54 protein-coding genes and 1 pseudogene (2 of these 55 running past the window's edge) are annotated in these 56,966 nt (G+C 59.8%); 21 read left to right on the forward strand and 34 right to left on the reverse strand.

The genetic code is table 11. The annotated features are described in order from the left end of the window. From asnB to mtnA, 15 genes are all read right to left on the reverse strand, one after another. Positions 1-1,622: the 5' portion of an asparagine synthase (glutamine-hydrolyzing) gene (gene asnB, locus LUB09_RS17165; RefSeq protein WP_231423138.1), read on the reverse strand. 265 nt of this gene lie to the left of the window's left edge; the window shows 1,622 of its 1,887 coding nt (coding positions 1-1,622); it begins with the start codon at positions 1,620-1,622; its stop codon lies off the left edge, out of view. Between the two features lie 283 nt (positions 1,623-1,905). Beyond that, positions 1,906-2,931 carry an NAD-dependent epimerase/dehydratase family protein gene (locus LUB09_RS17170; protein WP_231423140.1) on the reverse strand — a complete coding sequence of 342 codons (1,026 nt, stop codon included), beginning with the start codon at positions 2,929-2,931 and terminating at the stop codon, positions 1,906-1,908. A gap of 44 nt (positions 2,932-2,975) precedes the next feature. Further along, entirely contained in the window at positions 2,976-4,253 is a 1,278-nt protein-coding gene (tviB, locus tag LUB09_RS17175) for a Vi polysaccharide biosynthesis UDP-N-acetylglucosamine C-6 dehydrogenase TviB (protein WP_209980379.1), read from the reverse strand. A gap of 468 nt (positions 4,254-4,721) precedes the next feature. Continuing rightward, positions 4,722-6,056, reverse strand: coding sequence for a Wzz/FepE/Etk N-terminal domain-containing protein (locus LUB09_RS17180; protein WP_442964105.1), 1,335 nt, complete (start codon positions 6,054-6,056; stop codon positions 4,722-4,724). Between the two features lie 420 nt (positions 6,057-6,476). Then, a complete protein-coding gene (locus tag LUB09_RS17185; protein WP_231423141.1) occupies positions 6,477-6,719 on the reverse strand; it encodes a lipopolysaccharide assembly protein LapA domain-containing protein in 243 nt (80 codons plus the stop codon). 24 nt (positions 6,720-6,743) lie between these two features. After that, complete coding sequence (ihfB, locus tag LUB09_RS17190) at positions 6,744-7,040, reverse strand: integration host factor subunit beta (protein ID WP_003189779.1); 297 nt, start codon at positions 7,038-7,040, stop codon at positions 6,744-6,746. A gap of 130 nt (positions 7,041-7,170) precedes the next feature. Continuing rightward, positions 7,171-7,455, reverse strand: coding sequence for a hypothetical protein (locus tag LUB09_RS17195; protein WP_231423142.1), 285 nt, complete (start codon positions 7,453-7,455; stop codon positions 7,171-7,173). A gap of 160 nt (positions 7,456-7,615) precedes the next feature. Beyond that, positions 7,616-9,307 carry a 30S ribosomal protein S1 gene (gene rpsA / locus LUB09_RS17200; RefSeq protein ID WP_231423143.1) on the reverse strand — a complete coding sequence of 564 codons (1,692 nt, stop codon included), beginning with the start codon at positions 9,305-9,307 and terminating at the stop codon, positions 7,616-7,618. Positions 9,308-9,426: 119 nt separating this feature from the next. Beyond that, positions 9,427-10,116, reverse strand: a complete 690-nt coding sequence (cmk, locus tag LUB09_RS17205) for a (d)CMP kinase (RefSeq protein ID WP_012722932.1) — start codon at positions 10,114-10,116, stop codon at positions 9,427-9,429. Then, positions 10,113-12,323, reverse strand: coding sequence for a bifunctional prephenate dehydrogenase/3-phosphoshikimate 1-carboxyvinyltransferase (locus tag LUB09_RS17210; RefSeq protein WP_231423191.1), 2,211 nt, complete (start codon positions 12,321-12,323; stop codon positions 10,113-10,115). Before LUB09_RS17210 ends, cmk begins: the two co-directional genes overlap by 4 nt. 28 nt (positions 12,324-12,351) lie before the next feature. Next, the gene (hisC, locus tag LUB09_RS17215) at positions 12,352-13,464 is read right to left on the reverse strand and encodes a histidinol-phosphate transaminase (RefSeq protein ID WP_231423145.1); all 1,113 of its coding nucleotides are present in this window, start codon (positions 13,462-13,464) and stop codon (positions 12,352-12,354) included. A gap of 9 nt (positions 13,465-13,473) precedes the next feature. Then, positions 13,474-14,568, reverse strand: coding sequence for a prephenate dehydratase (gene pheA, locus LUB09_RS17220; protein WP_057009614.1), 1,095 nt, complete (start codon positions 14,566-14,568; stop codon positions 13,474-13,476). Continuing rightward, positions 14,568-15,653: a 3-phosphoserine/phosphohydroxythreonine transaminase gene (serC, locus tag LUB09_RS17225; protein ID WP_209980367.1), complete on the reverse strand. Its 1,086-nt coding sequence runs from the start codon at positions 15,651-15,653 to the stop codon at positions 14,568-14,570. Before serC ends, pheA begins: the two co-directional genes overlap by 1 nt. Positions 15,654-15,898: 245 nt before the next feature. Beyond that, complete coding sequence (gyrA, locus tag LUB09_RS17230; RefSeq protein ID WP_209980365.1) at positions 15,899-18,553, reverse strand: DNA gyrase subunit A; 2,655 nt, start codon at positions 18,551-18,553, stop codon at positions 15,899-15,901. Between the two features lie 425 nt (positions 18,554-18,978). Further along, positions 18,979-20,049 (reverse strand): S-methyl-5-thioribose-1-phosphate isomerase, encoded by a 1,071-nt coding sequence (gene mtnA / locus LUB09_RS17235; RefSeq protein ID WP_231423147.1) that lies wholly within the window; start codon positions 20,047-20,049, stop codon positions 18,979-18,981. A gap of 110 nt (positions 20,050-20,159) precedes the next feature. Between mtnA and LUB09_RS17240 the strand changes: the two genes are divergently transcribed. The 4 genes from LUB09_RS17240 to LUB09_RS17255 all read left to right on the forward strand — a co-directional run bounded on the left by LUB09_RS17240 (position 20,160) and on the right by LUB09_RS17255 (position 23,829). After that, entirely contained in the window at positions 20,160-21,491 is a 1,332-nt protein-coding gene (locus LUB09_RS17240; protein ID WP_231423148.1) for a TRZ/ATZ family hydrolase, read from the forward strand. Positions 21,492-21,553: 62 nt separating this feature from the next. Continuing rightward, positions 21,554-22,252: a bifunctional 2-polyprenyl-6-hydroxyphenol methylase/3-demethylubiquinol 3-O-methyltransferase UbiG gene (ubiG, locus tag LUB09_RS17245; protein ID WP_057009609.1), complete on the forward strand. Its 699-nt coding sequence runs from the start codon at positions 21,554-21,556 to the stop codon at positions 22,250-22,252. A 4-nt stretch (positions 22,253-22,256) separates the two neighbouring features. Next, positions 22,257-22,928: an N-acetylmuramic acid 6-phosphate phosphatase MupP gene (mupP, locus tag LUB09_RS17250; RefSeq protein ID WP_209980359.1), complete on the forward strand. Its 672-nt coding sequence runs from the start codon at positions 22,257-22,259 to the stop codon at positions 22,926-22,928. 160 nt (positions 22,929-23,088) lie between these two features. Next, positions 23,089-23,829 (forward strand): YciK family oxidoreductase, encoded by a 741-nt coding sequence (locus tag LUB09_RS17255; RefSeq protein WP_231423149.1) that lies wholly within the window; start codon positions 23,089-23,091, stop codon positions 23,827-23,829. A gap of 183 nt (positions 23,830-24,012) precedes the next feature. On the opposite strand, the gene LUB09_RS17260 is transcribed toward LUB09_RS17255, so the two are convergent. Genes LUB09_RS17260 through LUB09_RS17285 form a run of 6 tightly spaced genes read right to left on the reverse strand, consistent with a single transcriptional unit; the run spans position 24,013 to position 30,176 of the window. Beyond that, positions 24,013-25,527 carry an ABC transporter substrate-binding protein gene (locus tag LUB09_RS17260; protein ID WP_231423150.1) on the reverse strand — a complete coding sequence of 505 codons (1,515 nt, stop codon included), beginning with the start codon at positions 25,525-25,527 and terminating at the stop codon, positions 24,013-24,015. A 35-nt stretch (positions 25,528-25,562) separates the two neighbouring features. Continuing rightward, a complete protein-coding gene (locus LUB09_RS17265; protein ID WP_231423151.1) occupies positions 25,563-26,534 on the reverse strand; it encodes an ABC transporter ATP-binding protein in 972 nt (323 codons plus the stop codon). Continuing rightward, positions 26,531-27,487, reverse strand: a complete 957-nt coding sequence (locus LUB09_RS17270; RefSeq protein ID WP_209980352.1) for an ABC transporter ATP-binding protein — start codon at positions 27,485-27,487, stop codon at positions 26,531-26,533. Before LUB09_RS17270 ends, LUB09_RS17265 begins: the two co-directional genes overlap by 4 nt. After that, on the reverse strand, positions 27,484-28,341 hold the full coding sequence (locus LUB09_RS17275; RefSeq protein ID WP_209980350.1) for an ABC transporter permease: 858 nt from the start codon (positions 28,339-28,341) through the stop codon (positions 27,484-27,486). The genes LUB09_RS17270 and LUB09_RS17275 overlap by 4 nt, the downstream gene beginning before the upstream one ends. Further along, positions 28,338-29,285 (reverse strand): ABC transporter permease, encoded by a 948-nt coding sequence (locus LUB09_RS17280; protein WP_003235320.1) that lies wholly within the window; start codon positions 29,283-29,285, stop codon positions 28,338-28,340. The genes LUB09_RS17275 and LUB09_RS17280 overlap by 4 nt, the downstream gene beginning before the upstream one ends. A gap of 3 nt (positions 29,286-29,288) precedes the next feature. Then, a complete protein-coding gene (locus LUB09_RS17285; RefSeq protein ID WP_231423152.1) occupies positions 29,289-30,176 on the reverse strand; it encodes a proline iminopeptidase-family hydrolase in 888 nt (295 codons plus the stop codon). Positions 30,177-30,359: 183 nt separating this feature from the next. Between LUB09_RS17285 and LUB09_RS17290 the strand changes: the two genes are divergently transcribed. Together LUB09_RS17290 and LUB09_RS17295 are read left to right on the forward strand one after the other, a co-directional pair. After that, positions 30,360-31,124 carry a LuxR family transcriptional regulator gene (locus LUB09_RS17290; RefSeq protein WP_209980347.1) on the forward strand — a complete coding sequence of 255 codons (765 nt, stop codon included), beginning with the start codon at positions 30,360-30,362 and terminating at the stop codon, positions 31,122-31,124. 92 nt (positions 31,125-31,216) lie between these two features. After that, positions 31,217-32,149 carry a proline iminopeptidase-family hydrolase gene (locus tag LUB09_RS17295; RefSeq protein WP_231423153.1) on the forward strand — a complete coding sequence of 311 codons (933 nt, stop codon included), beginning with the start codon at positions 31,217-31,219 and terminating at the stop codon, positions 32,147-32,149. Positions 32,150-32,194: 45 nt separating this feature from the next. On the opposite strand, the gene LUB09_RS17300 is transcribed toward LUB09_RS17295, so the two are convergent. Next, the gene (locus LUB09_RS17300) at positions 32,195-33,691 is read right to left on the reverse strand and encodes a nucleobase:cation symporter-2 family protein (protein WP_231423155.1); all 1,497 of its coding nucleotides are present in this window, start codon (positions 33,689-33,691) and stop codon (positions 32,195-32,197) included. 77 nt (positions 33,692-33,768) lie between these two features. After that, the gene (gene punC, locus LUB09_RS17305; RefSeq protein WP_231423157.1) at positions 33,769-34,959 is read right to left on the reverse strand and encodes a purine nucleoside transporter PunC; all 1,191 of its coding nucleotides are present in this window, start codon (positions 34,957-34,959) and stop codon (positions 33,769-33,771) included. A 123-nt stretch (positions 34,960-35,082) separates the two neighbouring features. On the opposite strand from punC, the gene punR reads away from it, so the two are divergent. Then, positions 35,083-35,997 (forward strand): DNA-binding transcriptional activator PunR, encoded by a 915-nt coding sequence (gene punR / locus LUB09_RS17310; RefSeq protein WP_231423159.1) that lies wholly within the window; start codon positions 35,083-35,085, stop codon positions 35,995-35,997. Positions 35,998-36,058: 61 nt separating this feature from the next. Here punR and LUB09_RS17315 read toward each other — a convergent pair whose 3' ends face one another. Then, the gene (locus LUB09_RS17315; RefSeq protein WP_231423160.1) at positions 36,059-37,228 is read right to left on the reverse strand and encodes an aspartate aminotransferase family protein; all 1,170 of its coding nucleotides are present in this window, start codon (positions 37,226-37,228) and stop codon (positions 36,059-36,061) included. Positions 37,229-37,332: 104 nt separating this feature from the next. Between LUB09_RS17315 and LUB09_RS17320 the strand changes: the two genes are divergently transcribed. Further along, a complete protein-coding gene (locus LUB09_RS17320; RefSeq protein WP_231423161.1) occupies positions 37,333-38,238 on the forward strand; it encodes a LysR family transcriptional regulator in 906 nt (301 codons plus the stop codon). Here LUB09_RS17320 and LUB09_RS17325 read toward each other — a convergent pair. Next, positions 38,235-38,858, reverse strand: a complete 624-nt coding sequence (locus LUB09_RS17325; RefSeq protein ID WP_231423162.1) for an HAD family hydrolase — start codon at positions 38,856-38,858, stop codon at positions 38,235-38,237. The two genes, LUB09_RS17320 and LUB09_RS17325, sit on opposite strands and share 4 nt — an antisense overlap. 211 nt (positions 38,859-39,069) lie before the next feature. Then, the gene (fabV, locus tag LUB09_RS17330; protein ID WP_231423163.1) at positions 39,070-40,263 is read right to left on the reverse strand and encodes an enoyl-ACP reductase FabV; all 1,194 of its coding nucleotides are present in this window, start codon (positions 40,261-40,263) and stop codon (positions 39,070-39,072) included. Between the two features lie 316 nt (positions 40,264-40,579). Here fabV and LUB09_RS17335 point away from each other — a divergent pair, with 316 nt between their 5' ends. From LUB09_RS17335 to LUB09_RS17355, 5 genes are all read left to right on the forward strand, one after another. Further along, entirely contained in the window at positions 40,580-41,404 is an 825-nt protein-coding gene (locus LUB09_RS17335; RefSeq protein WP_209980329.1) for an aspartyl/asparaginyl beta-hydroxylase domain-containing protein, read from the forward strand. Positions 41,405-41,551: 147 nt separating this feature from the next. Continuing rightward, positions 41,552-42,925, forward strand: a complete 1,374-nt coding sequence (ppnN, locus tag LUB09_RS17340) for a nucleotide 5'-monophosphate nucleosidase PpnN (RefSeq protein WP_209980327.1) — start codon at positions 41,552-41,554, stop codon at positions 42,923-42,925. Positions 42,926-43,038: 113 nt separating this feature from the next. Beyond that, positions 43,039-43,353 (forward strand): AbrB/MazE/SpoVT family DNA-binding domain-containing protein, encoded by a 315-nt coding sequence (locus tag LUB09_RS17345; RefSeq protein WP_231423164.1) that lies wholly within the window; start codon positions 43,039-43,041, stop codon positions 43,351-43,353. Beyond that, the gene (locus tag LUB09_RS17350; RefSeq protein ID WP_231423165.1) at positions 43,350-43,745 is read left to right on the forward strand and encodes a PIN domain-containing protein; all 396 of its coding nucleotides are present in this window, start codon (positions 43,350-43,352) and stop codon (positions 43,743-43,745) included. Before LUB09_RS17345 ends, LUB09_RS17350 begins: the two co-directional genes overlap by 4 nt. Before the next feature lie 72 nt (positions 43,746-43,817). Further along, positions 43,818-44,192: a hypothetical protein gene (locus LUB09_RS17355; RefSeq protein ID WP_209980320.1), complete on the forward strand. Its 375-nt coding sequence runs from the start codon at positions 43,818-43,820 to the stop codon at positions 44,190-44,192. A gap of 6 nt (positions 44,193-44,198) precedes the next feature. Here the strand turns inward: LUB09_RS17355 and LUB09_RS17360 are convergent, their stop codons facing one another. The 3 genes and pseudogenes from LUB09_RS17360 to mqo all read right to left on the reverse strand — a co-directional run bounded on the left by LUB09_RS17360 (position 44,199) and on the right by mqo (position 46,591). Further along, positions 44,199-44,528: a YXWGXW repeat-containing protein gene (locus tag LUB09_RS17360; protein WP_057009591.1), complete on the reverse strand. Its 330-nt coding sequence runs from the start codon at positions 44,526-44,528 to the stop codon at positions 44,199-44,201. A gap of 154 nt (positions 44,529-44,682) precedes the next feature. Continuing rightward, a pseudogene (locus tag LUB09_RS17365) lies at positions 44,683-44,832 on the reverse strand (EamA family transporter); the annotation flags it as partial. Positions 44,833-44,944: 112 nt separating this feature from the next. Then, positions 44,945-46,591, reverse strand: coding sequence for a malate dehydrogenase (quinone) (gene mqo, locus LUB09_RS17370; protein WP_209980318.1), 1,647 nt, complete (start codon positions 46,589-46,591; stop codon positions 44,945-44,947). A gap of 421 nt (positions 46,592-47,012) precedes the next feature. Here mqo and LUB09_RS17375 point away from each other — a divergent pair, with 421 nt between their 5' ends. Beyond that, positions 47,013-48,200, forward strand: coding sequence for an MFS transporter (locus tag LUB09_RS17375; protein ID WP_003235282.1), 1,188 nt, complete (start codon positions 47,013-47,015; stop codon positions 48,198-48,200). A gap of 91 nt (positions 48,201-48,291) precedes the next feature. Here LUB09_RS17375 and LUB09_RS17380 read toward each other — a convergent pair whose 3' ends face one another. Both LUB09_RS17380 and LUB09_RS17385 read right to left on the reverse strand, forming a co-directional pair. After that, a complete protein-coding gene (locus LUB09_RS17380) occupies positions 48,292-48,510 on the reverse strand; it encodes a hypothetical protein (protein WP_231423167.1) in 219 nt (72 codons plus the stop codon). A 129-nt stretch (positions 48,511-48,639) separates the two neighbouring features. Further along, complete coding sequence (locus tag LUB09_RS17385) at positions 48,640-49,308, reverse strand: class I SAM-dependent methyltransferase (RefSeq protein WP_231423169.1); 669 nt, start codon at positions 49,306-49,308, stop codon at positions 48,640-48,642. 579 nt (positions 49,309-49,887) lie between these two features. On the opposite strand from LUB09_RS17385, the gene LUB09_RS17390 reads away from it, so the two are divergent. The 5 genes from LUB09_RS17390 (at position 49,888) to tal (ending at position 53,141) form a co-directional block, all read left to right on the forward strand. Then, a complete protein-coding gene (locus LUB09_RS17390) occupies positions 49,888-50,385 on the forward strand; it encodes a hypothetical protein (RefSeq protein WP_231423171.1) in 498 nt (165 codons plus the stop codon). Then, positions 50,382-50,624 carry a CopG family ribbon-helix-helix protein gene (locus tag LUB09_RS17395; protein WP_231423173.1) on the forward strand — a complete coding sequence of 81 codons (243 nt, stop codon included), beginning with the start codon at positions 50,382-50,384 and terminating at the stop codon, positions 50,622-50,624. Before LUB09_RS17390 ends, LUB09_RS17395 begins: the two co-directional genes overlap by 4 nt. After that, positions 50,614-50,898 carry a type II toxin-antitoxin system RelE/ParE family toxin gene (locus LUB09_RS17400; RefSeq protein WP_231423176.1) on the forward strand — a complete coding sequence of 95 codons (285 nt, stop codon included), beginning with the start codon at positions 50,614-50,616 and terminating at the stop codon, positions 50,896-50,898. Before LUB09_RS17395 ends, LUB09_RS17400 begins: the two co-directional genes overlap by 11 nt. 81 nt (positions 50,899-50,979) lie before the next feature. Further along, positions 50,980-51,966 (forward strand): tRNA dihydrouridine(20/20a) synthase DusA, encoded by a 987-nt coding sequence (dusA, locus tag LUB09_RS17405; RefSeq protein WP_231423178.1) that lies wholly within the window; start codon positions 50,980-50,982, stop codon positions 51,964-51,966. A gap of 248 nt (positions 51,967-52,214) precedes the next feature. Continuing rightward, positions 52,215-53,141, forward strand: coding sequence for a transaldolase (gene tal, locus LUB09_RS17410; protein WP_209990167.1), 927 nt, complete (start codon positions 52,215-52,217; stop codon positions 53,139-53,141). 108 nt (positions 53,142-53,249) lie between these two features. On the opposite strand, the gene rssC is transcribed toward tal, so the two are convergent. Then, the gene (gene rssC / locus LUB09_RS17415) at positions 53,250-53,732 is read right to left on the reverse strand and encodes an anti-sigma factor antagonist RssC (protein WP_003235194.1); all 483 of its coding nucleotides are present in this window, start codon (positions 53,730-53,732) and stop codon (positions 53,250-53,252) included. Further along, entirely contained in the window at positions 53,732-54,913 is a 1,182-nt protein-coding gene (gene rssB, locus LUB09_RS17420) for a two-component system response regulator RssB (RefSeq protein ID WP_209990164.1), read from the reverse strand. Before rssB ends, rssC begins: the two co-directional genes overlap by 1 nt. Before the next feature lie 277 nt (positions 54,914-55,190). Here rssB and LUB09_RS17425 point away from each other — a divergent pair, with 277 nt between their 5' ends. Then, positions 55,191-55,487, forward strand: coding sequence for a PilZ domain-containing protein (locus tag LUB09_RS17425; RefSeq protein ID WP_057009581.1), 297 nt, complete (start codon positions 55,191-55,193; stop codon positions 55,485-55,487). A 59-nt stretch (positions 55,488-55,546) separates the two neighbouring features. Here the strand turns inward: LUB09_RS17425 and LUB09_RS17430 are convergent, their stop codons facing one another. Further along, positions 55,547-56,236, reverse strand: coding sequence for an MlaA family lipoprotein (locus LUB09_RS17430; RefSeq protein ID WP_231423180.1), 690 nt, complete (start codon positions 56,234-56,236; stop codon positions 55,547-55,549). A 195-nt stretch (positions 56,237-56,431) separates the two neighbouring features. Here LUB09_RS17430 and LUB09_RS17435 point away from each other — a divergent pair, with 195 nt between their 5' ends. Beyond that, positions 56,432-56,966, forward strand: the 5' portion of a protein-coding gene (locus LUB09_RS17435; protein ID WP_231423182.1) for an HAD family phosphatase. It continues 74 nt past the right edge of the window; the window shows 535 of its 609 coding nt (coding positions 1-535); it begins with the start codon at positions 56,432-56,434; the stop codon falls past the right edge of the window.

A 56,966-nucleotide genomic window follows, 5' to 3' on the forward strand; every position in this document is an offset into this window, starting at 1 on the left:
TCTTTCAACGCCCATTTACCGACCCCTCCACGAATTTTCATATCCAGAGGTATACGCCATGCCAACTCGACAACACGATGATCGAGCAACGGAACGCGTGTCTCCAGACTGTTAGCCATGGCAGCGCGATCCACCTTTACAAGGATATCGTCGACCATGTAGGTCTGAGCATCCATTGCCATCATCCACTCTTCAAAGCCCGTCACAGCCGGCCATTTGGCTGGCGTGTTGAGCAATGTCGGGCCTTCATTTCCACTGATTACCGCGTTCGAGGGGGTCTTCCAATGGCTGACAAGCTGGCAATAGAAGTCCTCGCGATTACGACAATCAAGAATATCAACCAGTTTTTCAGCCCTGCCTTTAAGCGGTAACTTCTTCAACGAACTCGCCGCCACGTGGCGCAGTCCGCTTGGTACTTTGCTGACCTTGCTCCATATGCGCGGCGCAAACTGGTAAGGGTTATACCCGCCAAACAGTTCATCACCTGCATCACCGCTCAACGTAACGGTGACATGCTCACGCGCCATTTGGCTGACAAGGAAGGTAGGTATTTGCGAACTGTCGGCAAACGGTTCGCAATAGATGCGCGGCAAGTCTGGAATGATATTCAGCGCATCCTTGGCTTGAATATAAATTTCACTGTGTTCGGTATGCAGGTGGCGAGAAACTGCGAGCGCATGCTCCGCTTCGTTAAAACCATCTTCGCTGAAACCTATCGTGAAGGTTTTCACCGGGCGCGAACTTTGCTTCTGCATAAGTGACACGATCAAGCTGCTATCGACGCCGCCGCTCAAGAACGCGCCCAATGGGACATCGGCGAGCATTTGCATGCCAATACTCTGATCAAGCTGGGTCTCGAGCGTGTCCACTACAGTCTTGCTATCGGCTTGCAGTGGATTGCCGAGACCGGCCTTTACAGCAGCATTGAAAGACCAGAATGGAATCAAATCGACGGACGCTCGCTTTTGCCCAAGCGAGATCGCGACGTAATGTCCAGGCGCGAGTTTTTCAATACCCTGATAAATACTGTACGGCGCCGGAACATAATTGTGCCTCAGGTACAGTGCCAGAGCATCGCGATCGATATTGGCTGAAAAGGCCGGGTGTACCTTAAGCGCCTTGAGTTCCGATCCAAATAACAGAACATCGTTATGCCAGCCCCAATACAGCGGTTTCTCTCCCAATCGATCGCGGGCCAGTATCAACTGGCGCTCCTGCGTGTCCCATAACGCAATGGCAAACATTCCTACCGTCGCCTGCAGGGTTTTCTCCACGCCCCATCGCTCGAAGCAGGCCAGTAAGGTTTCTGTATCCGAGTGCCCACGCCAGGTTTCGCCGTACTCGGTGGTGAGGAGGCTGCGCAACGAAAGGTGGTTATAAATTTCGCCATTGAACGCCATGACGTAGCGCCCGCTGGAAGAATGCATGGGCTGATGGCCCGCGGCTGAAAGATCGACAATTGCAAGCCGACGGTGCGACAGGCCTATTCCAAGTGATGCGTCCGACCATGTTCCGGCATCATCGGGGCCGCGGCTGTAAATCGCGTTACCCATCGCCGCCAGGATGTCATTTGCGCCATCACCCAGAGGGGCTGATGCGAAGAAACCAGAAAACCCACACATGCCTCAATTCCCCTGAACGTATTTAATCGCGATCCTAGCTTACGAGATATCCCAAGCAGTCTCAGGATGTCACCAGCATCGTATGCCGTGAACAACTAAAGCAGGGGACGACCTATCGTTAACAAAATAAAAAACCTTTGAAATTTCATTAGAAATAAATGGGCGTACAGCACTCATCGACGCCGAATTCTTCGGTGAGCCGCCCGCAGGCACAATAAAACAAAAGGCTCGAGCGCCCCTAGATTGGGCGCCTGAGACACTCCGAAAATAAGGCAAGCAACCATTACTTCAGAAAAGTCGAATACCAGCCCATTGCTTTCGCAATACCCTGCTGAATATCAAACTTCGGCTCATAGCCCAACAGCGTTTTTATCTTTCCGATATCAGCCTGAGAATGCCGAACATCGCCTGCACGAAAATCACGATACACGGGCGATTTTTCATAACTTATACCGTGCTGCGACAACGACTGGCGTAGCGCAGAAAACAGCATATTAAGGTCGGTACGCCCGCTGACCGCGACGTTATAAACTTGATTTCGCGCTGCGGACTCAGTCACGGTAGCGGCCAGCAGATTGGCTTGAACTGTGTTCTCGATAAAGCAGAAATCCCTGCTGGTTTCGCCGTCTCCATTAATAAAAACCTCTTGATTCTTAATCATGGAAGCGGCCCATTTAGGGATCACCGCAGCATAGGCACCCTCCGGATCCTGACGCTTACCAAACACGTTAAAGTAACGCAGACCGATGGTTTCAAAACCATAACACCTAGCGAATACTTCCGCGTAGAGCTCGTTGACATACTTGGTAACTGCATACGGGGAGAGTGGTTTGCCAATAACGTCTTCCACTTTCGGCAAACCCGGGTGATCTCCGTAAGTAGAACTACTGGCAGCGTAAGTGAAACTTTTTACTTGCGCATCCCTGGCCGCCACCAACATGTTAAGGAACCCATCAATATTGGTAGCATTCGTAGCGATTGGATCATTGAGGGATCGTGGTACCGACCCAAGCGCCGCCTGGTGCAATACGTAATCCACCCCTCCACATGCGCGCTGACAGTCATCCAATACCTTGATGTCACCTTCGATGAAGCTAAAACGAGCCCACTGCTGCGCAGTGACCGTACCTTTAACCTCATCGAGATTGCGCTGATGGCCCGTCGCAAAGTTGTCAAGGCCGACAACAACTTGATTCAGGCCAAGCAAAGTCTCCAATAAATTGGAGCCAATAAATCCAGCCACTCCAGTGATCAACCACGTTTTAGGTGAAGTCTTGAGTGTTTCCAGGAGCGTTTCATAGCGGGACATAAATTGGCTCTTCGTTTATTGAAAAATAGAACGCATAAATAAAATTACAAACGAATATCAGACTCTTCACGGCTCAGCAGGTATTTCAGATCGTAGAGAACATGCTCAGCCTTACCAAACTTGCGAATTTTTTCAGCACCCAGAGCCTTGAATTCATTATGCGCAACGGCCAGCACAATACCGTCATAGACATCAGTGCCCGGTTCGGCAATAGGCGTTATGCCATATTCATGGTTGGCCTCTTCAGGGCTGACCCATGGATCATAAATATCCACTGCAATGTTGTACTCTTTCAACTCATTGACAATATCCACGATTCGCGTGTTACGCAGGTCCGGGCAGTTTTCCTTGAACGCCAGGCCCATAATCAATACACGAGCGCCATCGACATGAATACGGCGCTTAACCATCGTTTTTACCAACTGGGAGACCACATACGCGCCCATTCCGTCATTGAGACGGCGTCCCGCAAGAATGATTTCGGGGTGATAGCCGATGGATTGAGCCTTGTGAGTCAGGTAGTAGGGGTCTACGCCGATGCAGTGCCCGCCCACCAAGCCTGGCCGGAATGGCAGGAAATTCCATTTCGTGCCCGCAGCCTGGAGCACTGACTCCGTATCAATACCCATTTTATTGAAAATAATGGCCAGCTCATTGATCAGAGCGATGTTTAAGTCACGCTGGGTGTTTTCAATAACTTTCGCCGCTTCGGCAACTTTAATGCTGCTTGCCTTGTGCGTGCCCGCAATGATGATCTGGTTGTAAAGAGCATCCACCAGATCGGCGATCTCAGGTGTGGATCCAGAAGTCACCTTCTTGATGGTAGTGACACGATGCTCCTTGTCTCCCGGATTAATACGCTCAGGGCTGTATCCGGCAAAGAAATCGACGTTGAATTTTAATCCGGAAAATTTCTCAAGGACGGGCACACAGTCTTCTTCAGTTGCGCCGGGATAGACGGTCGACTCATAAATAACCAGGTCGCCTTTCTTCAGCACCTTACCGATACTTTCTGATGCCTTGATCAGTGGCGTAAGGTCTGGTTGGTTGTACTCATCAATCGGCGTAGGCACTGTCACCACAAACGTATTGCAGCTGGACAATTCGTCCAGATTAAAACTGAAGCTGAGCTTACCGGCCTGCTTCAACTCCTCATCGCTCACTTCCAGCGTGGAGTCGTGCCCGGCTCTCAAGGCCTGGATACGCGGCTGGTTGATGTCAAACCCAACCACCGTCCGATGCTTGCCAAACTCCACCGCGAGGGGCAGGCCAACATATCCAAGACCTATAATGGCGAGCTTAATATCTTCCAGTTTTTGCATAATTAAAGCCTAATAATAAAATAAAATTTCACTGAACCATCTTCAGCGCTGAATACTTCAACATCCCCGTGAATCAAGACCTCTGACAGCAGGTCCCCCGCAAGCTGAGCTCGCCCACCGGCAAGAAATCTCCAGCTGCTTGCTGGCGCTTTCTGCGCGCCAACTGATTGATCGCTCAAGCCAATATCACTTTGCCATGCCTGTACCCGGATGGTTTAGCCGAGCTTAACCGTTCAAAAGTCAACACCTGCAAAAACAGCGTAAACCCGCTACACCCTTGAGCGAGGACGTTTGGTAAGCATAATACTACGAGATGCTTCACCAAATAAGCGCCAGCAGAACATAAACCGCACCACATGTATCTGCCAAAGCCAGATATGCTACCGGCACCATGAATGCGTGAGCGTTTTGGCTTCAGGTCAGCAAATCAACACCTGAAGCCAGCGCGCCTGGTAACCTCATATCAGCCTACCGCTCACTTTTTTCTACCTCTGCGTGTACAGGCGGTGAGTGAGATGACCTACCAACTGCGGCGCTACGCTTAATTAACAGCAGCGAACGCGCCAGGGCGATCAAAACACCGAGGACCCCGCCCATAATAAGACCAGACAGCAGAATAAGAGCCTTTTTTGGTTTAATCGGCTTAATCGGCTCGAGCGCCAGCTTATCTATGACGACCAATTTCAACTGCGCCATATCAAGATTCAGACTACGGAGCCGGGCCTGCTCCCCCCGAAGAGGCGCGACATTACTCAAAAACAAATCTTCGTTTTTACGATTGTTCAGCAATTCAATCTCGCGATTAGACTGCAGCAATTGAAGGTCCTTGGCGATTTGCGCGATACGGACATCGGTAAAGTCATCACTCTTACGCTGTAGCAGAGCGCTACGCTCTGCCTCCAGCGCCTCGACCCCCATGAAGTACAGAGGGAGTTGCTGATTATTGATTTCGGTACGAATGACGCTGGATGACCGATTATTGCTTTTATCACCTAATGACGAAAGCGTAGATGGTTTTTGTATTCCAAGTGATTTAGCAATTGCAATGGATTCACCCAACAGCGCCAGTCGATCGCTACGAGCGGCCTTTAGCTGAGCGCGCAGTGCCTTGAGCTCATCTTGCAATTGAGCACGACGAAGCACATCTTTCTCGGCCAACTTTGCAATCCTGGCCTCTTTATCCATTTCGTAACTTGAGCGAGCGGCGCTCAACTTTCCTTCAATTTCCGTTAATCGATTTTTAACAATCACACTCAAGTCAGCAGCAATCTGCTGCCGCTGCGCATTAATTGCGTATTCGACAAACCCATTGAGAATAGACACCCCATCTATCCCCTTGGGGTAGGTCATTTCAAGCTTAATATAGTTGCTTAATTCGTCCGATTTCTTGGAATCTGGAACTTCAAGATTTATTGAATTTTTGTTGAACTCCTCAAAACTCTGCTCCAATGTTCTCCCTGGGCGCGAGAAAGCCTTGAACAGATTTTGATGCGAGCGAAAGAAACCAAGACGAATATCGTAAGACTCAAGCGCCTCCCCCACTTTAATCAACGCCTGCGCCGGTGGAAGCGTATAGACTTCAGACCGATTCAAAGCGTCCAGTTCGTTAATTGCGGCAGGGCGCAGGACGCTGGTCACTTGATATTCTGGCGTAACTAAAAAGGCGTAAACAGCCGACAGAGCGCCGGCAAGCACGACGACGGCAAAAATTAGAACCTTATTTTGCCAGAGCCCATGAAAAAGCATTTCAAGGCCGAATTTTGCCGCAGGGGGTACCGGAATGACGCGAAGACTACTACTCACAACAAAAACCTGCCTTCAAGAAGAAACTGCGGGCTCGTTATGCAGACAAATTGTGTGTTTGTTCTAATTGGATGACCGCCTGAACCGAGCGTCTCTGCCAAATTCCGAGCGCACAAACTGCCTGTTATCGAGAACAGATTTCATTTTGCCATCTCTCTGGTTTATTACAAGACTTGACATGTCTGTAGGCCTTTACCTACAACGCCAAAAAAACCAATATCAGTCATGCTGGGCGACAACGAGGCGGAAGGAGAGTTTCGGATCTGACAGATCACAGCCAATGATTTAACGAAACCCCAAGCCTCTAGGCACTCCCAAGTAGAAAAGCGCCTGGGGACCTGGACTTACCCGCAAACGATATTTTCTGACAGGCGGTCATGACCCTTTACTCAGTCCAATCCAAACAAGCGAGAGCAGACTTCAGCTTCGCCCGCCTGCCATAGACCTGCGATGACGACGCCCTACCAAAACACCCAGCAACGGCCCTATCACCATCCCAACAATCAACGCCACCACAACAAACACCGAAACAGGCAACTCCCTAGTAGCCTGCCCCAGAAACGAAAGCGATACGCCCTGCTGATTTTCCAATACAAACGCCAGGACTATCAAAGCAACGATCAGTACCGCGAATACCGCAACAACGCGCTTAACCCCACGCATAACCTTCTCCTACCTCAAAAACACTCAGACGCCTTCTTCCTCTTCTTCGTTCACCCGGTCACGCAACTCTTTGCCCGGCTTGAAGTGAGGGACGAATTTACCGTCGAGGCTGACGGATTGGCCTGTCTTTGGATTGCGGCCAACGCGGGGCGCGCGGTAGTGCAGGGAGAAACTGCCGAAGCCACGGATCTCGATGCGATCGCCGGTGGCCAGACACTGGGACATTTGCTCAAGCATAGTCTTGATAGCCAGCTCAACATCCTTGGATGAGAGCAGCCCTTGATGGGTGACAATTCGTTCGATCAACTCCGACTTCGTCATATTTTTCCCTTCTTTTTCAAGCAGCTAGGAAAAGCGCTCCGAAGGTTTTAGCATGACTTGATGAATTTGAACAGCCCACGCAATACTTATGTGCAGGTTAATAGCGCTGCCTGATGGGCACCGCGGTGGGTCATTTACAGATGACCAACATCGTTCGAGTGACTGCGCCGGCAGGATTCCAACCAAACAAGTAATCGCCCTCTTCATCCTTCGCGTCGCTGGAGCGCGTGATCACCTTATAGCCCTGCATCTTGCATTCGCGAGCAGCGCGCTTCTCACACTTCTCCCAATTACCGCCAAGGCCCGAGCAGTCGATCTCTATCCCACTCACACCGCGCTTGACGTGCGTTTTTGCGCTAGTGACGGAACAGCCTGACAGCATCACCAATACGAGCACTACGATAAGCCTGTTCATTCAAATCCTTATTGAAACAAAACGCCGAGAGCGCTTTTACTATGACTATAGCCAGTTCTGACAACGACCTGTAGACCAGAGATACCCGAGGATGATTCAACGAATTTCAGACACAAAAAAGGGCGACCGAAGTCGCCCTTTTTCTATGGTCTGACAGAACTTAGTTCTGCTTTTCCATTTGTGCACGCAACAGGTCGCCCAGAGTGGTAGGACCAGCAGTGATGCTATCCGAAGGCTTGTCTTTCAAGCTTTGGATGGCTTCTTTCTCTTCAGCATCGTCTTTCGACTTGATGGAGAGCTGGATTACGCGGCTCTTGCGGTCAACGCTGATGATCTTGGCTTCTACTTCCTGGCCTTCTTTCAGAACGTTGCGCGCGTCTTCAACGCGGTCACGGCTGATTTCGGAGGCTTTCAGAGTCGCTTCGATATCGTCGGCCAACGTGATGATGGCGCCTTTAGCGTCAACTTCTTTCACGATGCCTTTAACGATTGCGCCTTTGTCGTTGTCCTGAACGAATTCAGAGAACGGGTCGCTTTCCAGTTGCTTGATACCCAGGGAGATGCGCTCGCGCTCTGGGTCAACCGACAGGATAACGGTGTCCAGCTCGTCGCCCTTCTTGAAACGACGAACAGCTTCTTCGCCGACTTCGTTCCAGGAGATGTCGGACAGGTGAACCAGGCCGTCGATGCCGCCGTCCAGACCAATGAAGATACCGAAATCGGTGATCGACTTGATGGTGCCGGAGATCTTATCGCCCTTGTTGAACTGGCCGGAGAAATCTTCCCATGGGTTGGATTTGCACTGCTTGATACCCAGGGAGATACGACGACGCTCTTCGTCGATGTCCAGAACCATAACTTCCACTTCGTCGCCGACTTGTACGACTTTCGAAGGGTGGATGTTCTTGTTGGTCCAGTCCATTTCGGAAACGTGTACCAGGCCTTCCACGCCTTCTTCCAGCTCAGCGAAGCAGCCGTAGTCGGTCAGGTTGGTTACACGCGCGGTCACGCGGGTGCTTTCCGGGTAACGCGCTTTGATAGCAACCCATGGATCTTCACCCAGTTGCTTCAGGCCCAGGGAAACACGGTTGCGTTCGCGATCGTATTTCAGAACCTTGACATCGATCTCGTCGCCAACGTTGACGATTTCGGAAGGATGCTTGATACGCTTCCAGGCCATGTCGGTAATGTGCAGCAGGCCATCGACGCCACCCAGATCGACGAATGCGCCGTAATCGGTGAGGTTCTTGACGATACCTTTGACTTGTTGGCCTTCCTGCAGGGATTCCAGCAGAGCTTCACGCTCGGCGGAGTTCTCTGCTTCCAGGACGCTACGACGGGAAACGACAACGTTGTTGCGCTTCTGGTCGAGCTTGATGACCTTGAATTCGAGTTCCTTGCCTTCCAGGTGCGTGGTGTCGCGCACTGGACGAACGTCGACCAAAGAACCTGGCAGGAACGCACGGATGCCGTTAACGTCGACAGTGAAGCCGCCTTTAACCTTACCGTTGATAACGCCCTTGACCACTTCTTCAGCTGCGAAGGCTGCTTCGAGAACAATCCAGCATTCAGCGCGCTTGGCTTTTTCACGGGACAGCTTGGTTTCACCGAAACCGTCTTCAACCGAGTCCAGAGCAACGTGAACTTCGTCACCGACGTTGATGTTCAGCTCGCCAGCATCGTTGTAGAACTGTTCCAGCGGGATCAGAGCTTCAGACTTCAGACCAGCGTGAACGGTTACCCAGCGAGCTTGGTAATCGATATCAACGATAACACCGGTGATGATGGAGCCTGCCTGAAGGTTCAGGGTTTTTAGGCTTTCTTCAAAGAGTTCCGCAAAGCTTTCGCTCATTTTAATTCCTGTTGATAAGGGCGAAGAATACGCCCATCTCCACACCCCAGACGGTATGGGTCAGTTTCATTTAGAAGAAGCACCGCAGGACTTTGACTGGTCCCCTGCAGCCTTCTTGGTCACCCGGCGATATCGCGAATGGCGATCTCACTCATGATGCGTTCCAGCACCTGCTCGATGGAAAGCTCCGTGGAATCCAGCTGTATGGCGTCAGCCGCCGGCTTGAGCGGGGCTACCGCACGCTGGGTATCACGCTCATCGCGTGCACGGATCTCATCTAGCAGACTCGACAGACTAACACCATCGACTTTGCCCTTCAACTGCAAGTAACGGCGGCGCGCACGCTCCTCGGCACTGGCAGTCAGGAAAATCTTCAGCGGCGCCTCAGGAAACACCACGGTGCCCATGTCGCGGCCATCCGCCACCAGGCCTGGCGGCTCCTGGAATGCACGCTGACGCTGCAGCAACGCATCACGCACCGCCGGCAGCGCGGCGACCTGGGACGCCCATGAGCCAACCTGCTCGTTACGCAGGTCATCGGTCACATCATCACCTTCAAGGATGATGCGCTGCGGATGCCCTTCGGTCGCGCCGACGAACTGCACGTCAAGATGTGCCGCCAGCAGTTTCAGGGATTCTTCGTTGGTAAGGTCGACGCCATGGTTGCGTGCGGCAAACGCCAGCAGGCGATACAGCGCGCCGGAGTCCAGCAGGCACCAGCCCAGGCGCTTGGCCAGGATGCCGGCGATAGTGCCTTTGCCCGAGCCGCTTGGCCCGTCGATGGTAATCACCGGTGCTTTGATATTCACAATTGAGCCTCTTGGGCAACACGCATGCCGACGTGGGCACACAGGGTAAGAAAATTCGGAAAAGACGTCGCTACATTGGCACAGTCATGGATACGAATCGGCGCCGCCGCTCGCAGGCCAGCCACGCTGAAGGCCATGGCAATCCGGTGGTCTGCATGGGCCTGCACTTCGCCGCCGCTTAACGGGCCGCCGTCGATGATAATCCCATCGGCGGTAGGTTCACACTTCACCCCGAGCATCAGCAGACCATCGGCCATAACCTGAATGCGGTCGGATTCCTTCACGCGCAGCTCCTGAGCACCGCGCAGCACCGTTCTACCTTCAGCGCAGGCTGCCGCGACAAACAACACCGGAAACTCATCAATCGCCAACGGAACCAGCGCCTCGGGAATTTCGATCCCCTTCAATGCAGCCGAACGCACGCGCAGATCCGCGACAGGCTCACCGCCCACCTCACGCTGGTTTTCCAGGCTGATATCAGCGCCCATCAATCGAAGGATATCAATCACGCCGGTGCGCGTCGGGTTAATGCCGACATGCTCCAGCAGCAGCTCGGCCCCGTCGGCAAGCGAAGCTGCCACCAGGAAAAACGCCGCCGAGGAGATATCCCCGGGCACATCTATAGGCGCTGCGCTGAGCACATGGCCCGACTCCACCGAAGCGATCGCGCCCTCCACCACCACCGGGCAACCAAACCCGCGCAACAGGCGCTCGGTATGATCACGGGTCGGCGCAGGCTCGGTCACAGCGGTCTTGCCTTCGGCGTACAACCCCGCCAGCAGCAGACTGGATTTGACCTGGGCACTGGCCATCGGCAGCGTGTAATTCAACCCTTTCAACGACTGACCACCACGAATACTCAACGGCGGACGCCCTTCAGGCCCCGTCTCGATCACCGCGCCCATTTCCCGCAGCGGCTGGACCACACGATTCATCGGGCGCCGGGACAGCGAGGCGTCGCCGGTCAATACGCTGTCAAAGCGCTGCGCCGCGAGCAACCCGGCAAGCAGGCGCATCGAGGTGCCGGAGTTGCCGAGGTAGATCGGCCCCGGTGGCGCCTTCAGCCCCTGCAGACCGACGCCATGGATCGTTACGCGCCCATGGTGCGGACCTTCGATCACGACGCCCATGTCACGAAACGCCTGCAAGGTCGCCAGGGCATCCTCGCCCTCCAGGAAACCTTCAACTTCGGTGACCCCCTCGGCCAACGAGCCCAGCATGATCGAGCGATGGGAGATCGACTTGTCGCCCGGCACACGGATGCGCCCACTCAAGCGACCACCCGGGCTGGCCACGAAGACCACCTCATCAGCGCTCACAGCGGTTTCCATATAGGCCCGGCGTGCCAGGATCTTGCTGAAGTGCTCACGCGCCACCCGAGCACGCGTGAACACGCCCAGTAACTGATGACCATCTCCGGCATCGACCGAGTCGCGCAAGGCGTCGAGGTCGCTGCGGAAGGTATCCAGGGTGCGCAACACCGCTTCGCGATTGGCGAGAAAGATGTCGTGCCACATCACCGGGTCGCTGCCGGCAATCCGCGTGAAATCACGGAAGCCGCCAGCGGCGTAGCGGAAGATCTCCAGGTTTTCGTTGCGTTTGGCCAGCGAATCCACCAGACCAAACGCCAGCAGATGCGGCAGGTGGCTGGTCGCCGCCAGCACTTCGTCGTGACGCTCGACCTGCATATGCTCGACATCCGCCCCCAGCTCGCGCCACAGACGATCAACCACGGCCAGCGCCGCCGGATCGGTTTGCACCAACGGCGTCAGAATCACTTTGTGCCGACGAAACAACTGCGCATTCGAGGCTTCCACCCCGCTCTGCTCGGAGCCGGCAATCGGGTGGCCCGGCACAAAGCGCGCCGGCATGCCGCCAAACGCCTGTTGCGCCGCGCGCACCACATTGCCTTTGGCACTGCCGACGTCGGTGAGAATCGCCTGGCCCAGGTCCATGCCGGCCAATACCCCAAGCAGCTTTTCCATCGCGAGGATCGGCACCGCCAGCTGGATCACATCCGCGCCCTGGCAAGCCAGGGCCAGGTCCGCTTCACAGCGGTCGACCACGCCCAGCTCAACCGCCAGCGTGCGCGATTGCGGGTCCAGGTCCACACCGACCACTTCGCCGCACAGCCCGCTTTCACGCAGGCCTTTGGCGAAGGAACCACCGATCAACCCCAGGCCGACCACCACCAGGCGACCGATCATAGGCACAGCAGGTTGCAATGCAGTGACATCAACCACGAGCGAGAACCTTGGCCAGTGCCTCAAGGAAGCGGCTGTTCTCGGCCGGCAGGCCTATGGTGATACGCAGGTGGTTCGGCATGCCGTAGTTGGCCACCGGGCGCACGATCACGCCTTCGCGCAGCAGGCCCTGGAATACCGGAGCGGCCAACTGGCCGAGGTCGACGCAGATGAAATTGCCCTTGGACGGAATCCAGCCCAGGCCCAATTCACGGAAACCTTGCTGCAGTTGCAGCATGCCGCGTTCATTGATGCGACGGCCTTCCTCCAGGTACTCGGTGTCCTTAACCGCCGCGCAGGCTGCCGCGAGGGCCAGGCTGTTGACGTTGAAGGGCTGACGCACGCGGTTCAGCACATCCGCAACCACCGCCGTCGACAGGCCGTAGCCAACGCGCAACGACGCCAGGCCATAGGCCTTGGAGAAGGTGCGCGACACCAGCAGGTTCGGGTAGGTCGCCAGAAAGTCGAGGCCGTTTGGCAACTCGCCGCCTTCGGCGTACTCGATATAGGCTTCGTCGAGCACGACCAGCACGTGCTCGGGCACGTCTCGCAGGAAGTCATTCAACGCCTGGGCATCAAACCAGGTGCCGGTGGGGTTGTTCGGGTTGGCGATAAACACCACGCGCGTCTGCGCGTCGATGGCCGCGAGCATTGCCGGCAGGTCATGCCCCCAATCCCTGGCCGGAATTATCCGCGCATCGGCGCCAACGGCCTGGGTCACGATGGGGTAGACCGCAAACGCATGCTCGCTGAACACCGCATTCAGGCCGGGCGCCAGGTAGGCACGACCGACCAGCTCAAGAATGTCGTTGGAGCCGTTGCCCAGGGTCACCTGGTTAAGTTCCACAGCGCAGTTTTGCGCCAGCAGCGACTTCAGCGCAAAGCCGTTGCCATCCGGATAACGGGTCAACTCGGCCAGCTCTTCACGAATCGCCGCCAGCACCTTGGGGCTCGGGCCCAGCGGGTTTTCGTTACTCGCCAGTTTGACGATCTTCGAAGGGTCCAGGTTCAACTCACGCGCCAGTTCGTCCACAGGCTTGCCCGGCACGTACGGCGAGAGTTGTTGCACGCCCGGCTGCGCCAGGGCGAGGAAGTTGCCACTCATGTCAAAGCCTCACAAAACCGCTTTCGGGTAAGAGCCGAGCACCTTGAGTGCCACGGCCTCCTGACTGATCTTCTCGAGCACGCCCTTGACCAGCGGGTCGCGGTGGTGGCCGATGAAGTCGATAAAGAACACATAGGTCCATTTACCGCTGCGCGAAGGACGCGTCTCGATGCGCGTCAGGTCAATCCCGTTGTCGTGGAACGGCACCAGCAGTTCATGCAGGGCGCCTGGCTTGTTGCTCATGGACACGATGATCGAAGTCTTGTCGTCGCCGGTCGGCGGCACTTCCTGACTGCCGATCATCAGGAACCGCGTGGAGTTGTCCGGGCGGTCCTCGATCTTTTCGGCCAGGCGCGTCAGCCCGTAAAGGCCCGCAGCCATGTCACCGGCAATCGCCGCCGAATTCCACTCACCCTTGACCCGCTTGGCAGCCTCGGCGTTGCTCGACACTGCCACGCGCTCGACATTCGGGTAATGGGCATCCAGCCACTTGCGGCACTGGGCCAGGGACTGAGCGTGAGAGTAGATACGGCTGATGCTGTCGGTCTTGGTGTTTTCGCCCACCAGCAGGTGATGGTGAATGCGCAGCTCGACTTCGCCGCAGATCACCATGTCGTGCTCGAGGAAGCTGTCGAGGGTGTGATTGACCGCGCCTTCAGTGGAGTTTTCCACCGGCACCACGCCAAAATTCACCGCACCGGCCGCCACTTCACGGAACACTTCATCGATGGCCGCCATAGGCTTGCTGATCACGGCGTGGCCGAAATGCTTCATGGCCGCCGCCTGGGTGAACGTGCCTTCAGGGCCGAGGTAAGCCACTTTCAGCGGCTGCTCGAGGGCCAGGCACGAGGACATGATTTCGCGGAACAACCGCGCCATCTCTTCGTTGCCCAATGGGCCCCTATTGCGCTCCATCACACGCTTGAGCACCGCCGCTTCACGCTCGGGCCGATAGAACACCGGCACCTCGCCTTCGGCCAGTTCAGCCATCTTCACCCGCGCCACTTCCTGGGCGCAGCGCGCACGCTCACTGATCAGTTCCAGGACTTTCTCGTCCAGGCTATCGATGCGGACCCGCAGGGCCTTGAGTTCTTGCTCAGACATTAGCCGTGTTCCTTTTCGAACTCTGCCATGTAGGCAACCAGCGCGTTGATCGCGTGGATGTCCACAGCGTTGTAGATGGAGGCGCGCATGCCACCCACCGAGCGGTGGCCCTTGAGATTCAGCAGGCCGCGCGCGTCGGCACCGGCCAGGAATGGTTTGTCCAGGCGGTCGTCAGCCAGGCGGAACGGTACGTTCATCCACGAGCGGTTGCCGAGGTTGATCGGGTTGCTGTAGAGGCCGCTGGCGTCGATGAAGTCGTACAGGACGCGCTTCTTCTCTTCGTTGAGCTTGCCCATGGCAGCGACACCGCCCTGCTCTTTCAGCCACTCGAACACCAGGCCCGAGAGGTACCAGGCGAATGCCGGCGGGGTGTTGTACATCGAGCCGTTGTCGGCTGCGACCTTGTAGTTGAGCATCGTCGGGCACACCGCACGGGCGCGGCCCAGCAGGTCTTCACGGATGATGTTGACCAGGATGCCGCTCGGGCCGATGTTCTTCTGTGCACCGGCGTAGATCATGCCGTAGCGCGACACATCGATCGGGCGCGAAAGAATGTCCGAGGACATGTCACACACCAGCGGGACGTCGCCCACTTCAGGCACCCAGTCGAATTGCAGGCCACCGATGGTTTCGTTCGCCACGTAGTGCACGTAGGCCGCATCCTTCGTCAGCTTCCATTCGTTCTGACCGGGAATGGCGAAGTAGTCGTAGGGCTTGGCGGTGCCTGCCACATTGACGTTGCCGTAACGGGAGGCCTCCTCAATCGCCTTCTGCCCCCAGATGCCGGTGTCGATGTAGTCGGCCGTGCCGCCTTCGGGCAGCAGGTTCAGCGGGATCTGGGCGAACTGCTGACTGGCACCGCCTTGCAGGAACAGCACCTTGTAGTTTGAAGGGATGCCCAGCAGGTCGCGCAGGTCCTGCTCGGCCTTGGTGGCGATGGAGACGAACTCATCGCTGCGATGGCTCATCTCCATCACGGAGAGGCCTTTTCCATGCCAGTCGAGGAGTTCACCCTGCGCGCGCTGCAGGACTGCTTCAGGAAGCGCCGCGGGACCGGCACAGAAGTTATAGGCTCTCTTGCTCACATCCAATCTCACTCTGATCTGGTGGGGCTGCAATCATGTTCGGCAACAACCTTTCGCTGGAGCGAACCCTGGTGGGAGCAGGCTTGCCTGCGATACAGGCACTGCGGTGGTTCCAGTGATACCGCGGTGATGCTATCGCAGGCAAGCCAGCTCCCACAGGGATCGGTGCCAGACCAAGGATAGGTATTTCAAAGGGGACACAAACAACAAGGGGGCGAATCTTCATCCGCCCCCTGTGTGTCCGCTTATTCCTGCGGTTCTTCTTCGTCTGCGGCAGCATCGAGGGTTGGCTCGTCGATGTTGTCATCGCCGGTTGCGATCACCTCACCGTCAAATTCTTCGCCTTCCAGCTCTTCACCTTCAATTTCCGAAGGCTCCTGCACACGCTCAAGGCCTACCAGCTTCTCGTCCTTGGCCAGCTTGATCAGGGTCACGCCCTGAGTGTTACGGCCCAGGCTCGAGACTTCGGCCACACGGGTACGCACCAGCGTGCCCTGATCGGAAATCAGCATGATTTCCTCGCCGTCGAGCACCTGCACCGCGCCGACCAGACGGCCGTTGCGGTCGTTGCTGACCATGGCGATCACGCCCTGGCCGCCACGCTTGTACTCGGGGAACTCGCTGATGGCTGTGCGCTTGCCGTAACCACGCGCCGAAGCGGTGAGGATCTGGCTGCCTTCTTCCGGGATCAGCATCGAAATCAGCTTCTGCCCTTCCGGCAGACGCATGCCGCGTACACCACGGGCCGTACGGCCCATGGCACGCACGTCGGATTCCTTGAAGCGCGTGACCTTGCCGCCATCGGAGAACAGCATCACTTCACGCGCGCCATCGGTAATGGCGGCCGAGATCAATACGTCACCTTCATCCAGCTCCAGGGCGATCAGACCCACGCTGCGCTGACGGCTGAAGGATTCCAGCGGGGTCTTCTTGACGGTGCCTTTGGCAGTCGCCATGAAGATGAAGTGACCTTCGGTGTACTCGTCGACCGGCAGCATGGTGGTGATGTATTCATCACTGTCCAGGGGCAGCAGGTTGACCAGCGGACGACCACGGGCGGCGCGGGACGCCTCGGGGATTTCGTAGGTTTTGAGCCAGTACACCTTGCCCTTGCTGGAGAACAGCAGCAGCGTGGTGTGACTGTTGGCGACCAGCAGGTGAGCGATGTAGTCCTCATCCTTCACGCCGGTAGCCGATTTGCCTTTACCGCCACGACGCTGGGCCTGGTATGCCGCCAGCGGCTGGGTCTTGGCATAGCCGCCGTGGGAGATGGTCACCACGCGGTCTTCTTCCGGAATCATGTCGCCCAGGGTCAGGTCGAGGCGGGCATCGAGGATTTCGGTGCGGCGCACGTCACCGTATTCGGCGCGGATCACTTCCAGCTCTTCGCGGATCACTTCCATCAGGCGCACGGCGCTGTTGAGGATGCGGATCAGCTCGCCGATCTGGTTGAGAATCTCCTGGTACTCGGCCAGCAGTTTCTCGTGCTCCAGACCGGTCAGACGGTGCAGACGCAGCTCCAGGATGGCCTGGGCCTGTTCCGGCGACAGGAAGTACTTGCCATCACGCAGACCGTATTGCGGATCCAGGGTCTCCGGACGACAGGAGTCGGCACCGGCGCGCTCAACCATTGCCACAACGGCGCTGGATTCCCACGGCATCTTGATCAGCGCTTCCTTGGCTTCCGACGGCGTCGGCGAAGCCTTGATCAGCGCGATGACCGGGTCGATGTTCGACAGCGCAACCGCCTGGCCTTCCAGGATGTGGCCGCGCTCGCGGGCCTTGCGCAGTTCGAACACGGTACGGCGGGTGACCACTTCGCGACGGTGACGCACGAAGGCTTCCAACAAATCCTTGAGGTTCAGGATGCGTGGGCGGCCGTCGATCAGTGCAACCACGTTGATACCAAACACGCTTTGCAGCTGGGTCTGGGCGTAGAGGTTGTTGAGGATCACCTCAGGCACTTCGCCACGACGCAGCTCGATCACCACGCGCATACCGTCTTTGTCGGACTCGTCGCGCAGCTCGGTGATGCCTTCCAGTTTCTTCTCTTTAACCAGCTCGGCGATCTTCTCGATCAGACGCGCCTTGTTGAGCTGGTACGGCAGTTCGGTGATAACGATCTGCTGGCGGCCACCGACCTTGTCGATGTCTTCGATGATCGAGCGGGCGCGCATGTAAATGCGGCCGCGACCGGTGCGATAGGCTTCGATGATGCCGGCACGACCGTTGATGATCGCGGCGGTCGGGAAGTCCGGACCGGGAATGTATTGCATCAGCTCATCGACGGTCAGCTCGGGGTTGTCGATGAGGGCCAGGCAACCGTCGATGACTTCACCGAGGTTGTGCGGCGGAATGTTGGTGGCCATGCCCACGGCAATACCGCTGGAACCGTTGACCAGCAGGTTGGGAATACGGGTCGGCATGACGGCCGGGATCATTTCGGTGCCGTCGTAGTTCGGCACCCAGTCCACGGTTTCCTTGTGCAGGTCGGCCAGCAACTCGTGCGCCAGCTTGGTCATGCGCACTTCGGTGTATCGCATGGCCGCGGCGTTGTCGCCGTCGACCGAACCGAAGTTGCCCTGGCCGTCTACCAGCAGGTAGCGCAGGGAAAATGGCTGGGCCATCCGAACAATGGTGTCGTACACCGCAGTGTCGCCGTGCGGGTGATACTTACCGATCACGTCACCGACAACACGGGCAGATTTCTTGTACGGCTTGTTCCAGTCGTTACCCAGCTCGCTCATCGCGAACAGCACACGCCGGTGCACGGGCTTCAAGCCATCGCGCGCATCAGGCAGTGCCCGACCCACGATTACGCTCATTGCGTAGTCAAGGTAGGACTGTTTCAGCTCGTCTTCGATATTGACCGGGAGGATTTCTTTGGCCAGTTCGCCCATGAGAAGCCTGATTCCTTTTTCGGGTGAAACCTCGTCACATCCATTCGGGATGAACGAAGCTCGCCGCTGCCGGCAGGGTGCCTGACAACGACTTACGACAAATCAACGAGTTATGACACGGATCTGCACGTTACAGGCAACCCCTTTGGGTGGCCCTGGAAACCGCTGGATGTTATCACAATCGCCGCCACGCACCTATCCCCCTCATGCGCATGGAGGCCAGTAATTTGACCGGTGACAGGCTTGAGGGGGACGAGAGGGGCTCAGAGGTGGGGTGGTGGTGTTTTTTGAGGGTGAATCCGGGAGTTTTATTGACTTTGAGGGCCAATCGGGGGCAAGCCCCCTCCCACACTTGAAGGGTGAACACAGTCAAACATGTGGCAGGGGGCTTGCCCCCGATAGCAATGACACAGACACCGCAGCCTTTAATGCAATCGCTTGCGGCACATCAACCTGGCCAGCTTGGCGGTATCCGGCCGCTCCACAACACCTTTTTCAGTGACGATCACATCAATCAGGTCAGCCGGCGTCACGTCGAACGCCGGATTCAACGCCGGCACCTCCAGGCGCTGGCCGCCAATGTCCAGCAACTCCTCGACATCGCGCTCTTCCAGCGTCACCTCCTCACCGGTGGCCATCATCAAGTCGACCGTCGAACTCGGCGCCACCACCATAAAGCGCACGCCATGGTGCATGGCGCACACGGCCAACTGGTAGGTGCCAATGGTGCTGATCACATCACCATTGGCCGCAATGCAGTCGGCGCCGACGACCACCCAGGTCACGCCCTTGGTCTTGAGGATATGTGCGCCGGCAGAGTCGGTATTCACCGTGACCGGGACCCCGTCGCCCGCCAGCTCCCAGGCGGTCAGTCGCGAGCCTTGCAGCCAGGGGCGGGTCTCGTTGGCATAAACCTGCTCGACCAGGCCCTCCAAAAAGGCCGCGCGAATCACACCGAGTGCCGTGCCGACGCCGCCCGTCGCCAGGGCGCCAGCGTTGCCATGGGTGAGGATCGCCTGGACATTGCCCTGATGCTTGCGAATCCGCTCCATGCCCAATTGGGCCATGACAACATTGGCTTCGCGGTCGCTCTCATGGATCGTGATCGCTTCGGCTTCCAGCGCTGCCAGGGGGTCGGCGTGCTTTTTGAGGCGGTCCAGGCGGTCGCGCATGCGCTTGAGTGCCCAGAACAGGTTGGCGGCGGTCGGACGGGTATCGGCCAGCAGCGCGTAGTCTTCCTCCCACGCCGCCTGCCAGTCATCGCCTTCGGTGATACGCGCACGGGCGGCCAGCACCAGACCGTAGGCGGCGCTGATGCCGATGGCCGATGCCCCGCGCACCACCCTCGCGCGAATGGCCGTGGCCACTTCCTCCGCTGTCGAGCAAGCCACCCAGCTCTGGCGGGCCGGCAAGGTACGCTGATCGAGCAGGTACAGTGCGCCATCCCGCCACTCGATGGCCTTCACTTTCTCCGCAGCCAACAGTCGGTCGCGCATCCCTAACCCCGCACTCATGAACAAAAGCCGCCGATTATAGCGATCCGCCAGCCAGGACGCTCGGGTATACTTCGCCCTTCTTTTTATAGCTGCCAGGGAAGAAGCCTGCGATGACCGCCACTGCCGCCCCGCTCGACTTATTGCTGCTGCCGACCTGGCTGGTACCTGTCGAACCCGCCGGTGTGGTGCTCAAGGAGCATGCGCTGGGCATTCGCGATGGCTGCATTGCGTTTATCGGGCCACGGGCGGCCGCGTTGAAGCTGGCGGCCAACGAAGTGCGCGAGCTGCCGGGCATGCTGCTCAGTCCCGGCCTGATCAACGCCCACGGGCACGCGGCGATGAGCCTGTTTCGCGGCCTGGCCGACGACCTGCCGCTGATGACCTGGCTGGAAAAACACATCTGGCCCGCCGAGGCCGAGTGGGTCGATGAAGCCTTCGTACGCGACGGCACCGATCTGGCGATCGCCGAGCAGCTCATGGGCGGCATCACCTGCTTTGCCGACATGTACTTCCACCCCAAGGTCGCCAGCGATTGCGTACACAACAGTGGCATGCGCGCGCAAATCGCGATCCCGATCCTCGACTTCCCGATCCCCGGCGCCAGCAGCGCCGACGAGGCGATCCGCCAGGGCATCGAACTGTTCGGCGACCTCAAGCACCACCCACGCATCAAGATCGCCTTCGGCCCCCACGCCCCCTACACGGTGTGCGACGCCAACCTGGAAAAGGTCCGGGTCATCGCCGAAGAGCTCGACGCCGTCATCCAGATGCACGTGCACGAAACCGCCTTCGAGGTGCAGCAGGCCGTCGAACAGACCGGCGAGCGGCCATTGGCGCGCCTGGGCCGTCTCGGTTTGCTTGGTCCGCGCTTCCAGGCCGTGCACATGACGCAGATCAGCGAGGACGACCTGGCCTTGCTGGTCGAGAGCAACACCAGCCTCATCCATTGCCCCGAATCCAACCTGAAACTGGCCAGCGGCTTTTGCCCGGTGGAGCGCCTGTGGCAGGCCGGGGTCAATGTGGCCATCGGCACCGACGGCGCGGCCAGCAACAATGACCTGGACCTCCTCGGCGAAACCCGCACCGCCGCGCTGCTGGCCAAAGCCGTGGCCGGCTCGGCCACCGCGCTGGACGCCCACCGCGCCTTGCGCATGGCTACCCTCAACGGCGCGCGGGCCATGGGCCTGGAAAGCCAGATCGGCTCACTGGAAGTGGGCAAGGCCGCCGACATGGTCGCCTTCGATCTTTCAGGCCTGGCGCAACAACCGATCTTTGACCCGGTCTCACAACTTATCTATGCCACCGGGCGCGAGTGCGTGAAACACCTGTGGGTCGCCGGCAAGCAGTTGCTCGACGACCGGCAACTGACCCGCATGGATGAACAACAGTTGACCGCCAAGGCCATCGCCTGGGGCCAACGCATCAGCGGGCATAACGAATAACGAAGGGGCTGGGCCGTACGTCCAGCACCGACCAACCGATTATCAGATTCAGAGGATTGACCATGAGCAACGTCGACCACGCCGAAATCGCCAAATTCGAAGCCCTGGCCCATCGCTGGTGGGACCGCGAAAGCGAATTCAAACCCCTGCACGACATCAACCCGCTACGGGTCAACTGGATTGATGAACGCGTCAACCTGGCCGGCAAGAAGGTGCTGGACGTGGGCTGCGGCGGCGGCATTCTCAGTGAAGCCATGGCCCTGCGCGGCGCCACCGTGACCGGCATCGACATGGGCGAAGCGCCGCTGGCCGTGGCCCAGCTGCACCAGCTGGAGTCGGGCGTCAGCGTCGAATACCGCCAGATCACCGCCGAAGCATTGGCCGAAGAGATGCCCGAGCAATTCGACGTGGTCACCTGCCTTGAGATGCTGGAGCACGTGCCGGACCCGTCGTCGGTGATCCGCGCCTGTTTCCGCATGGTCAAGCCCGGCGGCCAGGTGTTCTTCTCCACCATCAACCGCAACCCCAAGGCTTACCTGTTCGCGATCATCGGCGCCGAATACATCATGAAGCTGCTGCCGCGCGGCACCCATGACTTCAAGAAATTCATCCGCCCGAGCGAACTGGGCGCCTGGAGCCGTCAGGCCGGCCTGACCGTCAAGGACATCATCGGCCTGACCTACAACCCGCTGACCAAGCACTACAAGCTGGCCAACGACGTTGACGTCAACTACATGATCCAGACCCTGCGCGAGGAGTGAGCCTGTGAAGCTGCGAGCGGTTCTCTTCGATATGGACGGTACCCTGCTGGACACCGCGCCGGACTTTATCGCCATCTGCCAGGCCATGCGCGCCGACCGCGGCCTGGCGCCGATCAACCCCGAGCATGTGCGTGATGAAATCTCCGGCGGCGCACGGGCGATGGTCGCGGTGACCTTCTCGATGGACCCGGAATCTCCAGGCTTTGAAGACCTGCGCCAGGAATTCCTCGAGCGCTACCTCAAGGGCTGCGCCATCCACAGCACGTTGTTCGACGGCATGGAGCAGCTGCTGCAGGACATCGAGAAGTCCAAACTGATCTGGGGCGTGGTCACCAACAAGCCGCTGCGCTTCGCCGAGCCGATCATGCAGCAACTGGGCCTGGCCGAGCGCTCGGCCTTGCTGATCTGCCCGGACCACGTGAAAAACAGCAAACCGGACCCGGAGCCGCTGATCCTGGCGTGCAAAATGCTCAACCTCGACCCGGCCAGCGTGCTGTTCGTGGGCGATGACCTGCGCGATATCGAATCCGGCCGTGATGCCGGCACGCGTACCGCTGCGGTCACGTACGGCTACATCCACCCGGACGACAACCCGCGTCACTGGGGCGCCGATGTGGTGGTGGACCACCCGCTGGAACTGCGCAAGGTGCTGGATAACGCACTGTGCAGCTGCTGAGCGTTGCAAGGTCTTGTTGCCCCATGAACATCCCCTGTGGGAGGGAGCTTGCTCCCGATCGCAGTGTGTCATTCAACACAGGCACTGACTGATCCGCCGCCATCGGGAGCAAGCCCCCTCCCATAAGGGATCGTCAGTGTTTTCAAATTCGAGGTTGTTTATGTTTGATTACTCAGCACGCCCGGAACTGCTCAAAGGCCGCGTGATCCTGGTAACCGGTGCCGGTCGCGGGATCGGCGCTGCAGCGGCGAAAACCTATGCGGCCCATGGCGCTACCGTGCTGTTGCTGGGCAAGACCGAAGCCAACCTGGCCGAGGTGTATGACCACATCGAAGCCGCTGGCCAGCCACAACCGGTGGTGATTCCGTTCAACCTGGAGACCGCCCTGCCCCATCAATACGATGAGCTGGCGGTAATGATCGAAAAGGCCTTCGGCCGCCTCGACGGTTTGTTGCACAACGCCTCCATCATCGGCCCGCGCACGCCGCTCGAGCAGTTGTCCGGCGAACACTTCATGCAGGTGATGCAGGTGAACGTCAACGCGGTGTTCATGCTGACCCGCGCCCTGCTGCCGCTGCTCAAGCTGTCCCAGGATGCGTCGGTGGTGTTCACCTCCAGCAGCGTCGGACGCAAGGGCCGGGCCTATTGGGGCGCCTATGGGGTGTCGAAATTCGCCACCGAAGGCTTGATGCAAACCCTGGCCGATGAACTGGAAGACGTGGCGGCGGTACGCGCCAACAGCATCAACCCGGGCGGCACACGCACCAGCATGCGCGCCCAGGCGTATCCCGGGGAAAACCCGATGGACAGGCCGGCACCGGAAGAGATCATGCCGGTTTACCTGTACCTGATGGGCCCGGACAGTGCCGGGGTAAGTGGGCAGGCATTCGACGCGCAGTAATCCCAGTTTGGGAGGGGGCTTTGTGGCGAGCGGGCTTGCCCAGCGTTGGGCCGCGAAGCGGCCCCAGTAAAGTCACCGCGATCTCAACGAGAGTCCACGGTGGCAGGTTTTGGGGCCGCTTCGCAGCCCAACGCGGGGCAAGCCCGCTCGCCACAGGTACCCTGTCAAATCGGGTTTGCAAGGTCAGTTCTTCACCACCTCTTCGAGGGTGAAGCGGCCCAGAGGATTTTGCAGGAAGTTGCTCACGTTCTTGCGCGAGATATTGATGTACGGGCTGTAATACAGATCGATCCAGTTCACATCCTGTTTAGCCAACTTCTGCAACTCGACATACATCTGCCCGCGCTTGACCGGGTCAGCCTCGATCCGCGCGGCGGCTACCAGTTCCCTGACCTTGTCGTTCTTGTAGCGGGTCATGTAGTTCTGGTTGGTGTCGTGGCCCAGCACGAACGTGGTCTTCTGGTCCGGGTCGAGGATGTCGTTGGTCCAGTACATCACCGAAATATCGTATTCACCGTCCACCAGCATCTGCCAGCTCTGGGTCGGGTCGACCTTCTGCAGGTTGGCGGTGACGCCGACTTTGGCCAACTGGTCCTTGATGATCACCGCAATCTGCTCGTCGGCTTCGTTGCCGGCGTTGACCACGTAGTTGAGCTTCAAGTCCTTGGCACCGGCCGCTTCCAGCAGCTTTTTGGCAGCGGTCGGGTCGTACGGGCGTTGCAGGTTGTCGGCGTAGTGGTACAGCGAACCTTTGGGAATGTAGGAATAGGCCACAGTGCCCTGACCGTAGGTGGCGGCCTTCACCAGCGACTGCTTGTCGATGGCCATGTCCAGCGCTTCACGTACTTGCTGTTTGGCCAGCAGACCGTGGGCGTGGTTGATCAGCAGGTGATCCTCACGGGTGGACGGGTCGGCGTGGATCACTACGTTGCTGTCTTTCTTCAGCTCTTCAACCCGTGAAAACGGGACGAAGATCGCCGTGTCCAGCTCGTTGTTCTGCACCATGCGCATGCGCGTGTTGTCGTCGGTCACCGACACCCATTCCACGCCATCGAGGCTGACGTTTTTGGCCTGCCAGAAGTTCGGGTTCTTTTTCAGGATCACACGGTCGCCCTTGCGCCACTCCTCCACGGTGAACGCGCCGGAGGTCACCGGGTTTTCCGAGTAGGCGTCTTCGCCCATCTCGGTCATGGCTTTTTCCGACAGGATCGACACGGTTGGCGACGCCAACTGCGAGAGGAAGGCCACGGCCGGGGTCTTCAGGGTGACGACCAGGGTTTTCGCGTCGGCGGCCTTGGCGGTGTTGATCAGGTTGAACGGGTCGGCCCACAGCGAGGCTTTGTTGTCACGGATGCGCAGCAGGCTGAACGCTGCGTCGGCAGCGGTGATTGCCGAGCCGTCGGAGAATTTCGCGTCACGCAGCTTGAAGGTGTAGGTCAGGCCATCCCTGGAAATCTCCCAGCTTTCGGCCAGGCCAGGTTCCATTTTGGTGCCCAGGTTATCCACCCGCACCAGGGTGTCATAAACGTTGGCGAACACCCAGGTGTCGCGGTTCTGTGCACTCTTGATCGGGTCGAACGTGGTGCTGTCCTCGCGGCAGCCGATGGTCAGCACCCCGGCGGCCTGGGCGAGCCCGGCGGTGAGGGACCAAGCGGTCAATGTGGCGGCGGCAAGCAACTTCAAGTGGCGTGATTGCATGTCATAACTCCTTGTCTATGAATGGCAGGGGTGGGTCAAAGCAAAGGTTCTTCAAGCACGCAACTGTACCGATGCTCGTGCAGGAAATGGGTCGGCGGCAACACCACGGAACACATGGCCCGCGCATGCCGGCAACGCGGGTGAAACGCGCAGCCGTCGGGCAGGTTCAGCGGGCTGGGTGGCTCGCCCGGCAGCGGCTCGGCAGGCAACGGCCGATGAGGATCGATCTCCGGGATCGCCTGGATCAGCGCCGCTGTGTACGGATGACGGGGCGCGGTGAACACTGCTTCCACCGGTCCTTCCTCCACGATTTTGCCCAGGTACATCACCGCCACGCGGTCGCACAGACGGCGCACGATGGCGAGGTCGTGGGCGATAAACAGAATCGCCAGGTTCATGCGCTGCTGCAGTTCCAGCAGCAGGTTGATGATCTGGCCCTGGATCGACACATCCAGCGCCGCCACACACTCGTCGGCAATGATCAGGCGCGGCTCCACCGCCAGCGCGCGGGCGATGCCGACGCGCTGGCACTGGCCGCCGCTGAGGGCGCCAGGCTTGCGTGACGCCAGCTCGGGGCGCAGGCCGACCAGATCGAGCAATTCATTCACACGCGCCGGGATCTGCTGCGGCGCGACTTTGCGCTGCACCCGCAACACTTCGGCGAGGGTTTCGCCGATGGTGTGGCGCGGGTTCAACGCCGCGTACGGGTCCTGGAAGATCATCGCGGTTTCATGGCGCAGGCGGGCGATGTCGATGGCGCTGCCGTGGGCCATGTCGATGCCATCGAACAGCACCTGACCACCACTGATGGGGTTGAGGTGCAAAATCGCGCGGCCCAGGGTGCTTTTGCCGCTGCCGGACTCGCCCACCAGACCGAGGGTTTGCCCGGCCTCCAGGTTCAGCGACACCCCGTTCACCGCCCTCACCCACTGCGTGTTCAAGCCGAACAAGCCGGTACCGGACGCGGCAAACTTCACCTCCAGGTCCTTGATCTGCAGCAGGCTCATGGGTGCTCTCCCAGTGGATAGTGGCACGCCACCCGCGCGCCCTCGGGCAGCACTTCGGTGCATAACGCGCCCACCTGCGGGCAGCGTGGGTTGAAACGGCAACCGGACGGCAGCGCATCCAGCAACGGCGGCTGGCCGGGGATGGTGCGCAGCAAGGCATGACCACTGCTGTGGGCGGGCTGGCAGTCGATCAGGCCGGCGGTGTACGGATGCTGCGGACGGGCCAGCAGCGCGTACTTGCTGCCGTGTTCGCACAGGCGACCGGCATACATCACGGCGATGGAGTCACAGGTCTGCGCCACCACGCCGAGGTCGTGGGTGATCATGATGAGCGACAGGCCGCGCGTGTCACGCAGGTCCAGCAACAGGCGCAGGATCTGCGCCTGTACCGTCACGTCGAGCGCCGTGGTCGGCTCGTCGGCGATCAGCACCTTCGGGTTGCAGCCCAGGGCCACGGCGATCATTGCGCGCTGGCGCATGCCGCCGGAAAACTCATGGGGAAAGTTGTCGACCCGCGCCTGCGGGTCGGGAATGCCCACCTGGCGCAACACCTCGATGGCCTGAAGGCGCGCCTCCTTTTTCGATGCCCCTTGATGCAGGCGGATGCCTTCGGCGATCTGCTCGCCGATGCGCATCAACGGGTCGAGGTGACTGCTGGGGTTCTGGAAGATCATGCCCAGTTGTCCACCACGCACCGCGCGCATGCCGGCATCGTCAAGCTGCAACAGGTCCTGGCCGGCCAGCCGCACGGCGCCGCCTTGTACCCGCAGGTTCGGCGATGGCAGCAGGCGCATCAAGCCGCGACAGGCCATGGTCTTGCCCGAGCCGCTCTCGCCCACCAGGCCGAGGATTTCGCCTTCGGCCAGGTCGAAGGACACGCGGTCGACCAGCGTGACATCGCGCCCGGCGTTGTTGGCGATCACGCTGAGGTCGCGCACCTGCAGCAGGCTCATGTGCGGTCTCCCAATACCTGCGCCACGCCGTCGGCCAGCAGGCTGAAGCCCATGGCCAGGGTCACGATGGCCAGCCCTGGAAAGGTGCAGATCCACCAGGCCGTGGTGATGAATGCCTGCCCTTCCGCCACCATGGTGCCCCACTCGGCCGTCGGCGGCTGCACGCCCAGGCCCAGGTAACTCACGGCAGCGCCGTTGAGCAGCACCAGCACCGCATCCGACATGGAAAACACAATCGAGCCAAACATCGCGTTGGGCAGCAAATGCCGGAACAGGATGCGCCCATGACCAAAGCCCAGGCTTCTGGCAGCCAGGGCGAACTCGCTTTCCTTGAGCACCAGAATCTGCGAGCGGATCAGCCGCGCGTACGACACCCAGCCCACCAGCGCCATGGCGATATAAAAACTTTTCAGGCCCGGACCGAGGATGGCCATGATCGCCAGCATCAACACCAGGAACGGAAACGCCAGGATCACGTCGATCACACGCATGCAGACGCTGTCGAAGCGCCCGCCGATATAGCCGGACACTGCGCCGACGAAGGTGCCGATCATGAACGGGAAGATCACGCCGACAATGGCCAGTTGCAGGTCAATCCGCGCGCCCCAGATCACCCGGGACAGAATGTCGCGCCCATAGTTGTCGGTGCCGAACGGGTGCGCCAGGCTCGGCGCCAGCAGGCTGAATTCGGTGTTCTGCGCAATCGGGTCATAGGGCGCGACCCAGGGCGCAAACAGCGCCAGAGCCAGCCACACCAGCAATACCAAAAGCCCCCACGCGGCGGTCAGCCGGCCATTGCGAAAGCCCAGCCGCAGGCGCAGGCGCCATGGCGCAATCATCGGGGCGCTGCTCATTGCATCTTCACCCGTGGGTCGAGGGTCACGGTCACTATGTCCGCGATGAAGTTGACCAGCACCGTCGCGCACGCCAGCACCATCGCCACGCCCTGCACCACCATGTAATCGCGGGTAAAAATGCCGCGTACCAGCAACTGGCCGATGCCGGGAATGGCGAACAGGCTTTCGATAACCACCGTGCCACTGATCAACCAGCCGATATTCACCGCCAGCAGGTTGACCGCCGGCACCAGGGAATTGGGCAGCACATGCCGGCGAAACACCGCCGCTTCCGACAGCCCACGGGCCCGGGCGGCGGTGACATGGTCGGCCTGCAACTCCATCAACATGCTCGCCCGCAGGTTGCGCACCAGCACCGCCGAGAGCGCCAGGGCAATGGTCAGGCACGGCAGCACCATGTGGTGCGCCTTGTCCAGCCAGGTACGGCCGTAACCGGACACCGGGAACAGCCCCCATTGCACGCTCAGCACAAGAATCAGCATCAGGCCCAGCCAGAACGCCGGCATGCCCAGGCCCAGCGTGGTGAACACGCGGATCAGGTTGTCCGCCCAGCCACCTTTGCGACGCGCCGCCACCGTGGCCAGCGGCACCGCGATCAGCAGCGCCAGCAGCACGCTGCCGAGCACCAGCACCAGGGTCGGTTCAATGCGGGTCACGATCAGCTTCAGGGCATCGACCTTGTACAGCAGTGACTGGCCGAGGTCGCCCTTGAGCAGGTTTTTCAGGAAGTAGAAATATTGCAGCCACAGCGGCTGATCGAGGCCGAACTGCGCGCGAATCTTCAGCAACGCATCCGGCGTGCTGCGCGAGCCGAGCAAGGCCCGCGCCGGGTCGCCGGGGATCGAGCGCACCAGCACAAAGGTGATCAGGCTGATGCCAAACAGCACCGGCAGCAATTGCAGCGGCCGGGACAGCACGAAACGGTAGCGCGCAAGGTTCATTCGTCAGCCTCGATGACGCGCGAGAAAGTCCAGCAGCACCGGAAAATACGCCTGGGGTTCTTCGTAGAACGGCATATGGCTGCTGTTGGGGAACACATGCAATTCGGCGTGCCGGGCCGCCAGTTTCATGCGCAGTGCGCAGGCCGGCGTGAGTTCGTCGTGCTGGCCGGTGGTGATCAGGATCGGCATGCTGAAGGCGGCCATCTCCTCAAGGCGGTTCCAGTCCTTGAGGTTGCCGATATAGAGGAATTCGTTGGGGCCCTGCATGGTTTCGTAAGGCCCCATGTTCCAGTCGCCAAGGGAGCGTTTGACCGGTTCCGGCCACTCGTCCAGGCGGCACACATGGCGATAGTTGAGCAAGGTGATTGCCGCCTGGTACTGCGGGTGGTCGAGGGTGCCCATGGCTTCGTGGCGCTGCATCATCGCCACGGTCTCGCTGCCGAGGGCGCCGCGCAGCCGTTGCAGTTCCTGGGACAGGTGCGGGATATCGCCGACGGTATTTTCCAGGATCAGGCTTTTCAACGCGTGCGGGTAATGAATGGCGTATTCGATGCCGAGCCAGCCGCCCCAGGAATGGCCAAGCAAGTGCACGCGGCCCAGGCCAAGGGTGTGGCGTACGGTTTCGACTTCCTCGACATAACGGCCGATTTCCCACAAGGAGACGTCGGTGGGTCTGGCAGAAGCGCCCGTGCCAAGCTGGTCGAATGCAACCACTCGCAGGTTATGGTCCTTGAGCCAGCCATGGGCGTCGCGCAAGTAGTCACACGGCAGGCCCGGGCCGCCGTTGAGGCACAGCAACACCTCATCGCCTTCGCCAAAGCTGTAGACCACGAGGTTGTGGCCGTCGACTTGCACGTTGTACTGCTGGTCGGGGGCAATTTCACGCCACATGCGTACATTCCTTGTGTGGTATCGGCCTGGCTGGCAGTGGCCGCTGATCAGGCCAACACTACCGAGGATGCCGCGTGTCCATAACCTAGTATTTCTTATAGGTTTGGTCTGGCAGTCCTTCGCCGGGGCGTGGCATTCTACTTGCCGCAAGTCGAGATTCAAATGAATTCGGGAGCAGAACGGATGCTGGCCAAGCTAACTGCCATCAACAATCGTCTGATGCCGGGCAGGAGCCTGGATGAGCAGATGGACAATACGTTTGTTCTTGCCCAGCAGTTGGGTTTCGATGCGCTGGTCTACGACTACACCCCGGTGCCGATCGACCACGACGGCAGCCTGATCACCCCCTCGGTGCTGGAACTGCGCAACACCCCGCCCGACTGGCACGCCTTGTGGTGCAGCGAAGGGTTCTACCAGATCGATCCGGTGCAGCACCTGGCCCTGCGCACGGTGTCGCCGTTTGTGTGGTCCTACGAGGCCAAGGCCGAAACCGCGCTGCAAACCATCATCGACCCCTGCCACGCCCCGGTGTCCTCTTACCTGCACGACCAGCAACTGACCTGCGGCGTCAGCGTGCCTATCCACTTGCCGCGCGGCGGCTTCGCTTCACTGACCGGCCTGCGCACCGGCAGCGCCGGCGCGGTGCTGCAGGATGCCCGGCACACGCTGCCGGACTTCAGCCTGATTACCCACGCCTTGCAGGAAGCGGCCTACCCGCTGTTCAGCAAAGAGCTGCGCACCTACCCGCATGTTCACCTGACCAAACGCGAGCGCGAGTGCCTCAAATGGGCCGCCGAGGGCATGACCGCCGCCGAAATCGCTGCGCAGTTGAGCCGCTCACTGGCGGTGGTCACCTTGCACCTGGCCTCGGCGATGCACAAGCTGGGTGCCAGGAACCGCGTGCAGGCGGTGGTGCGTGCCAGCCATTACCGTTTGCTGGAAGATTGACCGCTCGGCAAAACCTAGCTGTTTTGCTAGTTACCGGAATCGCCCAGGCCAATTATCGTAGCCCTGATCATTTTTTCAGAGCAGGGTACGAAATGGAATTCATCGACAAAATCCGCGAAGGCTACGCGGCCTTCGGCGCCTACCAGACCTGGTACCGCGTCACCGGCGACCTGAGCAACGGGCGTACGCCGCTGGTCATCCTTCATGGCGGCCCCGGTTGCACCCATGATTACGTCGACGCGTTCAAGGACGTTGCCGCCAGCGGCCACGCGGTGATCCACTACGATCAATTGGGCAATGGCCGCTCCACCCACCTGCCCGACAAGCCCCCCTCCTTCTGGACCGTCAGCCTGTTCCTCGATGAGTTGAACAACCTGCTGGACCACCTGCAAATCAGCAATGACTACGCAATCCTCGGGCAATCCTGGGGCGGCATGCTCGGCAGCGAGCACGCCATTGCGCAACCCAAAGGCTTGCGCGCATTCATCCCGGCCAACTCGCCCACCTGCATGCGCACCTGGGTCAGCGAAGCCAACCGCCTGCGCAAACTGTTGCCCGAAGGTGTCGATGAAACCCTGCTCAAGCACGAAGCAGCCGGCACCTACCAGGACCCGGAATACCTCGCCGCCTCGCGAATTTTCTATGACCAGCACGTGTGCCGCGTCAACCCGTGGCCCGAAGAAGTGGCGCGCACCTTCGCCCAGGTCGACGCCGACCCGACGGTGTACCACGCCATGAGCGGCCCGACCGAGTTCCACGTGATCGGCAGCTTGAAGGACTGGAACGTGATCGGCCGGCTGTCGGCGATCAACGTGCCGACGCTGGTGATCTCCGGGCGGCACGATGAGGCCACGCCGCTGGTGGTCAAGCCGTTCCTGGATGAGATCACCGATGTGCGCTGGGCACTGTTTGAAGACTCCAGCCACATGCCCCATGTGGAAGAACGCCAGGCGTGCATGGGCACGGTGGTGAAGTTTCTGGATGAGGTGTGTTCGGTGCGGCACGCTGAACTCAAGGCCGGTTGAACAGGTGATGCGAGGGGTGGGGCAATCCCCCTCTCACATTCAGACCTAAGTGATTTCAGGTTTCGCTGTTTTCCCTGGAATGTCGGCCAACAACGGAACCTCCTTCCCCTCGGCATCAAACAGCTTGCCGCCGCGGAAATAATCGCCATCACGCAACGCCGCCACATCGTGAAAACACAGCCTGCGCTCGGTGCCGGCCACGAATACAGACTGCTGGTCCGAGTTGCCGGCGGTGAAGTGATTGAACGCCAGGTTCAGCACAATCGCCATGATCGCCGACGAACTTATCCCTGAATGAAAAATGGTCGCGAACCAGCCGGGGAACTGGTCGTAGAAGCTCGGCGCGGCAATCGGAATCATGCCAAAACCGATGGACGTGGCGACGATGATCAGGTTCATGTTGTTGCGGTAATCCACCTTCGACAGCGTGCGAATACCGCTGGCCGCCACGGTGCCGAACAACACGATGCCCGCGCCGCCCAGCACCGACGTGGGCACGGCGGCAATCACCCGGCCCATGAACGGCAGCAGGCCGAGGATCACCAGGAACACCCCGCCCGTCGCCACCACAAAGCGGCTCTTCACCCCGGTAACGGCCACCAGACCCACGTTCTGGGCGAACGCGCTTTGGGTGAACGAGCCGAAGATCGGCGCGAACAGGCTCGACAGCATGTCGGCACGCAGGCCATTGCCCAGGCGTTTGGAGTCGACCCGGGTGTCGATGATCTCACCCACCGCAAGGATGTCCGCCGAGGTTTCCACCAGCGTCACCATCACCACGATGCACATGGAAAGGATCGCGGCCACCTGAAAGGTGGGCATACCGAAGTGCAACGGGGCAGGAAAACCGAACATCGGCCCCTGGGTCACACCGGAAAAATCCGCCATGCCGAGCAGCACCGCAATCACGGTGCCGATGACCATCGCCAGCAGGATCGACAACCGTGAGATGGCCGCGCTGCCGATCTTGCTCAGCAACAGCACCAATACCAGCGTCAGCGCAGCCAGGCCGATATTCGGCACGCTGCCGAAGTCTGCCGCCTGGCTGTTGCCGCCCATGGCCCAGCGCGCGGCCACGGGCATCAGGGTCAGGCCGATGGTGGTGATCACGATGCCGGTCACCAGCGGCGGAAAAAAACGCGTGATCCGCGAGAACACCGGGGTGATCAACAAGCCGATAAGCGACGCAGCCATCACCGCTCCGAGCACCGCCGGCAGCCCCGCCGGGCCGTCGTTGCCGATAATCGCCACCATGGTTGCCACGCCCGCGAACGACACGCCCTGCACCAGTGGCAACTGGCAGCCGAAAAACGGCACACCCAGGGTCTGCAACAGGGTCGCCAAGCCACCGGCAAACAGCGATGCGGCGATCAACAGGCCGATCTCCGCCGGCGCCAAGCCGGCCGCCTGGCCAACGATCAGCGGCACGGCAACGATGCCGCCGTACATGGTCAACACATGCTGCAGGCCGTACGCCAGGTTGGCGGCGACGCCCAGATTCTCATCTTCTGGCCGCTGCGGTGATGCCTTCGGGGTAGTCATGGTGAGAGGGTCTCTGTTTTTGTTGTGAGACCACTGTATGCAATGTAAAGACTATATGTCCATAGAGTTGTATACAATCAACCGGACATGTCACTCGCCAGCATGCTGCACTCAGCGCTCGGCCGCGCCAGCCAATAACCCAACACCGCCAACGGCGCGGTTGCCAGCATCACGCTCACGGTGATCATCAGCGGCTGGTCGAGCAGCGACGACACCAGCAGGCTGCCGAAAAAACACAGGCCCAGCTGCAACGTGTTTTGCAGCGCCGCCGCCTTGCCGGAATTTTCCGCGAACGGCATTAGCGCGTTCGCCACCACGATGGGATAGCTCGCACCGTTGACCAGCGCCATGAGGCAAAAGGGAATCAGCAAGGTGGTGAGGGTCGGCACGGTAAAGGTGGCGACCAGGTACAGCGCCACCATGCTGATGCAGTACGCCACCAGCAGCCACGGCAGCAGCGCCTTGCCCTCGAAGCGTTGCAGGGCACTGCGGCAACTGTAGCCACCGATCAGGAAGGCCAGCGTCGGCACCCCATAGCTCAGGCCAATATCGCTGGGGCTGTAGCCCATGCCCCCGAGAATGAACGGCGAAGCGGTGAGCCAGGCAAAGAAGCTCGCGGAGCACGCGGCAAAGATCATCACATTGCCGGTGAACACTCGCGAGCTGAGCAACTGCCCGTAGCCGAGGCGTACCGCCGGTTTGTCTGCAGGGCGTTTCGGCGGGCTGCGCAGGAACAAGGTGGGCAGCAGCAACAACAGCGACACCCCGAGCAATACCGCGAAAATCGCCTGCCAGCCGAAATGGTTCAACACCATCGCCCCCAGCAGCGGCGCCAGGGCCGGCGACAGCGACATCAGCGGCATGATGCTGGCAAACACGCGATGGGCCTTGTCGGCCGGGTAGCGGTCGATCACCAGCGCTTGCCAGCTCACGGCGGCGGCACACACGCCAATGGCCTGGATGAAACGCAAGGCCAGCAACTGCGGCGCGGTCTCGACCCAGAACATCCCGGCACAACCCAGCACGAACAGGCTCAGACCTGTCAGCAGGATCGGCTTGCGCCCCAGGCGGTCCGACAGCGGCCCCCACAGCAGCTGCCCCACGGCAAACCCTGCGAGGAAAACACTCAGACTGGCGCCCACTGCGCCCGCGCCGATCTGCAACTGCTCGCCCATGGCGCCGAACGCCGGCAAGTACATGTCCATGGCGAGATAACCGAGCATGCTCAGCCCCGCCAGATACCCGATAAAACCAAACGAATTTTTCATTGAAGCCTTTTCTACCTTGCCATCAAACTATTTGCTGACTGGCGCCCATTATGAAGCTGACAGATCCTGTGTGAAGCGAGAATAATTGGACATTCCTATCAACTAATTTGAAGGCATCCGCTCATGTGGTCCGAATACTCCCTGGATGTGGTGGACGCCGTGGCGCGTCATGGCAGTTTCAGCGCCGCCGCCCAGGAGCTGCACCGCGTGCCGTCTGCCATCAGCTACACCGTGCGGCAACTCGAAGAATGGCTGGCGGTGCCGCTGTTCATCCGCCGCCACCGGGATGTGGAACTGACACCCGCCGGCCGTCTGTTTATTGATGAAGCCCGTGGCGTGATGAAAAAAATGCTCGGCACCCGGCGCTTGTGCCAGCAGGTGGCCAATGGCTGGAGCGGTCAGTTGAAGGTAGCGGTGGATTCCATCGTCAAACCGCAGCGCTGTCGGCAGTTGGTGCTGGATTTCTACCGGCAGTTTCCCGACGTGGAGTTATTGCTGGAATACGAGGTGTACAACGGCGTGTGGGACGCCCTCGCCGATGAGCGCACCGACATCGTGATCGGCGCCACCAGTGCGGTGCCGGTGGCCAGCCATTTCACCTTTCGTGACATGGGCCTTATGAACTGGCTGTGCGTGGTCAGCGCCAGGCATCCGTTGGCGGCGGTGGACGGCTTGCTCAGCGACGATCAACTGCGCCCGTTCGCCTCGCTGTGCATGACCGATACCTCCCGCAACCTGCCCAAGCGCGACACCTGGACGCTGGACAATCAACTGCGGCTGGTGGTGCCCAACTGGTCCTCGGCCATCGACTGCCTGCGCGACGGTCTGTGCGTCGGCATGGCACCGGCGCATCAGGTGTTGCCGTGGATCGAGCGTGGCGAGTTGATGGCGCTGCAACTGCACCGGCCCTTCCCCGCCAGCCCGTCGTGCGTGGCCTGGGCGCAGAACAGACTGTCGCCGGCCATGGCGTGGTTGCTGGAGTACCTGGGAGACACCGAGACGCTGAACCAGGAGTGGCTCAATGGCGCTGACCTTTGAGCATCACGCTGTTCCCCTGTGGGAGGGGGATTGCTGCCTCCCACCATGAGACTGCATTTTTTCAGTTCAGCAGCCGGGTGATGGCCCGCACGATCATCTCCACTTCCTTGCCGTCCAAGGTCAACGGAGGCAACAGACGGATGATCTTGCCCCGGGTCACGTTGATCAGCAGCCCATGTTCATGGGCGGCGCGCCGGGCCAGGTCACGATAGGGACTGGCCAGTTCGATACCAATCATCAAGCCTTTGCCGCGAATCGCCACCACCTGCGCGCACTCGTCCAACTCCATGCGCAACCGCGCCAGCAGGTGTTCGCCCTGGCGCGCCGCGTTGTGCAGCAGACCTTGTTCTTCGATGATGTCCAGCACCGTGCAACCCACACGGCACGCCAGCGGGTTGCCACCAAAGGTGCTGCCGTGACTGCCAGGCGTGAACAATTGAGCGACCGAGGCCTTGGCCAGGCAGGCGCCGATGGGCACGCCGTTGCCGAGGCCTTTGGCCAGGGTCATCACGTCAGGCACGATGCCTTCATGCTCAAAGGCAAACCAGGTGCCGGTGCGGCCGATGCCGGTCTGAATCTCGTCGAGCATCATCAGCCAGCCGTGGCGTGTGCAGTGGTCGCGCAGGGTTTTCAGATAGCCCGGCGGCGCCATCAGCACACCGCTTTCGCCCTGGATCGGCTCCAGTAAAACCGCCGCGATACGCGTGCCCCACTGTGCAGTGATCGTGTCCAGGGCGGCCAGGTCGCCAAAGCCGACCTTGATGAAATCTCCCGGCAAACGCTGAAACCCCAGGCGCACCGAAGGCCCGTCACTGGCCGCCATGGTGCCGAGGGTGCGGCCGTGAAAGGCGTTTTCCATCACCACCACCAACGGCTGCTCAATGCCCTTTTTCCAGCCATGCAGGCGGGCAAGCTTGAGTGCCGTCTCGTTGGCCTCGGCGCCCGAGTTGTTGAAAAACGCCCGGTCCAGGCCGGACAACTGCGTCAGCCGCCGGGCCAACCGCTGTTGCCAATCGATGCTGTAGAGGTTGGAAGTGTGCAACAACAGTCCTGCCTGTTCGCTGATGGCGCTCACCAGTTTGGGATGGGAGTGCCCGACGTTGGTCACCGCCACGCCTGCCACCGCGTCCAGGTACTCACGGCCCTGCAGGTCCCAAAGACGCGTGCCAAGGCCACGGGTGAAGCTCAGGGCCAGGGGTTGATAAGTGCTCATCAGGCAGGCGGCGGTCATGGTGGCGGGCTCCAGTGTCTTGTTGGGGTGGCTTGAAGTATCGTTAGCCACCTCAGCTGGATAAACTCCGCTTTTGTGCAATGACTTTAAAGCAGGGCTTGATAATGGATTTATTCCAGGCAATGTCGGTGTACGTGAAGGTGGTCGAAAGCGGCAGCATGACCGCCGCCGCCCAGGCGTGCGGCCTGTCGACCACCATGGTCGGCAACCACCTGCGCGCACTGGAGCAGCGCCTGGGCGTGAGTCTGCTCAAGCGCACCACACGCAAGCAAAGCCTCACGGAATTCGGCGGCCAGTATTACCAGCGCTGCCTGGAAGTGCTGGGGCTGGTGGCCGACTCCGAGCACTTGGCCGAACAGGCGCACAGCGAGATTCCCAAAGGCACCTTGCGCATCACCGCGCCGCCGGCCTTTGGCACCGAGCGCCTCGCGCCGGCGCTGAGTGAGTTCTCCCGCCGCTACCCGCTGATCAAGCTGTATGTGGTGCTCAGCAACGAGCGTATGGACCTGATCGACAGCGGCTTCGATGTCGCCATCCGCCTGGGCGAACTGGAAACCTCCGGCCTGATCGCTCGCCCATTGCAGGACTACACCATCACCCTGTGCGCATCACCGGATTACCTGGCACGCCAGGGCACCCCGCAGACACCCGAAGACCTGCGGCAACACGACTGCCTCGCCTTCGCCTACCCCGCCGCTGACGATTGGCGCAACGCCGACAAACTCTGGCGCATGACCGGCGCCGAAGGGGAAATCGAGGTCGAGGTGTCCGGTTCACTGACCCTCAACAGCTCACAAGGCCTGCGTCAGGCGGCCGTGCACGGCATGGGCATCGTCATGTTGCCCGATGCGCTGGTGCGGCCGGACCTGGAGGCCGGCAAGCTGGTGGCCTTGCTGCCCACCTACCAACTGCCCAGCCGCCCCATGCACCTGGTGTATCGCCAGGACCGCTACCGTTTGCCGAAGCTGCGCGCGTTCGTCGACTTTGTGGTGGAACAGTTCGCGCGCTAAAAGCCCACCCCCAACCCACGCAACTGCGCGGCAGTGCGCTCGGCTGACACATGATGAATGCCCTGCCAGCCCAGAGCGATGGCGGCCTCGACATTGCCGGCCACATCATCGATAAACACCACTTCTCCCGCCTGGATATCCGGCAGATGGGCGCGCACCTGTTCGAGGCTGGCGTGATAGATCGCGGGATCGGGCTTGATCAGCTTCAACTCGCCGGACACGACGATATCGCGCAGACACTGCAGGAACGGGTAGTTGGCGCGGGCGTAGGGGAAGGTTTCAGCGGACCAGTTGGTAAGCCCGAACAGCGGCATATTGACGGCGTGCAAGGCCTTGAGAATCGCCACGCCTTCGGGCAACGGGCCACGCAGCATTTCAGGCCAGCGGTCGTAGTAGGCGCGGATCAGGGGTTCGTGGCGCGGGTATTGATCAATCAGTGTGCGGGTGGCCTCGGCCAGGGGGCGGCCGGCATCCTGCTCGGTGTTCCAGGCCTGGGTGCAGATGTTGTCCAGGAACCACTGGCGTTCATCGTCGTCGGCAATCAGCTTGCGGTACAGGTGCAGCGGGCTCCAGTCGAACAGGACACCGCCGAAATCGAAAACTACTGCACGAATCGTCATCAGATCCTCCGTTGGCATGGCGTGATAGCCGAAGGATTCTGGCAGAGTTTGTCAGGCAGGAGCTGCGCGTCAGCACGTAGGACGCTTCTGAAAAACACCCAAAGCAACTGTGGGAGGAGGCCTGCTGCCGATGGCTGAGTGTCAGTCAACGTGTGTGGCTGACACCTCGCTATCGGGAGCAAACCCCCTCCCACATTGTTTAAACCGTGTCTCAGGCCTGGATCAAACCATTGATCTTCACGGTCGGGTTCACGTCGGCCTCGTAGTCCACGCCGTCGACCTCAAAACCGAACAAGCGCAGGAACTCAGCCTTGTAGCCGGCGAAATCGCTGATCTCGTTGACGTTGTCGTCGGTCACCTGATTCCACAATGCGGCCACGGCGTCCTGGACCTTCGGTTCCAGCTCGGCCAGGTCGGCGCGCAGACGGCCATCGGCGTCCAGCTTGGGCTCGTTGCCGTACAGGCTGTCCTTGAACAGGCCATAGACCTGCTCGATGCAGCCTTCGTGGGTGCCCTGCTCTTTCATCACCTTGAACAGCAGCGACAGGTACAGCGGCATGATCGGGATCGCCGAGCTGGCCTGGGTGACCACAGCCTTGAGCACCGACACACGGGCATCGCCCTTGAGCGCCGTGAGGTTGTCGCGCAGGGTCAGGACTTTTTTATCCAGGTCTTTCTTGGCTTCGCCGATGGAACCGTTCCAGTAGATGTCCTGGGTCAGCTTCTCGCCGAGGTAGGTGAACGCTGTGGTCTTCGCGCCTTCGGCCAGTACGTCGGCGTCGCGCAGGGCGTCGATCCACAACTGCCAGTCTTCGCCGCCCATGACTTTCACGGTGCCGTCGATTTCTTCCTGGGTGGCCGGTTCAAGCGTGGTGTCGACCACGACGCCCTTGTCGGTGTTGATGCCGCGCAGGGTCACGGCCTTGCCGATCGGTTTGAGGGTGGAGGTGTGCACCACGCCCTGCGGGTCGGTGCGGCGCGGCGCGGCCAGGCTGTAGACCACGAGGTCGATCTTGCCCAGGTCTTTCCTGATGGTGTCGATGGTCAGGCGCTTGATCTCGTCGGAGAACGCGTCGCCGTTGATGCTCTTGGCGTACAGGCCTTTCTCGACGGCAAACTTCTCGAACGCCGCGCTGTTGTACCAGCCGGCGGAACTGAGTTTGCCCTCTTCGCCTTCTTTCTCAAAAAACACGCCCAGGGTGTCGGCGCCACAGCCAAACGCAGCACTGATGCGCGCGGCCAGGCCGTAGCCAGTGGAAGCACCGAGTACCAGCACCTTTTTGGGGCCGCCCTCGATGACGCCATGTTGAGTCACGTAGTCGATCTGCTCTTTGACATTCGCTTCACAGCCAACAGGGTGAGCGGTCACACAGATGAAGCCACGAACCCGCGGTTTGATGATCATAAAAATTCTGCCTCTTCCAAGGTGTCGAAGGCCAATGGTGGCCATTCAACTTAATCGTACCGGTCTATGACGCCCAAAAAACCGAAGCGTCACGATAGTCGCAAATCTTCCGTTTACAAAATCCAATCCGCACAGCGGGCCAAGTGCGGCTAGGGTTAGAACTGAGCGCATTCTTCACAATTTCCCACTACTTAAAACGCCCGCGAACGGTAGAACGCCTTTATCATGAACGGATTGTTTCAATATGTTTCAAAACCAACCACTCGCGGCCATGGATCCGGACCTGTCGAATGGCGTCCAGCTGGAGCTGAGTTTGATGAGCAAGTCGGTTTTACGTAAAAGAGCAGTGTCGCTCGCCTGGGTAGCAGGCGTCCTGCTGATCATTGGTCTGTTCCCCCTGACCTCGGCGGTATTCCTTGGGCTGGTACTGGTGTGCGGTGTGTACGACTTCCTGCGCAACGGCCTGTACGACCGCGACACCATCAAGAAATATTTCATCGGAAACGGACGCAACACCTGGGTGCTGGCACCGTTCAACACCCTGCTCGACCTGCTGAGCCGCCGTAATCGCCATGTTTATACGATGCATGATCTGCCGCCCGCCTGGCGCGAGGACCTGCAACAGGTGATCGACGACGCCATGGCCCACAAGGACGAAATCATCGGCTACCTGGATACGCGCATGGCCGAGAAAAAGCGCGGCATGCTGTTTTTCCAGTGGTACGGCCGTCCGATCGAAACCACGTTGGATATTCCGCAACTGCGCAAGAAACTGCCGTTCGTGAAGACCATCGGCGTATCGGTGTTCAACGAAAACCGCTCCACCTCGTTTCACTTCGGCCCGCTGCGCATGATGTTTCGCGTGCTCTACAACATGGCGCCGGCACCGCACCACGAAGGCGTGTACATCCAGGTCGGCAAACACAAACACTACTGGCACGACGACCCGCTGTTTATTTTCGATGACACGCTGATGCACGCCTCCTTCAACAAGAACGACGCAAAGCGTTACTGCCTGTTTATCGACATCGTGCGGCCGACAATGCTGCCCTCGGTGCTGAATGCCGTGATTGCCGGTTTTGCCGGCCTGGTCTTTACCCTGCGTCGGGTTTTCTACAAAAACTGGAAGCTGATTCAGTAGGTTCTGCGGCATGATGGGGGTGGACGGTATTTGCGCTCGGCCTTGCGCCTGAGGTAAATATTCGGCTCGCGCGCCGTCAACGGCGCCCACTCTTCTCAAGCCAACGAATCCCAAAGGATGCGGTGGCTGTGCTTTCAAGGAATCAGAATGCCCCAACGTCACGTCATCAACGCCTCCGTCAGCCCCAAGGGCAGCCTCGAAACCCTCTCCCAACGCGAAGTCCAGCAACTGAGCGCCGCCGGCACCGGCAGCATCTACACCCTGTTTCGCCAGTGCGCCCTGGCCATCCTCAACACCGGCGCGCACATCGACAACGCCAAGACCATCCTCGACGCCTACAAAGATTTTGAAGTGCGTATCCATCAGCAGGACCGCGGCGTACGCCTCGAACTGGTGAACGCGCCGGCAGACGCATTCGTCGACGGCGAAATGATCGCCAGCACCCGTGAGATGCTGTTCAGCGCCCTGCGCGACATCGTCTACACCGAGAACGAACTCGGCAGCCAGCGCATCGACCTGAGCGACTCACAGGGCATTACCGACTACGTATTCCACCTGCTGCGCAACGCCCGTACGCTGCGCCCGGGCGTCGAGCCGAAAATCGTGGTGTGCTGGGGCGGGCACTCGATCAACACCGAAGAATACAAATACACCAAGAAAGTCGGCCACGAACTGGGCCTGCGCAGCCTCGACGTGTGCACCGGCTGCGGCCCCGGCGTGATGAAAGGGCCGATGAAGGGCGCGACCATTTCCCACGCCAAGCAACGCATCACCGGCGGGCGCTATCTGGGTTTGACCGAGCCTGGCATCATCGCCGCCGAGGCACCGAACCCCATCGTCAACGAACTGGTGATCCTGCCGGACATCGAAAAGCGCCTGGAAGCTTTTGTGCGCGTGGGCCACGGCATCATCATCTTCCCGGGCGGTGCAGGCACGGCCGAAGAGTTCCTGTACCTGTTGGGCATTCTGATGCACCCGGACAACCGCGACGTGCCGTTCCCGGTAGTGCTTACCGGGCCCAAACACGCGGCGCCCTATCTGGAACAACTGCATGCGTTCGTCGGCGCCACCCTGGGTGAAGCCGCGCAACAGCATTATCAGATCATCATCGACGATCCAGCCGAAGTGGCGCGCCAGATGACCGCCGGCCTCAAGGCGGTGAAGCAGTTCCGTCGCGAGCGCAACGATGCGTTTCACTTCAACTGGCTGCTCAAGATCGACGAGGGCTTCCAGCGTCCGTTCGATCCCACCCACGAAAACATGGCCAGCCTGCAGTTGAGTCATGCGCTGGCACCCCATGAGTTGGCGGCCAACCTGCGTCGTGCGTTCTCGGGAATCGTGGCGGGCAACGTGAAGGACAAGGGCATTCGCCTGATCGAGGAAAACGGTCCTTACGAAATTAACGGCGACCCGGCGATCATGAAACCACTGGATGAGCTGCTGAAGGCATTCGTGGCCCAGCACCGGATGAAACTGCCGGGCGGCGCAGCGTATGTGCCGTGCTATCGCGTGGTGCAATAAGCCCCGCGCGCGGTTGGTCATAGTTTGTAGCGCTTTAGGGCACGAGCGAGCGTGTGAGGATCCTGCGTTCGGACTAGGGTTTTCCTATTCCAACTCACTTCTGCGAGCAACCTATGGACCAACGGATCTTGTCCTTCAGCACTCCTTACTCTAGGGTAAGGGGCATTATGTTGGAGGTATTAACCATGGCAACCGCCACACTGACGTCGAAGGGGCAAATCACTATTCCTGTCCAGGTCAGGACAGCCCTGGGCCTGGAAACAGGCGACCGGGTGGAGTTCGTCGAGATGGAAGACGGCAAGTTTTCCATGATTGCCGCGAGCAAAACCGTCAAGGATCTCAAGGGGCTGATCAACACGCCTGCCAGGGCCGTATCCATCGAGGACATGAATCAGGCCATCGCGGCCCGGGGAGCAAAAGCGCGATGATCGGCCTGGATACCAATGTGCTGGTGCGCTACGTCACCCAGGACGATGCGGTGCAGTCGGCCAAGGCATCGCACCTGATCGAATCACTGACTGCCGCATCGCCAGGTTTTGTCAGCGTGGTGTCCATCGTGGAATTGGTGTGGGTCCTGCAGTCCTGCTACCAATCGGCCAAGGCCGACGTGGTGCTGGTGCTGGAGACCCTGCTGCACACCCGCGAACTGACCATCGAACACGCCGATATCGTCTGGAAGGCACTGCGCAAGTTCATCGCCAGCAAGGCCGACTTTGCGGACTGCCTGATCGAGCGTTGCGCCCACGCGGCCGGCTGCGAATACACCGCCACATTCGACCTCGACGCCGCCAAAACGACGGGCATGAAGCGGCTGGGCTGAGCCGCGGCGTTGCAGCCGACGGCGAGCTTTGGTAAAAAATCGACTGTCCCCTTGATCAAGAGAACACCGAACGTGCGCACGCTTCTGCTCACAGCCGTGACCCTACTGCCTGCCCTCGCCTTGGGCGATGCCATCGTCTGGCCCGACTTGCCGCAGAGCTGCTTCGTCAGCGGCCGCTCGGCCACCAATGAGGACGTGGACAGCGGGTGCGCGGCGTTCCTGATCAATGTGAAGGGCAAGGCCGCAGGTACGCCGATAGCGCTGGATATTCCGCAGTACGCGATGCATATGGACGAAACATCGGGTAAGGAAACACCGGTGATCATTATCCAGGCGGAGGAAAACGGCGACGTTAAGGCGGTGGGATATCGCGAGCTGGGCACCGATCAACTCGGGGCGGCACTGCTGCGAGAGGTTCGGCTCCTGGGTACCCAGAAGCCGATTTAACCAGGCTCAGCGCACCCAGCCACCCACCTGCCAGTGGAAACCATCGCTGTGCTGCACCCAGTGCGGATGCACATAACGATAACCCTCGCGAACCGGCTCCCAATGACCGTGCACCGCGACATACCGCCCGCCCGTCCAGCGCCAGTAACCGCGCGACCATACATAGCCATAACGTGGCGCCGGCTCGACCTCGATCACCTGCACCGGCGGCGGTTGTGGCGCGACCACTTCAACGTAATCACGCTGCATCGGAACGCGTTCATGAACCACGCGCTCCTGTACACATCCAGATGCTGCGACGACCACTGCCGCCAATGCCGCATAACGTAACAACATACAAAACCCTCGGGCGCTTACACCCTGCAATGGTAAAAATCCCCCCTTGCTGCAACCACGCTCCTGCATGGCCCTGGGTATTTTTTAACAGGGTGTGTCTGTCAGCTTGCTGAACCTGCACGCCTTATGAGGTGCATGCGACTGTCGGTCGTTTCACGATCGCCACGCCGACAAAACTGATCAACAGCCCTACCCACTGCCAGCCGCCGCTGCGCTCGGTATCGCTGCCGGTGGACAGTGCCGCCGTCATCAGCGGCTGCAGCGCGGCGATGATGGCCGCAATGCCAGGGGGCAAGCCATTCTGCCTGCATGAGCAGGTCAGGCATTTCAAGGTGTGAACGTCGCCCATAAAAAAGCCCGCTGACCGTCACCGGTTCAGCGGGCTTTTTCTTCAGCGATGCGTGTTGCTGAGCAGCTTACAGCGCCAGGTCGGACGCCGGCTTGCTCGGCTCAGCCGCAGGTTTGGCAGCCTCGGTGGCCTTTGGCGCCGCCATTTGCGGGATCGCAGGCGGTGGCGTCAATTGCAGAACACCGGCGGTGTAGGCCCATTCCTTGGCAACCGCTTCCGGGCTGTCGTTCAGCTTGGTGCCGTAGCTCGGTACGATCTGGTGCAGCTTGGCCTGCCACTCAGGGGTCGCCACCTTGTCCTTGAACACTTTCTGCAGCACGGTCAGCATGATCGGAGCCGCGGTGGACGCGCCTGGCGATGCACCCAGCAGGCCTGCGATGGTGTTGTCGGCGGAGCTGACCACTTCGGTACCGAGTTTCAGGACGCCGCCCTGTTCTTCGTCACGCTTGATGATCTGCACGCGCTGGCCGGCTTGCCACAGGCGCCAGTCGGACTGCTTGGCGTTCGGGAAGTATTCCTGCAGTGCCTTGAAGCGGTCGTCGTCCGACAGCATCAGTTGGCCGGCAAGGTACTCGACCAGCGGGTATTCACGAATACCGACTTTGGTCATGGGCCAGATGTTGTGAGTGGTGGTGCTGGTCAGCAGGTCCAGGTACGAGCCTTCCTTCAGGAACTTGGTGGAGAAGGTCGCGAATGGGCCAAACAGGATCACGCGCTTGCCGTCCAGCACGCGGGTGTCCAGGTGCGGAACCGACATCGGCGGTGCGCCAACCGAGGCCTTACCGTAGGCCTTGGCCATGTGCTGCTCAGCGATGGCCGGGTTATCGGTCACCAGGAACGAGCCGCCAACCGGGAAGCCTGCGTATTCCTTGGCTTCAGGAATACCCGACTTCTGCAGCAGGTGCAGTGCACCGCCGCCCGCGCCGATGAACACGAACTTGGCGTCGGTTTCGGTCTTGGTGCCGTCTTTCAGGTTTTTGTAGCTCACACGCCACGAGCCGTCGGCGTTCTTGGTGATGTCCTGCACTTCGCTCGACAGTTTCAGGTCAAATTTCGGCGTGGTTTGCAGGTGCGCGACGAACTGGCGGGTGATCTCGCCGAAGTTCACGTCGGTGCCGATCGGGGTCCAGGTGGCCGCGATTTTCTGGCTCGGGTCACGCCCTTGCATCATCAGCGGAACCCACTTGGCGATCTGCGCCGGGTCTTCGGAGTACTGCATGCCGGCGAACAGCGGGCTCGCTTTCAGGGCTTCGTAGCGTTTTTTCAGGAACTTGATGTTGTCATCGCCCCACACAAAGCTCATGTGCGGTGTGGAGTTGATAAACGAACGCGGGTTCTTCAGCACGCCCTGCTGGACCTGCCAGGACCAGAACTGACGGGAGATCTGGAACGCTTCGTTGATCTCGACCGCTTTCGGGATCTCAACGTTGCCGTTCTTGTCTTCCGGGGTGTAGTTCAGCTCAGCCAGCGCCGAGTGACCGGTACCGGCGTTGTTCCAGCCATTGGAGCTTTCTTCGGCCACGCCATCGAGGCGCTCGACCATCTCCATCGACCAGTCCGGCTGCAACTCGTTGAGCCACACACCCAGGGTTGCGCTCATGATGCCGCCGCCGATCAGCAGCACATCGACTTTCTTTGCCTCTTCCGCGTGAACGGACGTGATCCCCATCGACAAAGCCAGCCCCAGCAGGGCAGTGTTTACTTTTTTAAACATCAGTAGCACCTATGATAAAACGCCATCCGCCCTACCGCCCCTGACTCTGCAGACCGTAGGGTGGGCACACAAGGCCGACGTATCGACCTCACTTTTGTCCCTTCTGCGCTGACTTTTTATCATTATTGGCTTCAGCTACCTGGGCGACAGCCCACCGCCGGGACGTATACGGATGTACGCACCCGGGAAAGACCTGTCCAGAACGGCGCGCAGAATATCATGCCAAACAGCGTTTATGGGTCGTTTGGCCAATTGACAGCATTAAATCGCGGCTTTTATTGCGCAGGTGTCAAGGCTGGCAGGCGCGACCTGAGGTCACAGGCCTGGAACTCTCGGACAAGCGGCTGTTCTAGACACCTTCACCGTCGCGTGCGTAGCATCGACGACTGTCTTTCGTGCACCCATTCAAACAGAGCCATCCATGTCTATCCAGCAAACACCCGGGCACCTGCTGCCCGCGCGCAGTGCCGCCAAAATGGAAGCGGCCATGGCCGTGGGCGCTTTCGCAATCGGCACCGGCGAATTCGCCATCATGGGCCTCATGCCCGACATCGCCCAAAACCTCAACCTGAGCGAACCCCAGGTCGGCCACGCCATCAGCGCCTACGCCCTGGGCGTGATGGTCGGCGCCCCACTGCTGGCGATCCTCGGTGCCAAACTGCTGCGCAAACATATGCTGCTGTTATTGATGGCGCTTTACGCCTTGGGCAACCTCGCCACCGCCTTCACCCCGAGCTTCAGCTCACTGGTGGCCTTCCGCTTCATCAGCGGCCTGCCCCACGGCGCCTACTTCGGCATCGCCGCGGTGGTCGCCTCGAGCATGGTGCCCTCGGATAAACGCGCCGGCGCCGTCGCCCGCGTGATGATGGGCCTGACCCTCGCCATGTTGCTGGGCAACCCCATCGCTACCTTCCTCGGCCAACACTTGGGCTGGCGCTCGGCCTTCGCCCTGGTCAGCGTGATTGCCCTGTGCACCATCGCGCTGGTCTGGCAATTCGTGCCCCACCGCCACGACGAAGAACGCAGCGACCCGCGCAAGGAAATGCGCGCCTTCACCAAACCGCAGGTGTGGATGGCCCTGTCCATCGGCGCGATTGGCTTTGCCGGGATGTTCTGCGTATTCAGCTACCTGGCGCCGACCATGCTGGAAGTGACCAAAGTGTCGCCACAGTGGATTCCGTTTGGCCTCGCGGCGTTTGGTGTCGGCGGGATCATCGGCAACATCGCAGGCGGCAAACTGTTTGATCGCATGCAGTTTCGCGCGGTGGGGCTGATATTGGTGTGGTCGATTGCCGTGCTGCTGTTCTTCCCGTTCGCCGCATCGTCGCTGTGGGGCGTGCTGCTGAGCATGGGCCTGGTCGGCACCATGGTGTCGCTGGCGGCACCGTTGCAGATCCGCCTGATGGACATCGCCCACGAAGCCCCAAGCCTGGCGGCCGCGTCCAACCACGCGGCGTTCAACCTGGCGAACGCGCTGGGGCCGTGGTTTGGAGGAATGGCGATTACAGCGGGATTTGGCTGGACCAGCACCGGCTACATCGGCGCAGCGACCGCACTGCTCGGCCTGGGCCTTTACCTCATCGCCCGACGCATGAAAGGCGGGCACTAACTCGCCAACCTGCGCAGTACCACTGTGGGAGGGGGCTTGCTCCCGATAGCAATGGGTCAGTCACCACAAAACTGGCTGGCCCAGTGCCGCATCAATCATCATGCAACAACCCCGAACCATACTCTTCATAACTGCTACCCAGCCCGCTGCCGCCAAAACTCGTTTTGGCGGCTTTACTCGGGCTATGGTCGCCAAACGCCTGGCATCCACCCGAGAAGCATGGGTCGCTGCTGACGTTCGCGCCCGAGGAGCAGGCGTTCAATAGCAATGTGCCGCTGATCAGCAAAAGTTTGACGAGGTTTGAGGTCATTTCCTGGGTTCTCTGCAGGCTGGAGGCGTTGGGCCTCTCTTGCAGAGAATCGTAAACCTCAACACGGCAGAGAATGATGAAATTTTGCCTGGGGACAGGATGCGTCCAGAGCGCCGACCTGGGAAACGCTTACATCCGCTGTAACACGTAGCTGTTCTCAAAACCATGCACGCTTCCCAGCACGTTGAAGTCTCTGAAGAACCCCGTAGCCCTGAGCAGATCGACCGCAGGCCCCACCTCAGGCGAGTGTTTAAAGTCGCGATAATCGTCCAGCACAATAAAACCGCCCGGCACCACGCTCGGCGAATACAGCAGGAAATCCAGCAACACGTTGCGCATGGTGTGACCGCCATCGATATGCAACAGCGCAACCCTGGGCGCCAGATTGTAGAAACGCTCGGCACTGAGTTCCGAGAAGCCGCGAATCACCACCGCATCAGGCAGCATCAACGCCTGATAGTGACTGAACTCCTCAAACTGGTTCGGCAACTCAAACGGGTCAATACCGATGACACGCCGCTCGCCATTGCACACCTCGTTCATCAGCATCAACGACTTGCCCTTCCACACGCCGATTTCCACCACGTCACCCGGCAGTTCGGCCACCAAAAGCGACAGGTAGCCCAGCAGGCGTACGTGATCATGGAACGACAACTCACGACGCTCCATCGCCTGCTCAGACGGCAAGCTGGCCTGGGCCTGTTCGAAATGCTGGCCGATCAGTTCCCAAACCTGCGCGATGCTGGCAGTCAACTCCGGGTTGCTGGTGAACTCGTTGAGTTCCTGGATAGTTATCATTGTTTTCTGATCACTCCGAACGGCTAGAGGGACATAGGTTGGCTGCGTCCTGGCGGTCAGGCCGGGAACCGATGATGGGCATCAAGAACGTCGCGGCAATTTCGGCGAGAAATAAGCGCTGACTTTTTAAGACCACATCCTTCAATACTAGCTCGGATCCTACCGACGCGTGATAAGGCGTCGCTCAGCGTCAGAACGCGACCCGGGCGACAGAGGCGCTTTGCGTCCTTGCCCAGCACTGTCGTGAAACGGGCAATATACGCCGCTCCGACAGCCAGCATGCATCCCTGATAAACTGCGCGTCATTCGCCATGATCCAGATCCCTCCAATGCCCCTACAAACCGCCCCACTCTCCCGCTGCTTCTCCGTCGCTCCGATGATGGATTGGAACTACTAATTACCGACGTCCCTAGATACATAGTGTTGTGAACCGCCAACAATTCTCCGTACCACTTTCGTACCACCGCACCGCTGCCCCCCTTCAAAAATGTCAAACAATTCGGTCAAAACAATCTTACGGATCACCCGTTCACGCTCGCTGCTATGCTCTGCGAAACACTACTTTTCGCGGTATATCCATGAGTGATCTTTTGAACGACAGCCCTCAGGCTCTTCAGTGGTTTGAGGAGGCCGAGAGGAGACACTCGCCTGGGACCTTCGGAAAAATTGTGCGTTCGATAATATGGTCGGATGCACGCAGTGACGATGGTGAGCTCCTACTGGACCTGAACCCCCATGAGCTAGTTGCCAGCGTGAACGAGGCTCCGTTCAGCCTTCTTCATGGTCACGATCCTGGACAGCTAAAGGGTCAAGTTCTGGAAAGTGCCTATTTTCAGACAGCATCAGGTAACGTATTTGTCGCTGCCATCCTTGGCTACTACTTTGGGGGAAACGTACTATCCTTCAGAGACCTGAAGCTCGATATCACATCCCCAGCGCGACCACCGTTGAAGCTTCCCGACTTGCCTGAAGACGCAAGATCACTTCCGGATACACACAGCGACGACCTGCTCATTCAAGCCAGCGCTCCGCGGTGTAAGATGCCCTACAACCATCCACCATCGAGACCGCCATGACTGGAATCTCCCTAAACCTCCCGGAAGACTTGTCCAACTCTCTCGCCGACTTGGCCAAAACCAGCGGCCAGACTGCGACCTATCTGGCGATGGACGTCCTCCGCGACTACATCGAGCACGAAAAAACGCTGACCGCTCAGATCGAGCTGGCAGTAAAAGAAGCCGATCAAGGCAAATTCGCCACCGATGATCAGGTGGCAGCAATGCGCGCTCGGCGCTGGAGCCGGAATGCAGGTTGAGTGGCTTGCAACAGCACTCAAAAATCTGGAAGACGAAGCAAACTATATCGCTCTCGAAAATCCCAAGGCAGCTGACGACTTCTCCGATGCCATTTTCGCTAGTGTCGACAAGCTAGCTCAGTTTCCTTCCATGGGCCGTGAAGGTCGGGTAAAGCACACCCGAGAATGGGCGGTGCCCAACTGGTCCTACTTGATCCCGTATCGGGTACGTGGAGATCGCTTACAAATTCTTGGCATATTCCACACAAGACAACGTCCGCGCTCGCAGTGGTGACGGGCGCAAAACACGCACCTCCGCCCCCAGACCCATCCCTGATAAACTGCGCCCCATTCACCTCGCTGACTCAGATCCCCAATGCCCCTACAAACCGCCCCACTCTCCCGCCGCTTCTCCGTCGCCCCGATGATGGACTGGACCGACCGCCACTGCCGCTACTTCCTGCGTCTGCTCTCCAAACACGCCCTGCTCTACACCGAGATGGTCACTACCGGCGCGATCCTCCACGGTGATCACGAGCGCTTCCTGCGCCACAACGAAGCCGAGCATCCTCTGGCGCTGCAGCTGGGTGGCAGTGTTCCCGCCGACCTGGCCGCGTGTGCGCGCATGGCCGAGGCTGCCGGTTACGATGAGGTGAACCTGAACGTCGGCTGCCCGAGTGACCGGGTGCAGAACAACATGATCGGCGCGATCCTGATGGCGCATCCTGCGCTGGTGGCCGATTGCGTGAAGGCGATGCGTGATGCGGTGTCGATCCCGGTGACCGTCAAGCATCGTATCGGCATTAATGGACGGGACAGTTATGCCCAGCTGTGTGATTTCGTCGGGCAAGTGAAGGATGCGGGCTGTACCAGTTTTACCGTGCATGCGCGGATCGCGATTCTGGAGGGGTTGTCGCCCAAGGAGAATCGTGACATTCCGCCATTGCGCTATGACGTGGCGGCGCAGTTGAAGCAGGACTTTCCCGAGCTGGAGATTGTTCTCAACGGCGGGATCAAGACGCTGGAGGAGTGCGAGGCGCATTTGCAGACGTTCGATGGGGTGATGCTGGGCCGCGAGGCTTATCACAATCCCTATGTGCTGGCGCAGGTGGATCAGCGGTTGTTTGGAAGCGAGGCGCCGGTGATCAGTCGGGCGCAGGTGTTGGTGCAGTTGCGGCCTTATATTGCTGAGCATCTGGCCAGTGGTGGGACGATGCATCACATTACTCGGCATATATTGGGGTTGGGCACCGGGTTTCCGGGGGCTCGGAAGTTTCGGCAGTTGTTGTCGGTGGATATTCACAAGGCTGCGGATCCGTTGGCGTTGCTGGATCAGGCGGGGGAGTTGCTGGAGGGGCGTTGATCGTTAATGTGTGGTGGCTGGGCTGGCGCTATCGGGAGCAAGCCCCCCTCCCACATTGGGATCGGGATGGCATCCGGTAATCGGGTTGAACCTGCCACCGATTGCGGCCTCCAATTACCGAGTAAGGCCCGCCATTCAAACGGCTGTTTTCAGGTTGTTGCCCTCGCAAACGATCGAACGCATTTGCGCCCTTGAGCGCCTGCTGGCGCTCGGGTAATGTCATCAGACCCATAGGACAGAGCACGCCCATGACTTCCAAGCTGGAACAACTCAAGCAATTCACCACCGTGGTAGCCGATACCGGCGATTTTTCCACCCTCGCCAAGCTCAAGCCGCAGGACGCTACCACCAACCCTTCCCTGCTGCTCAAGGCCGCGTCGATCCCGGGCTACGCCAAGCTGCTGGACGAGTGTGTGCAGGACTGTAACGGCGATGTCGGCCTGGCCAGTGACCGTTTTGCGGTGGCGGTGGGTCAGGAGATTCTCAAGGTGGTGCCGGGGCGTATTTCCACCGAGGTGGATGCCCGCCTGTCGTTCGACACCGACGCCGTACTCAAGCGTGCGCACCGTCTGATCGATCTGTACGACAAAGCCGGCGTTGGCCGCGACCGCGTGCTGATCAAGATCGCTTCCACCTGGGAAGGCATCCGCGCCGCCGAGCAGCTGGAAAAGGAAGGCATCCAGACCAACCTGACGCTGCTGTTCTCGTTTGCCCAGGCCGTAGCCTGCGCCGAGGCCGGGGTGTTCCTGATTTCGCCGTTCGTGGGCCGTATCTACGATTGGTACAAGAAGGCCAATGGCAACGACTACACCGGTTCCGATGACCCGGGCGTGCAGTCGGTGACGCGCATCTACAACTACTACAAGGCCAATGGCTACAAGACCGTAGTGATGGGTGCGAGCTTCCGTAATCTGAGCCAGATCGAAGAGCTGGCCGGGTGTGATCGCCTGACCATCAGCCCGGACCTGCTGGAGAAGCTGGCGGCCGATGAAGGCAAGCTTGAGCGCAAGCTGTCGCCAGGGCACGCCGGGGAAGCGCGGGTGCACATGACTGAAGCGCAGTTCCGTTGGGAGTCCAACGAGGATGCGATGGCGACCGAGAAGCTGGCGGAGGGGATTCGTCAGTTTGCCCGCGATCAGGAGAAGCTGGAGGCGTTGTTGACTGCCAAGCTGTAAAGGCAGGCAGCAGCAAAAAGGGCGGCACCTGTGAGGGTGCCGCCCTTTTTTGTGGTCGCTGATCCCAAGCCGAACTCCCACATTTGATTGTGTTCCAGCAGTGGGGGATCAGTGGCGTTCGAGAGCATTCACGAGGTCGTGAAAGGCTTCGCGGTTGGACTCGTTGAGCCCCATCAGGATCTTGTGCGCTTCGAGCACCTTGACCCGCACGATCTCCTCGGACTGGTCCTGGGACGGCAGGTCGGTGAGGCATTCCGGGCACGGGATCGGACGGTCGACGATGTTGAACACCTGATCGAAGCCCATGGACTGCAGCAGCCGGGTGATGTCGTCGTGGGTGGTGACGACGGTGGGCAACAGGCCGACCTTCTGCCGCGACAGAATGGACAGCTTGGCCAGCAGCCCCAGGGTGGTGCTGTCGATGCTGCGGGTTTCGGTCAGATCGATCACGATCGCCGAGAAGTTCAGCGCAGTGAAGATCCGCTCAATCGTCGCATCCAGCGCTGAACACAAGGTCAGGCGCACTTCACCGACGAATTTGAGGACGAAGGTTCCGTCCTGCTCGGCGAATTGGATTCTTCCGGTACTCATCAAAGATTCCTGCTCAACACCAGTAGGGCGATATCATCCGGCATCTCCCCCAGCGTGGCCAATCCAAAAACCTGCCGCAGGCCATCCAGGCTGCCGCCCGCCGACTTGACCTTTTGGGGCAAGGCGGCTTCTTTCTCTTTGAGTGTAGGCTCTGGAAGAAGATCCAGGATGCCGTCGGACATCAGCGTAAGGCTGAACGTCGGCGGCAGTTCCAGGATATGGTCTTCGTAGGTGGCTTCATTGAACAAGCCCACCGGCAGACCACGGCCTTCCAGATAACGCACACTGTCTGGAGTGTATAGAACAGGCATCGGCAAGTGACCGCCAATACTGTAGGTCAAAAGACCGGTTTCTTCATCGATCACGCCGCCCACCATCGTTACGTGCTTGCCCAGCTTGCAGCTGATCAGGCCCCGGTTGATGTGGCCCAGCACCTGCGAAGGCGTGAACTCCGGCAGCGTGCCATTGCGCTTGGACTCGAACAACAGCCGTGTGGTCATGAACTTCAACAGCACGGTGACAAATGCAGAGGACGCACCGTGACCGGACACGTCGGCCAGGTAGAACGCCACACGGCGCTCATCCACGCGGAAATAGTCGACAAAATCTCCCGACAGGTACAGCGAAGGGATGATCTGGTGAGCGAACTGAAAGTCGTCGATGGTCCAGGGGCTCACCGGCAGCATATTCATCTGTACCTGGCGACCGGCGTTCTGGTCTTCCTGGAGCAGGTTCAGGCTGGCTTCGAGTTCGCGGTTGGCGGTTTCGAGCTTTTCGCGGTAGCGCAGGTTTTCCTGCAGCAGGCGCGCGCGGTCAAGGGCGCGGCGCACCGAATGCTCCAGCACGGCCAGGTCTTCCAGGGGCTTGATCAGGTAATCGGCGGCGCCCAGGCGCAAGGCCTCGACGGCATCGTTCATCACGCCGGCACCGGACACTACGATCACTGGCGTCTGCGGCGCGCGCTCGGTCACCTGGCGGATCAGCTCCAGGCCGCCCATCTGGGGCATGCGCAGGTCGCAGATCACGAGGTCGGGCTGGTCGCGCTCGAACACCTGGAGACCCTGTTGGCCATTGCTGGCCTGCAGGACGCTGAAGCCACTGTCTTCCAAATAGGCCGCGAGGCTCGCGCGCACTACTTCGTCGTCATCGATTATCAGCAGCGTGGCACTGGTTTTTTGCATGTGGGCAAACGGCGCCAGAATTAGGTTGGCGTAGGCAGCGCGACAATGGCCGGGCTCACACTACTGGATTCGCTTTCTAGCCTCTCTGTCCTACAAAGCACGGGCGTTTTGCCCACGCACAACTGTAAAGCAGAGGTGCCCTTCTAAGGCGCAGACGGTACTCCCATCCGTCAGGGGTTTCAAGCTCACGCCGATGGTCGCCGAGCCTCTTTACACCGCAAATCACCGGGAGTTATAAGAACAGCTACCACCACAACACAAAGTAAGGATGGAACCTGTGAGCGAACACGAGCGCGACTACGCTGAAAAACGCGATTTCATCCGCATGCGGGTGGATGCCGATGTGTCATTGATCCATGCCGGGCAGGAAATTGCCGGGGTTTGCGTGGACCTTTCCAGTTCCGGCATGCAGGTGCAGGCACCTCGCCAGTTCAACGTCGGCGATCAGCTGACCGTCCGCATCGATTCGGAGCACGCCGCCCTCAAGGGCCTGGAGGCTGATACCGAAGTGGTATGGGCTAAGACGGCGGGCGAAGAACAGCAACTGGGGCTCAGGATCCTGAAAATGCGCTAAAAGCTGCGCACAAAAAAGGCGACCATTGGGTCGCCTTTTTCGTTTCAAAACGTCTCGACTTAGAAGTCGTCGACGACCTTGCCGTCCTTGACCTTGAACTCGCGGTTCTGCAGGTAAGCGTTACGGATAAAGGTGTATTTGTCGCCGGTGATCAGTTTTTCGCTGTCGAGCAGGCTGGCGCGGGTATCGACCAGGTTCAAGCCGAAGACGCTGTTGCGCCAGTCGATGTCATTCATGTAGCGGTACGGCGAGGTGTAGCTGTCGACGTATTTGGACGGCGCATCACGCAAGGTGCTTGGGCCGAGCAGTGGCAGCATCACGTAAGGACCGCTGCCCACGCCCCAGTAACCGAGGGTCTGGCCAAAGTCTTCATCGCTGCGCTGCAGGCCCATGCGGGTGCCGACGTCGACGAAGCCCAGCACGCCGAAGGTGGTGTTGACCAACAGACGGGCGGTGTCCACGCCAGCGTTGTGCGGCTTGAGCTGCAGCACGTTGTTGGCGAGGTTGCCGACATCGCCGATGTTGCGGAAGAAGTTATGCACGCCGTCCTGCACGAATTGCGGAGTGATGAACTGATAGCCTTGGGCAATTGGCTTGAGGGCGTAGGTATCAACCGTATCGTTGAAGGAGAAGATGGGGCGGTTGACGCTTTCCCATGGATCATCTTCCGATGCCGCCTGTGCAGCAAAGGGTACGAATAGTACGGTGGCACACACCGACAGCTGAGCGAAGTACTGGCTCCAGCGCATAGCTTTTGCTCCTTGAATGATCTGTCATGGGCGCTATGCCCTGAATTTGGCCGTCAGTATATGACGGAAGTGCGGGTTTAGGCAGCCACCTGGAAACGTCTTACGAAAAATGCGCAAATTTCTCACAATCAGCCTCGGTGTCATTGACTTGTCATGCCGGCTCGATAGCGTCAGAGCTATTTCAGGGATGTTCTGATGCCACACGCCGAGATTGCCGTCGCCACGGCCCCGTCATTGACTGCCGTGCTATTTGGCCTGAGTGGCTGCCTGGTGGACTTCGGTTCCCTGGCCCGCAATGACTCGCCAGCCCCCGACTCCCAAGCCACCCCCGGCGCACTGAACAGTCTGCGCAGCCTGAAGGAACAAGGCGTGCCCTGCGCCTGGCTGGATGAACTGCCGCCCTCGGTGACCGCGCCCCTGGCGGCTACGCTGCCCGCCTGGATCAAGGCCACATCGCCCTCCTCCATTCGCTGGCCCGCGCCTCATGCGTGCTGGCAAGCCTTGATGGAATTGAACATCGAACGCCTGGAAGGCTGCGTGCTGGTCAGCGGCGAGCCGCGCCTGCTGCAATCGGGCCTCAACGCCGGCCTGTGGACCATCGGTCTGGCTTCCTGCGGCTCTCTGTGCGGCCTGGCACCCGAGCAGTGGCAAGCGCTCACCGAGCAGCAACGCGAGCAAAAGCGCGGCAAGGCGACTGTGGCCCTGTATGGGCTGGGTGTGCACTCGGTGA

It is taken from the genome of Pseudomonas sp. Leaf59, assembly GCF_920984685.1.
Lineage (GTDB): Bacteria > Pseudomonadota > Gammaproteobacteria > Pseudomonadales > Pseudomonadaceae > Aquipseudomonas.

Coding starts and splice junctions, on each gene's coding strand:
- LUB09_RS17170 (WP_231423140.1), bottom strand. CDS start 2,931: ATGTCCCGCTATGAAACGCTCCTGGAAACACTCAAGACTTCACCTAAA.
- tviB (WP_209980379.1), bottom strand. CDS start 4,253: ATGCAAAAACTGGAAGATATTAAGCTCGCCATTATAGGTCTTGGATAT.
- LUB09_RS17185 (WP_231423141.1), bottom strand. CDS start 6,719: ATGCGTGGGGTTAAGCGCGTTGTTGCGGTATTCGCGGTACTGATCGTT.
- ihfB (WP_003189779.1), bottom strand. CDS start 7,040: ATGACGAAGTCGGAGTTGATCGAACGAATTGTCACCCATCAAGGGCTG.
- LUB09_RS17195 (WP_231423142.1), bottom strand. CDS start 7,455: ATGAACAGGCTTATCGTAGTGCTCGTATTGGTGATGCTGTCAGGCTGT.
- rpsA (WP_231423143.1), bottom strand. CDS start 9,307: ATGAGCGAAAGCTTTGCGGAACTCTTTGAAGAAAGCCTAAAAACCCTG.
- LUB09_RS17210 (WP_231423191.1), bottom strand. CDS start 12,323: ATGATCGGTCGCCTGGTGGTGGTCGGCCTGGGGTTGATCGGTGGTTCC.
- hisC (WP_231423145.1), bottom strand. CDS start 13,464: ATGAGTGGCAACTTCCTCGCCCTGGCGCAGCCGGGCGTGCAACAACTC.
- pheA (WP_057009614.1), bottom strand. CDS start 14,568: ATGTCTGAGCAAGAACTCAAGGCCCTGCGGGTCCGCATCGATAGCCTG.
- gyrA (WP_209980365.1), bottom strand. CDS start 18,553: ATGGGCGAACTGGCCAAAGAAATCCTCCCGGTCAATATCGAAGACGAG.
- mtnA (WP_231423147.1), bottom strand. CDS start 20,049: ATGCGCGACCGACTGTTGGCTGCGGAGAAAGTGAAGGCCATCGAGTGG.
- LUB09_RS17240 (WP_231423148.1), top strand. CDS start 20,160: ATGACCGCCACTGCCGCCCCGCTCGACTTATTGCTGCTGCCGACCTGG.
- ubiG (WP_057009609.1), top strand. CDS start 21,554: ATGAGCAACGTCGACCACGCCGAAATCGCCAAATTCGAAGCCCTGGCC.
- LUB09_RS17255 (WP_231423149.1), top strand. CDS start 23,089: ATGTTTGATTACTCAGCACGCCCGGAACTGCTCAAAGGCCGCGTGATC.
- LUB09_RS17260 (WP_231423150.1), bottom strand. CDS start 25,527: ATGCAATCACGCCACTTGAAGTTGCTTGCCGCCGCCACATTGACCGCT.
- LUB09_RS17265 (WP_231423151.1), bottom strand. CDS start 26,534: ATGAGCCTGCTGCAGATCAAGGACCTGGAGGTGAAGTTTGCCGCGTCC.
- LUB09_RS17270 (WP_209980352.1), bottom strand. CDS start 27,487: ATGAGCCTGCTGCAGGTGCGCGACCTCAGCGTGATCGCCAACAACGCC.
- LUB09_RS17275 (WP_209980350.1), bottom strand. CDS start 28,341: ATGAGCAGCGCCCCGATGATTGCGCCATGGCGCCTGCGCCTGCGGCTG.
- LUB09_RS17280 (WP_003235320.1), bottom strand. CDS start 29,285: ATGAACCTTGCGCGCTACCGTTTCGTGCTGTCCCGGCCGCTGCAATTG.
- LUB09_RS17285 (WP_231423152.1), bottom strand. CDS start 30,176: ATGTGGCGTGAAATTGCCCCCGACCAGCAGTACAACGTGCAAGTCGAC.
- LUB09_RS17290 (WP_209980347.1), top strand. CDS start 30,360: ATGCTGGCCAAGCTAACTGCCATCAACAATCGTCTGATGCCGGGCAGG.
- LUB09_RS17295 (WP_231423153.1), top strand. CDS start 31,217: ATGGAATTCATCGACAAAATCCGCGAAGGCTACGCGGCCTTCGGCGCC.
- LUB09_RS17300 (WP_231423155.1), bottom strand. CDS start 33,691: ATGACTACCCCGAAGGCATCACCGCAGCGGCCAGAAGATGAGAATCTG.
- punC (WP_231423157.1), bottom strand. CDS start 34,959: ATGAAAAATTCGTTTGGTTTTATCGGGTATCTGGCGGGGCTGAGCATG.
- punR (WP_231423159.1), top strand. CDS start 35,083: ATGTGGTCCGAATACTCCCTGGATGTGGTGGACGCCGTGGCGCGTCAT.
- LUB09_RS17315 (WP_231423160.1), bottom strand. CDS start 37,228: ATGACCGCCGCCTGCCTGATGAGCACTTATCAACCCCTGGCCCTGAGC.
- LUB09_RS17320 (WP_231423161.1), top strand. CDS start 37,333: ATGGATTTATTCCAGGCAATGTCGGTGTACGTGAAGGTGGTCGAAAGC.
- LUB09_RS17325 (WP_231423162.1), bottom strand. CDS start 38,858: ATGACGATTCGTGCAGTAGTTTTCGATTTCGGCGGTGTCCTGTTCGAC.
- fabV (WP_231423163.1), bottom strand. CDS start 40,263: ATGATCATCAAACCGCGGGTTCGTGGCTTCATCTGTGTGACCGCTCAC.
- LUB09_RS17335 (WP_209980329.1), top strand. CDS start 40,580: ATGAGCAAGTCGGTTTTACGTAAAAGAGCAGTGTCGCTCGCCTGGGTA.
- ppnN (WP_209980327.1), top strand. CDS start 41,552: ATGCCCCAACGTCACGTCATCAACGCCTCCGTCAGCCCCAAGGGCAGC.
- LUB09_RS17345 (WP_231423164.1), top strand. CDS start 43,039: ATGGACCAACGGATCTTGTCCTTCAGCACTCCTTACTCTAGGGTAAGG.
- LUB09_RS17350 (WP_231423165.1), top strand. CDS start 43,350: ATGATCGGCCTGGATACCAATGTGCTGGTGCGCTACGTCACCCAGGAC.
- LUB09_RS17360 (WP_057009591.1), bottom strand. CDS start 44,528: ATGTTGTTACGTTATGCGGCATTGGCGGCAGTGGTCGTCGCAGCATCT.
- mqo (WP_209980318.1), bottom strand. CDS start 46,591: ATGTTTAAAAAAGTAAACACTGCCCTGCTGGGGCTGGCTTTGTCGATG.
- LUB09_RS17375 (WP_003235282.1), top strand. CDS start 47,013: ATGTCTATCCAGCAAACACCCGGGCACCTGCTGCCCGCGCGCAGTGCC.
- LUB09_RS17380 (WP_231423167.1), bottom strand. CDS start 48,510: ATGACCTCAAACCTCGTCAAACTTTTGCTGATCAGCGGCACATTGCTA.
- LUB09_RS17385 (WP_231423169.1), bottom strand. CDS start 49,308: ATGATAACTATCCAGGAACTCAACGAGTTCACCAGCAACCCGGAGTTG.
- LUB09_RS17390 (WP_231423171.1), top strand. CDS start 49,888: ATGAGTGATCTTTTGAACGACAGCCCTCAGGCTCTTCAGTGGTTTGAG.
- LUB09_RS17395 (WP_231423173.1), top strand. CDS start 50,382: ATGACTGGAATCTCCCTAAACCTCCCGGAAGACTTGTCCAACTCTCTC.
- LUB09_RS17400 (WP_231423176.1), top strand. CDS start 50,614: ATGCAGGTTGAGTGGCTTGCAACAGCACTCAAAAATCTGGAAGACGAA.
- dusA (WP_231423178.1), top strand. CDS start 50,980: ATGCCCCTACAAACCGCCCCACTCTCCCGCCGCTTCTCCGTCGCCCCG.
- tal (WP_209990167.1), top strand. CDS start 52,215: ATGACTTCCAAGCTGGAACAACTCAAGCAATTCACCACCGTGGTAGCC.
- rssC (WP_003235194.1), bottom strand. CDS start 53,732: ATGAGTACCGGAAGAATCCAATTCGCCGAGCAGGACGGAACCTTCGTC.
- rssB (WP_209990164.1), bottom strand. CDS start 54,913: ATGCAAAAAACCAGTGCCACGCTGCTGATAATCGATGACGACGAAGTA.
- LUB09_RS17430 (WP_231423180.1), bottom strand. CDS start 56,236: ATGCGCTGGAGCCAGTACTTCGCTCAGCTGTCGGTGTGTGCCACCGTA.